Source organism: Sphingomonas sp. A2-49, assembly GCF_025548555.1.
Lineage (GTDB): Bacteria > Pseudomonadota > Alphaproteobacteria > Sphingomonadales > Sphingomonadaceae > Sphingomonas.
Genome location: NZ_JAJLPA010000005.1, coordinates 1 through 57,303, shown reverse-complemented (window position 1 = coordinate 57,303; position 57,303 = coordinate 1). Strand labels below are relative to the sequence as shown.

Annotated in this window: 48 protein-coding genes and 2 pseudogenes (1 of these 50 only partly in view); 39 read left to right on the top strand and 11 right to left on the bottom strand. The window is 69.8% G+C overall.

The window, feature by feature from the left end; all coding sequences use genetic code 11:
* A protein-coding gene (locus LPN01_RS07015) for a glutamate ligase domain-containing protein (RefSeq protein ID WP_262827652.1) crosses the window boundary here: on the bottom strand, positions 1-1,254 show its 5' portion. 174 nt of this gene lie to the left of the window's left edge; only the first 1,254 of its 1,428 coding nucleotides appear in the window; it begins with the start codon at positions 1,252-1,254; its stop codon lies beyond the left edge, outside the window.
* 66 nt (positions 1,255-1,320) lie between these two features.
* Between LPN01_RS07015 and LPN01_RS07010 the strand changes: the two genes are divergently transcribed.
* From LPN01_RS07010 to LPN01_RS06990, 5 genes are all read left to right on the top strand, one after another.
* On the top strand, positions 1,321-2,136 hold the full coding sequence (locus LPN01_RS07010; protein WP_262827769.1) for an LD-carboxypeptidase: 816 nt from the start codon (positions 1,321-1,323) through the stop codon (positions 2,134-2,136).
* Positions 2,137-2,331: 195 nt separating this feature from the next.
* The gene (gene thrS, locus LPN01_RS07005; protein WP_262827651.1) at positions 2,332-4,329 is read left to right on the top strand and encodes a threonine--tRNA ligase; all 1,998 of its coding nucleotides are present in this window, start codon (positions 2,332-2,334) and stop codon (positions 4,327-4,329) included.
* Positions 4,330-4,399: 70 nt separating this feature from the next.
* A complete protein-coding gene (locus LPN01_RS07000) occupies positions 4,400-5,545 on the top strand; it encodes a Fic family protein (RefSeq protein ID WP_262827650.1) in 1,146 nt (381 codons plus the stop codon).
* Between the two features lie 78 nt (positions 5,546-5,623).
* Entirely contained in the window at positions 5,624-6,157 is a 534-nt protein-coding gene (gene infC, locus LPN01_RS06995) for a translation initiation factor IF-3 (protein ID WP_163959129.1), read from the top strand.
* A 229-nt stretch (positions 6,158-6,386) separates the two neighbouring features.
* A complete protein-coding gene (locus tag LPN01_RS06990; RefSeq protein WP_262827649.1) occupies positions 6,387-9,281 on the top strand; it encodes a TonB-dependent receptor in 2,895 nt (964 codons plus the stop codon).
* A 90-nt stretch (positions 9,282-9,371) separates the two neighbouring features.
* Here the strand turns inward: LPN01_RS06990 and LPN01_RS06985 are convergent, their stop codons facing one another.
* Both LPN01_RS06985 and mutS read right to left on the bottom strand, forming a co-directional pair.
* Complete coding sequence (locus tag LPN01_RS06985) at positions 9,372-12,116, bottom strand: [protein-PII] uridylyltransferase (RefSeq protein WP_262827648.1); 2,745 nt, start codon at positions 12,114-12,116, stop codon at positions 9,372-9,374.
* 76 nt (positions 12,117-12,192) lie between these two features.
* Positions 12,193-14,772 carry a DNA mismatch repair protein MutS gene (mutS, locus tag LPN01_RS06980; RefSeq protein ID WP_262827768.1) on the bottom strand — a complete coding sequence of 860 codons (2,580 nt, stop codon included), beginning with the start codon at positions 14,770-14,772 and terminating at the stop codon, positions 12,193-12,195.
* A 147-nt stretch (positions 14,773-14,919) separates the two neighbouring features.
* Here mutS and LPN01_RS06975 point away from each other — a divergent pair, with 147 nt between their 5' ends.
* The 6 genes from LPN01_RS06975 to LPN01_RS06950 all read left to right on the top strand — a co-directional run bounded on the left by LPN01_RS06975 (position 14,920) and on the right by LPN01_RS06950 (position 22,058).
* The gene (locus LPN01_RS06975) at positions 14,920-15,576 is read left to right on the top strand and encodes a DUF3800 domain-containing protein (protein WP_262827647.1); all 657 of its coding nucleotides are present in this window, start codon (positions 14,920-14,922) and stop codon (positions 15,574-15,576) included.
* A 215-nt stretch (positions 15,577-15,791) separates the two neighbouring features.
* Positions 15,792-18,050 carry an NADP-dependent malic enzyme gene (locus LPN01_RS06970; protein WP_262827646.1) on the top strand — a complete coding sequence of 753 codons (2,259 nt, stop codon included), beginning with the start codon at positions 15,792-15,794 and terminating at the stop codon, positions 18,048-18,050.
* An 83-nt stretch (positions 18,051-18,133) separates the two neighbouring features.
* Positions 18,134-18,700 carry a hypothetical protein gene (locus LPN01_RS06965; protein ID WP_262827645.1) on the top strand — a complete coding sequence of 189 codons (567 nt, stop codon included), beginning with the start codon at positions 18,134-18,136 and terminating at the stop codon, positions 18,698-18,700.
* Positions 18,701-18,710: 10 nt separating this feature from the next.
* Positions 18,711-20,048, top strand: coding sequence for a glycoside hydrolase 5 family protein (locus tag LPN01_RS06960; protein WP_262827644.1), 1,338 nt, complete (start codon positions 18,711-18,713; stop codon positions 20,046-20,048).
* Positions 20,049-20,251: 203 nt separating this feature from the next.
* Positions 20,252-21,661 carry a hypothetical protein gene (locus LPN01_RS06955; protein WP_262827643.1) on the top strand — a complete coding sequence of 470 codons (1,410 nt, stop codon included), beginning with the start codon at positions 20,252-20,254 and terminating at the stop codon, positions 21,659-21,661.
* Between the two features lie 52 nt (positions 21,662-21,713).
* Positions 21,714-22,058 carry a DUF3140 domain-containing protein gene (locus LPN01_RS06950; protein ID WP_262827642.1) on the top strand — a complete coding sequence of 115 codons (345 nt, stop codon included), beginning with the start codon at positions 21,714-21,716 and terminating at the stop codon, positions 22,056-22,058.
* A 12-nt stretch (positions 22,059-22,070) separates the two neighbouring features.
* Here the strand turns inward: LPN01_RS06950 and LPN01_RS06945 are convergent, their stop codons facing one another.
* Complete coding sequence (locus tag LPN01_RS06945) at positions 22,071-24,428, bottom strand: putative bifunctional diguanylate cyclase/phosphodiesterase (protein ID WP_262827641.1); 2,358 nt, start codon at positions 24,426-24,428, stop codon at positions 22,071-22,073.
* A gap of 84 nt (positions 24,429-24,512) precedes the next feature.
* Positions 24,513-26,282, bottom strand: coding sequence for a fatty acyl-AMP ligase (locus LPN01_RS06940; protein ID WP_262827640.1), 1,770 nt, complete (start codon positions 26,280-26,282; stop codon positions 24,513-24,515).
* A gap of 97 nt (positions 26,283-26,379) precedes the next feature.
* Here LPN01_RS06940 and LPN01_RS06935 point away from each other — a divergent pair, with 97 nt between their 5' ends.
* From LPN01_RS06935 to LPN01_RS06925, 3 genes are all read left to right on the top strand, one after another.
* Entirely contained in the window at positions 26,380-26,910 is a 531-nt protein-coding gene (locus LPN01_RS06935; RefSeq protein WP_262827639.1) for a regulatory protein RecX, read from the top strand.
* 64 nt (positions 26,911-26,974) lie between these two features.
* Positions 26,975-27,628 (top strand): cold-shock protein, encoded by a 654-nt coding sequence (locus LPN01_RS06930; RefSeq protein ID WP_262827638.1) that lies wholly within the window; start codon positions 26,975-26,977, stop codon positions 27,626-27,628.
* Positions 27,629-27,636: 8 nt separating this feature from the next.
* On the top strand, positions 27,637-28,122 hold the full coding sequence (locus LPN01_RS06925; RefSeq protein ID WP_410482811.1) for a DUF192 domain-containing protein: 486 nt from the start codon (positions 27,637-27,639) through the stop codon (positions 28,120-28,122).
* A gap of 39 nt (positions 28,123-28,161) precedes the next feature.
* Here the strand turns inward: LPN01_RS06925 and LPN01_RS06920 are convergent, their stop codons facing one another.
* Both LPN01_RS06920 and LPN01_RS06915 read right to left on the bottom strand, forming a co-directional pair.
* A complete protein-coding gene (locus LPN01_RS06920) occupies positions 28,162-28,563 on the bottom strand; it encodes a hypothetical protein (RefSeq protein WP_262827636.1) in 402 nt (133 codons plus the stop codon).
* A gap of 147 nt (positions 28,564-28,710) precedes the next feature.
* Entirely contained in the window at positions 28,711-29,049 is a 339-nt protein-coding gene (locus LPN01_RS06915; RefSeq protein WP_262827635.1) for a GFA family protein, read from the bottom strand.
* 183 nt (positions 29,050-29,232) lie between these two features.
* Between LPN01_RS06915 and LPN01_RS06910 the strand changes: the two genes are divergently transcribed.
* The 3 genes and pseudogenes from LPN01_RS06910 to LPN01_RS19070 form a co-directional block, all read left to right on the top strand.
* Complete coding sequence (locus LPN01_RS06910) at positions 29,233-29,646, top strand: glyoxalase superfamily protein (RefSeq protein WP_262827634.1); 414 nt, start codon at positions 29,233-29,235, stop codon at positions 29,644-29,646.
* 35 nt (positions 29,647-29,681) lie between these two features.
* Positions 29,682-30,077, top strand: coding sequence for an NADH:ubiquinone oxidoreductase subunit NDUFA12 (locus tag LPN01_RS06905; protein ID WP_262827767.1), 396 nt, complete (start codon positions 29,682-29,684; stop codon positions 30,075-30,077).
* 212 nt (positions 30,078-30,289) lie between these two features.
* Positions 30,290-30,523: pseudogene (locus LPN01_RS19070) on the top strand (DUF2155 domain-containing protein); the annotation flags it as partial.
* 35 nt (positions 30,524-30,558) lie between these two features.
* Here LPN01_RS19070 and aat read toward each other — a convergent pair.
* The 3 genes from aat to LPN01_RS06885 all read right to left on the bottom strand — a co-directional run bounded on the left by aat (position 30,559) and on the right by LPN01_RS06885 (position 32,581).
* Positions 30,559-31,305 (bottom strand): leucyl/phenylalanyl-tRNA--protein transferase, encoded by a 747-nt coding sequence (gene aat / locus LPN01_RS06895; protein WP_316747075.1) that lies wholly within the window; start codon positions 31,303-31,305, stop codon positions 30,559-30,561.
* Between the two features lie 50 nt (positions 31,306-31,355).
* Positions 31,356-32,063: a ParA family protein gene (locus LPN01_RS06890; RefSeq protein WP_262827633.1), complete on the bottom strand. Its 708-nt coding sequence runs from the start codon at positions 32,061-32,063 to the stop codon at positions 31,356-31,358.
* Positions 32,064-32,194: 131 nt separating this feature from the next.
* Positions 32,195-32,581, bottom strand: a complete 387-nt coding sequence (locus LPN01_RS06885) for a hypothetical protein (protein ID WP_262827632.1) — start codon at positions 32,579-32,581, stop codon at positions 32,195-32,197.
* A gap of 192 nt (positions 32,582-32,773) precedes the next feature.
* On the opposite strand from LPN01_RS06885, the gene LPN01_RS06880 reads away from it, so the two are divergent.
* From LPN01_RS06880 to LPN01_RS06780, 21 genes are all read left to right on the top strand, one after another.
* Positions 32,774-33,742 (top strand): cysteine synthase A, encoded by a 969-nt coding sequence (locus LPN01_RS06880; RefSeq protein WP_262827631.1) that lies wholly within the window; start codon positions 32,774-32,776, stop codon positions 33,740-33,742.
* A 61-nt stretch (positions 33,743-33,803) separates the two neighbouring features.
* A complete protein-coding gene (locus tag LPN01_RS06875) occupies positions 33,804-34,082 on the top strand; it encodes a hypothetical protein (RefSeq protein ID WP_262827630.1) in 279 nt (92 codons plus the stop codon).
* Positions 34,083-34,380: 298 nt separating this feature from the next.
* The gene (locus LPN01_RS06870) at positions 34,381-34,881 is read left to right on the top strand and encodes a division/cell wall cluster transcriptional repressor MraZ (protein WP_262827629.1); all 501 of its coding nucleotides are present in this window, start codon (positions 34,381-34,383) and stop codon (positions 34,879-34,881) included.
* Positions 34,878-35,831 carry a 16S rRNA (cytosine(1402)-N(4))-methyltransferase RsmH gene (gene rsmH / locus LPN01_RS06865; protein ID WP_262827628.1) on the top strand — a complete coding sequence of 318 codons (954 nt, stop codon included), beginning with the start codon at positions 34,878-34,880 and terminating at the stop codon, positions 35,829-35,831. The genes LPN01_RS06870 and rsmH overlap by 4 nt, the downstream gene beginning before the upstream one ends.
* Complete coding sequence (locus LPN01_RS06860) at positions 35,828-36,472, top strand: hypothetical protein (RefSeq protein WP_262827627.1); 645 nt, start codon at positions 35,828-35,830, stop codon at positions 36,470-36,472. Before rsmH ends, LPN01_RS06860 begins: the two co-directional genes overlap by 4 nt.
* On the top strand, positions 36,469-38,184 hold the full coding sequence (locus tag LPN01_RS06855) for a peptidoglycan D,D-transpeptidase FtsI family protein (RefSeq protein ID WP_262827626.1): 1,716 nt from the start codon (positions 36,469-36,471) through the stop codon (positions 38,182-38,184). Before LPN01_RS06860 ends, LPN01_RS06855 begins: the two co-directional genes overlap by 4 nt.
* Before the next feature lie 10 nt (positions 38,185-38,194).
* A complete protein-coding gene (locus LPN01_RS06850; protein ID WP_262827625.1) occupies positions 38,195-39,610 on the top strand; it encodes a UDP-N-acetylmuramoyl-L-alanyl-D-glutamate--2,6-diaminopimelate ligase in 1,416 nt (471 codons plus the stop codon).
* A gap of 121 nt (positions 39,611-39,731) precedes the next feature.
* Complete coding sequence (locus LPN01_RS06845; protein ID WP_262827624.1) at positions 39,732-41,102, top strand: UDP-N-acetylmuramoyl-tripeptide--D-alanyl-D-alanine ligase; 1,371 nt, start codon at positions 39,732-39,734, stop codon at positions 41,100-41,102.
* A gap of 1 nt (position 41,103) precedes the next feature.
* Entirely contained in the window at positions 41,104-42,174 is a 1,071-nt protein-coding gene (gene mraY / locus LPN01_RS06840; RefSeq protein WP_262827623.1) for a phospho-N-acetylmuramoyl-pentapeptide-transferase, read from the top strand.
* Complete coding sequence (murD, locus tag LPN01_RS06835; RefSeq protein ID WP_262827622.1) at positions 42,171-43,466, top strand: UDP-N-acetylmuramoyl-L-alanine--D-glutamate ligase; 1,296 nt, start codon at positions 42,171-42,173, stop codon at positions 43,464-43,466. The genes mraY and murD overlap by 4 nt, the downstream gene beginning before the upstream one ends.
* Positions 43,463-44,695, top strand: coding sequence for an FtsW/RodA/SpoVE family cell cycle protein (locus LPN01_RS06830; RefSeq protein ID WP_262827621.1), 1,233 nt, complete (start codon positions 43,463-43,465; stop codon positions 44,693-44,695). Before murD ends, LPN01_RS06830 begins: the two co-directional genes overlap by 4 nt.
* Positions 44,692-45,846: an undecaprenyldiphospho-muramoylpentapeptide beta-N-acetylglucosaminyltransferase gene (gene murG / locus LPN01_RS06825; protein WP_262827620.1), complete on the top strand. Its 1,155-nt coding sequence runs from the start codon at positions 44,692-44,694 to the stop codon at positions 45,844-45,846. The genes LPN01_RS06830 and murG overlap by 4 nt, the downstream gene beginning before the upstream one ends.
* Positions 45,846-47,261: a UDP-N-acetylmuramate--L-alanine ligase gene (gene murC, locus LPN01_RS06820; protein WP_262827765.1), complete on the top strand. Its 1,416-nt coding sequence runs from the start codon at positions 45,846-45,848 to the stop codon at positions 47,259-47,261. The genes murG and murC overlap by 1 nt, the downstream gene beginning before the upstream one ends.
* Positions 47,258-47,458: a hypothetical protein gene (locus LPN01_RS06815; protein ID WP_262827619.1), complete on the top strand. Its 201-nt coding sequence runs from the start codon at positions 47,258-47,260 to the stop codon at positions 47,456-47,458. The genes murC and LPN01_RS06815 overlap by 4 nt, the downstream gene beginning before the upstream one ends.
* Complete coding sequence (gene murB / locus LPN01_RS06810; protein ID WP_262827618.1) at positions 47,437-48,348, top strand: UDP-N-acetylmuramate dehydrogenase; 912 nt, start codon at positions 47,437-47,439, stop codon at positions 48,346-48,348. The genes LPN01_RS06815 and murB overlap by 22 nt, the downstream gene beginning before the upstream one ends.
* Complete coding sequence (locus tag LPN01_RS06805) at positions 48,345-49,286, top strand: D-alanine--D-alanine ligase (protein WP_262827617.1); 942 nt, start codon at positions 48,345-48,347, stop codon at positions 49,284-49,286. The genes murB and LPN01_RS06805 overlap by 4 nt, the downstream gene beginning before the upstream one ends.
* Positions 49,283-50,221: a cell division protein FtsQ/DivIB gene (locus tag LPN01_RS06800; protein ID WP_262827616.1), complete on the top strand. Its 939-nt coding sequence runs from the start codon at positions 49,283-49,285 to the stop codon at positions 50,219-50,221. Before LPN01_RS06805 ends, LPN01_RS06800 begins: the two co-directional genes overlap by 4 nt.
* Complete coding sequence (gene ftsA, locus LPN01_RS06795) at positions 50,221-51,483, top strand: cell division protein FtsA (RefSeq protein WP_262827615.1); 1,263 nt, start codon at positions 50,221-50,223, stop codon at positions 51,481-51,483. Before LPN01_RS06800 ends, ftsA begins: the two co-directional genes overlap by 1 nt.
* Positions 51,484-51,593: 110 nt before the next feature.
* A complete protein-coding gene (gene ftsZ, locus LPN01_RS06790; RefSeq protein WP_262827614.1) occupies positions 51,594-53,141 on the top strand; it encodes a cell division protein FtsZ in 1,548 nt (515 codons plus the stop codon).
* Positions 53,142-53,339: 198 nt separating this feature from the next.
* Positions 53,340-55,382, top strand: a complete 2,043-nt coding sequence (locus LPN01_RS06785) for a tetratricopeptide repeat protein (RefSeq protein WP_262827613.1) — start codon at positions 53,340-53,342, stop codon at positions 55,380-55,382.
* Positions 55,379-56,545: a deoxyguanosinetriphosphate triphosphohydrolase gene (locus LPN01_RS06780; protein WP_262827612.1), complete on the top strand. Its 1,167-nt coding sequence runs from the start codon at positions 55,379-55,381 to the stop codon at positions 56,543-56,545. The genes LPN01_RS06785 and LPN01_RS06780 overlap by 4 nt, the downstream gene beginning before the upstream one ends.
* 57 nt (positions 56,546-56,602) lie before the next feature.
* Here the strand turns inward: LPN01_RS06780 and LPN01_RS06775 are convergent, their stop codons facing one another.
* Complete coding sequence (locus LPN01_RS06775) at positions 56,603-56,896, bottom strand: hypothetical protein (RefSeq protein WP_262827611.1); 294 nt, start codon at positions 56,894-56,896, stop codon at positions 56,603-56,605.
* A gap of 203 nt (positions 56,897-57,099) precedes the next feature.
* Here LPN01_RS06775 and LPN01_RS06770 point away from each other — a divergent pair.
* A pseudogene (locus LPN01_RS06770) lies at positions 57,100-57,303 on the top strand (DUF1800 domain-containing protein); the annotation flags it as partial.

Here is a 57,303-nt window from a genome sequence, read left to right as displayed (position 1 = left end):
GGCGACGATGTCGGCGCTGCCGACCTCGCGCGCGACGGTGCCGCCGTGATAGACCGGGTCGGGCAGCACCAGCACGTCGTCGGCCGCCAGCCGGGTGGCGAACGTGTCGACCAGCTCGCGCCGCATCACCTTCAGCGGACCGAAGCCGTGCGGCTGGAACAGCACCAGCAGCCGCCCGGGAAAAGCGTGCAGCGTATCCAGCGTCGCGGCGATCTTGTCGGGGTTGTGGCCGAAATCGTCGATGACCGCGACGCCGCCGGCATCGCCGACATGGTCGAAGCGACGCCGCAGCCCGGTGAAGCCCGCGATCGCGCGCGCCGCCTCGGCCAGCGGAACGCCCGCCGCGACGGCCGCGGCGATCGCGGCGAGCGCATTGGCGACGTTGTGCCGCCCCGGTACCCGGAGCGTGACGGGGATGGCGGCATTGCCGCCCGCGACCAGATCGAACGCGACCGAAAAGGGCGCCTCGCGGATCGCCTGCGCGGCGAAGTCGGCGTCACGGCCCAGCCCGAACGTGGCGAGCCGCGCGCGCGGCAGCGCCTGCGCCAGCGCCGCCGCCTCGTCGTTGTCGAGGTTGACGATCGCCGTCTCCGCGCGCGCGATGAACCCCGCGAACAGCCCGCGCAGTTCGTCCAGAGCCTTGTGGTCGAGGCTGACGTTGTTCAGCACCGCGATGCGCGGGCGATAGTGCGCGATCGACCCGTCGCTCTCGTCCACTTCGCTGACGAACGCCTCGCCGGCGCCGACCAGCGCGCTGGCGAAGGGTGCGTCGGGGTGGGCGAAATTCTTCATCACCGCGCCGTTCATCACCGTCGGATCGCGGCCGGTCGCGTGCAGGATCCAGCCGATCATACCGGTGACGGTCGACTTGCCGCTGGTGCCGGCGACGCCGATCGGCAGCGCGCTCTGGTTGAACAGCGTGCTGAGCAGCCCCGCACGGCTGACGCGGAAACAGCCGAGCCGCTGTGCGGCGACGATGTCCGGCGTGTCGTCCTCGACCGCGGCGGAGGCGACGACCACCTGCTCCGCCGAATCGATGCCGCTGCCGTCCTGCGGGAACAGGGCGATGCCGCGCGCGCGCAGCGCGTCGAACTTCGCCGCGACGCGGCCCTGGTCGAGCCCGCGGTCGGAGCCGGCGACGATCCCGCCGCGTCCGCGCAGGATGGTGGCCAGCGGCATCATCCCCGATCCGCCGATGCCCACGAGAAAGAAGCGCCTGCCCCCGACGGAGCTGTGGATGTTGCCGTTCGCCATCGCGCCGCGCTATCGACGCGCGCGGGCAGGGGCAAGGTGCCGCCGACCGATTGGGGCGACGACGCGATGCGCATAGGAGTGGTGGCGCCGGCCAGCATCGGCAACAAGGATGCCGAGGCGCCGTTCATCGCCTTCGCCGCGCTGGCCTATCCCGAGGTCGATCTGGTCGTGCACCCGCAATGCTGGGAGGTCGCGGGCCATTTCGCCGGCGACGATGCCCGCCGCGCCGCCGCGTTCCTGGAATTCGCCAACGATCCGGGGTTCGACGCGATCTGGTTCCTGCGCGGCGGCTATGGATCGAACCGCATCCTGCCGCTGGTGATGCCGCAGCTGGGGCCGGCCGCACGGCACAAGAGCTATCTCGGCTATTCCGACATGGGGTTCCTGCTCGGCGCGCTCTATGCGCGGCGGATCGGCCGGCCCTGTCACGGACCGATGGCGAGCGACGTCCGTCGCAACCGCGGCGACGCCACCATCGCCCGCTCGCTCGGCTGGCTGGCGCGCGGCGACCGGCAGGGGCTGGAGCCGGGGCTCGACGGCCGCCCCGCGGCGGCGTTCAACCTGTCGATCCTCGGCGCGCTGATCGGCACACCCTACCTGCCCGACCTGACCGATCACGTCCTGCTGATCGAGGAGGTGTCCGAACCGATGTACAATATCGACCGGCTGCTGTTCCACATGGGCCATGCGACGCAGCTGAAGGGCATCGCCGGCGTCCGGCTGGGCGCGGTCACCGCGGTGACGCCGAACGAGCCCGAATGGGCGGACGGGCTGGAGTTCATGATCCGGCGCTGGTGCGGGGACCTCGGCGTGCCCTATCTGGGCCGGGCCGACATCGGCCATACGCAGACGAATACCGTCGTCCCCTTCGGCATCGCCTGAACCTCTTCCCGGCACGGCGAGGAGGACCGGCGTGGCCGGTGGAGGGGCTGCAACGGGGAAATCGCTGCCCGGCGGCCCCTCCGTCACCGCTGCACGACGCCACCTCCCCGTGCCGGGGAGGAATTGACGTCGTGCTTGCCTATCTGTGTCTCGACACCGTATTCGGACCGTCTCAATCCAACCTGAAAGTGTCCCATGTCCGTCATGTTCCGTATCACGCTGCCCGACGGGTCCGTCCGCGAGGTTGCGCCCGGAACCACCCCGGCGGACGTCGCGGCGGCGATCGGGCCGGGCCTCGCCAAGGCGGCGCTCGCCGCGCGGATCGACGGGCAGGTGCGCGATCTCAACCGCCCGTTCGAGGGCGATACGCAGCTTGCGCTGGTGACCGCGAGGGACGAGGCGGACGCGCTCGAACTCGTCCGCCACGACCTTGCGCACGTCATGGCGGAGGCGGTGCAGCACCTGTTCCCGGGGACGCAGATCACCTTCGGCCCCGCGACCGAGGACGGCTTCTACTACGACTTCGCGCCGAAAGATCGCCAGTTCACCGAGGACGACCTGCCCACGATCGAGGCGGAGATGCGGAACATCATCGCGCGCAACGAACCCTTCACGCGCGAAGTGTGGAGCCGCGAGCAGCTGATCGAGACGTGGACGCGCCAGGGCGAGACGTTCAAGGCGGAATGGGCGGCCGAACTGCCCGATGGCGAGGAACTGACGATCTATCGCCAGGGGCAGTGGCTCGACATGTGCCGCGGGCCGCACATGGTTTCGACCGGCAAGCTCGATCCCAATGCGTTCAAGCTGACGCGCGTGTCGGGCGCCTATTGGCGCGGCGACCAGAAGAACGCGATGCTCAGCCGCATCTACGGCACCGGCTGGCTCAACAAGAAGCAGCTCGACCAGCATCTGTTCCAGCTGGAGGAGGCCGCCAAGCGCGACCATCGCAAGATCGGGCAGGAGATGGACCTGTTCCACCTCCAGTCGGAGGCGCAAGGGTCCGTGTTCTGGCATCCCAAGGGCTTCGTCCTGTGGCGGCAGCTGGAGGCGTACATGCGGCGCCGGCTCGACGCGGCGGACTATGCCGAGGTGAAGACGCCGCAGCTGATGGACGCCCGACAATGGGAACAGTCGGGCCATTGGGGCAAGTATCGCGAGAACATGTTCGTCGTGCCGGACGAGGTGCCCAACGTCGAGGACGAGGGCGCGGTGCTGTCCGGCGAGGGCGACCTGATGGCGCTGAAGCCGATGAACTGCCCGGCGCACGTCCTGATCTTCAAGCAGGGAATCAAGAGCTATCGCGACCTGCCGATCCGCATGGCCGAATTCGGTTGCTGCCACCGCAACGAGCCGCACGGCGCGCTGCACGGCATCATGCGCGTACGTCAGTTCACGCAGGACGACGCGCATATCTTCGTGCGCGAGGACCAACTGGTCGACGAGGTGCGCAAGTTCTGCGAACTGCTCGACAGCGTCTACCAGCATCTCGGCTTCGACAGCTATGCGATCAAGCTGGCGTTGCGGCCCGAGAAGCGTTTCGGCAGCGAGGCGATGTGGGACTGGGCGGAACAGTCGCTGCGCGATGCGGTGAAGGCGACCGGTCGCGACACGCCCGAATATGGCTGGGAGGAACTGCCGGGCGAGGGCGCCTTCTATGCGCCCAAGCTCGAATTCCACCTGACCGATGCGATCGGGCGGACGTGGCAGGTCGGGACGATCCAGACCGACACCGTGCTGCCCGAACGGCTCGACGCGAGCTACGTCGGCGAGGACGGCAACCGGCATCGCCCGATCATGCTTCATCGCGCGATCCTCGGCACGTTCGAACGCTTCATCGGCATCCTGATCGAACATCATGCCGGCCGCTTCCCGCTGTGGCTGTCGCCGGTGCAGGCGGTGGTGGCGACGATCGTGTCCGACGCCGACGGTTATGCGGAAGAGGTCGCGGCGACGCTGCGCAAGGCGGGCATCCGCGTCGAAACCGACCTCAGGAACGAGAAGATCAACTACAAGGTCCGCGAACATTCGGTCGCGAAGGTGCCGGTGCTGCTCGTCGTCGGCAAGCGCGAGGCGGAGGAGGGCAAAGTCGCCGTCCGCCGTCTCGGCAGCCAGGCGCAGCAGGTCGTGACGGTGGACGAGATCGTCGCCATGCTCCGCGAGGAGGCGCTGGCGCCGGACGTACGCCAAGTTTAAAGCGTACGCGCACTTTAAACCGAAAGCCGGTTTTGGTTTAAAGTGCGCTGGAGGTTTAAACCGAACGATCATGGACAGACGCGCTTTCGCCGATGAGGCACCGGGCCGGCTGGTGCCAACAATTCATGACGCGCTGGCTTATGTCCCAGACGATCTGGAACCCGTCGTCGATATCGCCGCCGTCGCCCCCGCCATGCTGGAGGCGACGCAGGCGCTCGGCGAATTGAAGGGGGCGTGTCGTCGCCTTGCGGAACCCAGTATCCTGATCCGTCCGCTGCAACGGCGCGAGGCGCTTACGTCGTCCGCCATGGAAGGGACGTTCAGCACGCAGGACGCGCTGATCCTGGCGGAGCGCGGCATTGAAAGGGATGACGACGATGCGACCCGCGAGGTGCGCAATTATGTGCGCGCGTTGGACGATGCCGTCGTCGCGCTCGGCCGATTGCCAATCTGTCATCGCATCCTGACCGATGCACATCGCACATTGCTGAGCGGTCTGGGCCACGGCCGTGGCGCACAGAAGCGTCCTGGCGAGTACAAGCCAGACCAGAACTGGATCGGCGGGCGGACGATCGACACGGCCCGCTACGTTCCGCCGCCACCGGTCGAGGCGCGGGCATGCATGGATGCGCTGGAACGCTATCTCAACCGCGACCTGCGCCCCTTCCCGCTGCTGGACCTGGCTTTAGTCCATTATCAGTTCGAGGCGATCCACCCGTTCGCCGACGGGAATGGCCGGGTCGGCCGCATGCTGGTGGCGCTCATGGCTGTGGAAAGCGGGCTGCTCGATATGCCGGTATTGTACATCAGCCCCGCTATGGAGCATCGCAAGGACGAATATATCGATCTGATGTTTGGCGTGTCCACGCGTGGGGAATGGACGCCCTGGATCATATTTTTTCTTGCGCGCGTGGCGGAAAGCTGTCGGGAAACAATCGCCACCATCGATCGGCTGATCGCATTGCAGGACGATTACCGGCGCCGTGCGGGCGACGCGATGCGCTCCGCCAGCGCGATCACCCTTGTCGATCATCTCTTCCGTCAGCCGACCGTCACCGTGAACGAGGCGGCCGATGTCCTGGGGGTATCGTATCAGGCCGTACGCAAGACCATAGATCGGCTCGTGGACGTCGGCATTCTCAGCGTATTCCCCGATGCCTACCCTAGATTGTTCGTCGCCCGCGGCATTCTGGATGCGGCGAATCCGCCTCATTGAACGGCGTCTTCAAAAGTCTTCTCCGATGGCCTATATGCGATTCAAACCACTACAGGAGCAACACCCATACGTCCTCCCATGATGCGCCGTCCGAACCAGGCGCCGCCAATGAATGGCCCTCGTTTCAACGAGTGGATCGTGAGCCCCAAGGTCCGCGTGATCGACCATGAGGGCGAGAATCTCGGCGTGATGTACACGCGCGAGGCGATGGCGCAGGCGCAGGAACTGGGCCTGGATCTGGTCGAGGTGTCCCCGAACGCGGATCCGCCCGTCGCCAAGTTCCTCGACGTCGGCAAGTTCAAGTACGAGGCGCAGAAAAAGGCGAACCTCGCCCGCAAGTCGCAGAAGACGCAGGAGATCAAGGAGATCAAGATGCGTCCGAACATCGACGACCACGATTACGACACCAAGATGAAGAAGGTCGCCGAATTCATCGAGGAAGGCGACAAGGTCAAGGTCACGATGCGGTTCCGTGGACGCGAGCTGAGCCATGGCCAGCTCGGCATGGCGGTGCTCCAGCGCGTCGCCGAACAGGTCGCGGAGACTGCCAAGGTGGAGGCCTATCCGCGCATGGAAGGCCGCCAGATGCTTATGGTGCTCGCGCCCAAGTAACAGGCGCGGCAACACCCCTGACGCAGTTTCGCCGACCCGTTCCGTTCCGGAGCGTAAGGCTTTTTCGAACACCGGGTCCGGAAACGGGCCCGGTGTTGCGCATTGGCGACACTCCATTCGAAAACACGGCCTTACGGCATAAAAATGTAGACGTTCACGCCTGTGCAGCCCTAGCCTGAAAAGAAAACCCGATATTCGAAAACCGGATCGGTTCAGGAGAGAGATGACCATGCGCCTTACCGCGTACCTGCTGTCGGCAGCGACGATTGCGATTGCCACGCCCGCCGTGGCGCAGAACACCTCTCCCGAGCCGGCCAGCCCGGCGACGCAGACGACGACGGCCACCGCCGCCGCCTCGGTGACCCAGGACGACCAGAACGCGGCGGACATCGTCGTCACCGCACAGGGGCGTGCGCAGGCGCTCGCCGACGTGCCGGTCGCGGTGTCGGCGATCTCCGCCGAAACGCTCCAGAATTCGGGCGCCAACGACATCCGCCAGCTCAACCAGCTCGCGCCGTCGCTGCTGGTGTCGTCGACCGGGTCGGAGGCGAACGGCTCGGCGCGTATTCGTGGTATCGGTACGGTGGGCGACAACCCCGGCCTCGAAAGCTCGGTCGCGGTGTTCATCGACGGCGTCTACCGTTCGCGCTCGGGCATCGGCCTGACCGAACTGGGCGAGATCGAACGGATCGAGGTGCTTCGCGGCCCGCAGGGCACGCTGGGCGGTCGCAATTCGTCGGCCGGCCTCATCAGCATCGTCAGCAAGGCGCCCTCGTTCGCGGGCTTCAGCGGCGGTGCCGAGGCGACCTACGGCAATTACAATTTCTACCGCGTCGCCGGTAACCTCAACCTGCCGCTCGGCGAGACGATCGCGGCGCGGGTCGACGGCGTCTACGTCAAGCGCGACGGTTTCTACCACGATTACACCAACAATACGGACGTCAACGATCGCAACCGCTATTTCGTCCGCGGCCAGCTGCTGTTCGAGCCGAGCAGCGACATCAGCTTCCGCCTGATCGGCGACTATACCAAGCGCGACGAGAAATGCTGCGCGGCGACCTATGTCGATCGCAGCGTCAATCCGACGATCGGCAGCCTCAACGAACCGCTCGCCTCGGTCAATGCCGGGCTGGGCTCGGCCAATTCGAGCGGGATCGCCGGCAGCACCGGCAACAACATCGTCAACGTGATCCGCGATCTCGGCCAGCCGCTCAGCCTCGTCAACCGTCCGGGCTACAGCCGCGAGATCTCGGTCAGCCCCGGGCGCAGCTTCGCGGGCACGACCAAGGATTGGGGCGTGTCGGGGCAGCTCGACTGGAACCTCGGCGGTACCAAGCTGACCTCGATCACCGCCTATCGCGACTATGATTCGTCGCAGGGGTCGGACACCGACTACAGCCGCGTCGACATCCTCTATCGCGCCGCGAACGGCAACTCGGCGCGCCGCTTCCGCACCTTCACGCAGGAACTGCGCCTCAACGGCTCGCTGTTCGACGAGAAGCTCGACTGGCTGGTCGGCGGCTTCTTCGCCAACGAGAACCTGCGCGTGCTCGACAACCTGCGGTTCGGCAGCCAATACGGTCGCTTCGCCACCTGTCGCCTGATCTCGGGCGGCGCGCTCGCGCAATTCTATTCGCCGGGCAGCGCGGGCTGCCTCAGCGCGACCGGGCGTGCGGTACTCAGCAATGCACTGGCACCGGCGGTCAATTCGCCGTTCGGCGCCGCCGGGGCGACGATCGTGCGCGCGATCGATACGCTCGACGCGATCAACGACAAGGGCTCGACCCGCGACGTCTACAACCAGAACAGCCGCAACTGGGCGCTGTTCACGCACAACATCTTCCACGTCACCAGCACGCTCGATCTGACGCTGGGCGTCCGCTATACCAACGAACGCAAGAAGTTCGACGCGGCGTTCACCAACGACAACACGGGTTGCGTCGCCAACCAGCAGGCACTGACCCCGTTCCTCGCCAACGCCGGCCTCGCGCCGGTCGCCGGCGGCATCATCGGCCTGTCGTGCCAGGGCAATTCGACCTCGGAACTGAACGGCGTCAGGATCAACAGCCAGCGCAAGGAAGACCAGTTCACCGGCACCGCGATCCTATCGTGGAAGCCGATCGACGACCTGCTGCTCTACGGCAGCTATTCGCGCGGCTATAAGGCGGGCGGGTTCAACCTCGACCGTTCGGCACTGAAGCTGCCGCTCCAGCCGGTGACGACCAATGGCGTCACCGCGATCACGACGAGCTTCGCATCGGTGGGCGGGGCGCAGGCGCTGGTCGGCAACCTCCAGTTCGCGCCCGAAACGGTCAATTCGTTCGAAATCGGCGCCAAGTACGGCACCGGTCCGTTCTCGCTGAGCGTCGCGGCGTTCCGCCAGGACTTCAAGAACTTCCAGCTCAACACCTTCGACGGCAGCGTCTTCATCGTCCAGAACATCAACGGTTGCTCGTCGAGCCTGAATGGCGGGGATCGCGATCAGAGCAAGTTCACCGGCGCGACCAACTACAGCGCGGCGGCAGGCACCACGGGCGCCTGCCCGGCGGGTGACGTCGGCTATGGCGTGCGGGCGCAGGGTGTCGAACTCGAAGCCTCGCTGGTCCCGGCGCGCGACGTGCGCATCTCGCTCGGCGCGACGTTCACCGATACCGGCTATCGCGACAATCTGGTGGGCACGGGCGCGGGTGCGCCGCTCAACCAGTCGCTGCGCAAGCTGCCCGGCCAGCGCCTGTCGAACTCGTCGGACATCGTCACCACCGCCTCGGCCTCGTGGACGCCGCAGATCGGCGGCGGCTATTCGGCGCTGTTCTACGCCGATACGCGCATGACGAGCGACTACAACACGGGTTCGGACCTGTTCCCGCAGAAGGTTCAGGACGGCTATGCGATCGTCAATGCCCGCATCGGGCTGCGCACGCCGGACGAGAAGTTCAGCCTCGAATTCTGGGGCCAGAATCTCGCGAACGTGAACTATGCCCAGGTCGCGTTCAACTCGCCCTTCCAGGAGGGCGGTGTGTCCGCCGCGTACCAGGACCCGCAATATCCGGGCGGCCGCCAGCTGTTCTCGCAGTTCCTCGCCGAACCGCGCACCTATGGCGCGACGATCCGCGCGCGCTTCTGACCCTTTTCACGGGCAACGACCACTGGGCCGGCCGCAGCGATGCGCGCCGGCCCTTTCTTTTGCGCACCCGTCCGCTGACGTCCGGTCCGGTCAGGCCGCCTCGTCCATCGCCTCGCCGGCGGCGGCGGTGCGCAGGCGCTTTTCCAGCGTCTTCAGCCGCACCGCGGCGGTGATCCGGTCGCCGGTGAGGTCGGTGACGTAGAAGGTGTCGACCGCGCGTTCGCCATAGGTCGCGACATGCGCCGAATGGAGCGTCACCTTCGACTGGAACAGCGCCTGCGCGAGCTGGTTGAGCAGCGCCGGGCGATCGCGGGCATTGACCTCGATCACGGTGAAGCGGTTCGAGGCGCGATTGTCGATCAGCACGTTGGGCACGATCTCGAACGCGTCCGCGCGCGTCCGCGCCGCGGGCTTCGCCCCCAGCCGGTCGGCGAGCTTGCCGCGGTTGGCGAGCGCATCCTCGATCGCGGTCTTCAGCCGGCGCAGCTGGCCCAGATCGTCGAACGGCCGCCCGAACGGGTCCTGCACCAGGAAATTGTCGATCGCCATGCCGTCGCGGGTGGTGTGGATGCGCGCGTCGATGATGTTGCCGCCCGCGACGTGGATCGCGCCGGCGATGCGATAGAACAGGCCGGGATGGTCGGCGGCATAGATCGTCACCAGCGTCGCGCCGCGCTCTGCATAGACCTGCGCGTCGATCGACAGCTGCGCGGCGCCCGCCGCGGCGATGAACCGCGCGTTGTGGGCGAGCACGTCGTCGGGTTCGGCGATCCAATAGGCTTCGGGGAAGCGGCGTACGAATGCGTCGAAACGCGCATCGTCCCAGCCCAACGTCGCCTTCAGGTCCGCCTGCCGCGTCGCGATCCGTTCGGCGCGGCCGCGCTGCTTGTGGCCGAGGCGCAGCACCTCCTCGGCCGCCTCGAACAGGTCGGCGAGCAACTGGCGCTTCCACCCGTTCCACGTCCCCGGCCCGACCGCGCGGATGTCGACGATGGTCAGTACCAGCAGCAGCCGCAGCCGCTCGGGGCTCTGCACGATCTCGCAGAAATCGAGGATGGTCTTGAAATCGGACAGGTCGCGCTTGAACGCGGTCGCCGACATCAGCAGGTGCCAGCGCACCAGCCAGACGACGGTTTCCGTCTCCGCCGGCGTCAGGCCGAAGCGCGGGCACAGCCGCTCGGCGACCTCCGCGCCCAGGATCGAATGGTCGCCGCCGCGCCCCTTGGCGATGTCGTGCAGCAGCACCGCGACATACAGGACCCGGCGCGACACGATGTGCCGCACCACCGCAGAGGCGAGCGGATGGTCCGCCTTCAACCCGCCGTTCTCGATCCGGGCGAGCAGCCCGATCGCGCGGATCGTGTGCTCGTCGACGGTATAGTGGTGGTACATGTCGAACTGCATCTGCGCGACGACACGGCCGAAATCGGGCACGAAGCGGCCGAACACGCCGGCCTCGTTCATCCAGCGCAGCACCAGCTCGGGATCGCGCGGGCTGGTCAGCACGTCGAGGAACAGCGCGTTGGCGCGCGCGTCGCGGCGATGCGCGCCGATCAGCTTGGCGTCGCGGTTCGCCGCGCGCATCGCCAGCGGGTGGATCTCGACCCCGTGCAGGTCGGCGAGCTGGAAGATCTCGATCAGCCGCACCGGATCCTCGACGAAATACTCGTCGCGCGGCAGCGCCAGCCGGCCGCGATCGAGCACGAAGCCGTGCAGCTTGCCCGGCCGCCGCCGGATCGTCGGCAGGCCGAACCGCCGCCCGCGCGCCGCGAACCGTTCGTCGAGATGCGCGAGGAACACGCCGGTCAGGTCGCCGACGGTCTTTGCCTGCAGGAAGTAATATTGCATGAAGCGCTCCACCGCCGGTTTGCCGGGGCGGTCGGAAAAGCGCATCCGCGTCGCGATCTCGCGCTGGACGTCGAAGGTCAGCCGGTCCTCGGCGCGGCGGGTGACGCTGTGCAGGTGGCAGCGCACGGCTTGCAGGAAATTGTCGGCGCGGTGGAACAGCCGGTATTCGTCCTTGGTCAGCAGCCCGACGCCGACCAGATCGGCGCCGCGCTGTACGTCGTAGATGTACTTGCCGATCCAGAAGAGCGCATGGACGTCGCGCAGGCCGCCCTTGCCCTCCTTGACGTTGGGTTCGACGACATAGCGCGTGTCGCCCATCTTGCGGTGGCGCGCGTCACGCTCGGCGAGCTTGTCGGCGATGAACTGGCGTTCGGTGCCGTGCTGCACCTCGCCCTTGAAGCGCTTCGCCGCTTCCTCGTACAGCGCGGTGTCGCCGGTGACGTAGCGCGCCTCGAGCAGGGCGGTGCGGATCGTCACGTCGGCCTTGGACTGGCGGACCATCTCATCCAGCGAGCGGCTGGAATGGCCGACCTTCAGTGCCATGTCCCACAGCGCATAGAGCATCGATTCGATGACCTGTTCCGCCCATGGCGTCTGCTTGCCGGGGGTCAGGAAGCCGATGTCGACGTCGGAGAAGGGCGCCATCTCCGCCCGGCCGTAGCCGCCGACCGCGATCAGCGTCAGCCGCTCGCCGGCGGTGGGATTGGCGACCGGGTGCAGCCGCTGCGTGGCGAGATCGAACAGCACGCGCAGGAGCTGGTCGATCAGATAGGCCTGCGCGTTCGACGCCTCCAGCCCGCGCGAGGGATGCGTCGCGAGCCGGCGCTGGATCTCGACGCGGCCGTCGGCGAGCGCCTGTTTCAGGATGGCGGTCGCCTGCGTGCGCAGCGCGGTGTCGCTCGCGTCGATCGCGGCGATCCGGTCGGCGAGTGCGCGTCGGTCGACGATCGCGCGGCGGTTGGGAAGGTGATCGAAGCGGCCCTGCATGACGCGGGGGTATAGCGGCGCGCGGGTTAACGGGACACCGGGATTGCGCGACCTGGCTGCACGTCCGCCGGGCGGGTCAGCCGTCCCGCGCCAGCTGCTTCAGCCGGTACAGCGTCTCCAGCGCCGCGCGCGGGGTCAGCGCATCGACGTCGATCGCCTCCACTTCTGCGCGGATCGCGTCGCACGTCTCCTCCTCCGCCACCTGCGCGGCGGCGAACAGCGGCAGATCGTCGAGCCCCGCGGCAAGGCCGCCCGTCTTCGCGCGCCCCGCCTCCAGTTTCGCCAGCACCGCCTTCGCCCGCGCCACCGTGGCGGGTGGCATGCCCGCCAGCCGCGCGACCGCGAGGCCATAGCTGCGATCCGCCGGCCCGGTGCTCAGTTCGTGCAGCAGCACCAGTTCGCCCTTCCATTCGCGCGCGCGGACGTGATGCAGCGTCAGCGCCTCGCAGCGTTCGGCGAGGCGGGTGAGTTCATGATAATGCGTCGCGAACAGGCAGCGGCAGCGATTGTCCCCGTGGATCGCCTCCACCACCGCCCAGGCGATCGCCAGCCCGTCGTAGGTCGAGGTGCCGCGTCCGACCTCGTCGAGGATGACGAAGCTGTCCGGCGTCGCCTGCGCCAGGATCGCCGCGGTCTCCACCATCTCGACCATGAACGTCGACCGGCCGCGGGCGAGGTTGTCGGAGGCGCCGACGCGACTGAACAGGCGATCGACGAGGCCCAGCGTCGCGCGCGTCGCGGGAACGTAGCTGCCCGCCTGCGCCAGCACCGCGATCAGCGCGTTCTGGCGCAGGAAGGTCGACTTGCCGCCCATGTTGGGGCCGGTGACCAGCCACAGCCGCGAATCGGGCACCAGCGTGCAATCGTTGGCGACGAAGCGGTCGCCCGATCGTGCGACCGCGGCCTCGACCACCGGGTGCCGGCCGCCGACGACGTCGAAACAGGCATGGCCGGCGATCTGCGGCCGCGCCCATTGCCCTTCGGCGGCGCGCTCGGCCAGCGCGGCGGCGACGTCGATCCGGGCGAGCGCGTCGGCGGTCGCGGCGATCGCCTCGCGCTGCGCGAGCGCGGCGGCGGTCAGTTCCTCGAGATGCGCGGCCTCGGCGGCGAGCGCATGCGCGCCCGCCTGCGACACGCGCGCGGCGACCTCGTGCAGCGCGGGCGTGTTGAAGCGGACGACGCCGGCCAGCGTCTGGCGATGGGTGAAGCCGCTGTCGGGCTTCATCAGCGGGTCGGCGACGCGCGCGGGCACCTCGACATGATAGCCGAGCACGTTGTTGTGGCGGATCTTCAGCGCGGTGATCCCGGTCGCGGTGCGGAACTCCGCCTCCAGCGTCGCGATCGCGCGCCGCCCGCCCGCGCCCGCGTCGCGCAGGTCGTCGAGCGCTACGTCGTAGCCCGCGGCGATATAGCCGCCGTCGCCCGCCTCGATCGGCGGCGAGGGCACCAGCGCGCGCTTCAACAGGTCGATCAGCGCGCCATGCCCGCGCAGCTTCGGCGCGAGGCGGTCGAGCAGCGCGAGCGGCGCGTCGATCGCCGACAATCGTTCGCCGAGGTGCCACGCGCCGTCGAGCCCGTCGCGCAGCTGGCCCAAGTCGCGCGGCGAACCGCGGCCCGCCGCCAGCCGGCCGAGCGCGCGGCCTATGTCGGGCAGCGCCCGCAGCGCGCCGCGCACCTGTTCGCGGCGGGCGCCGGCGTCGTGGAAATGCTGGACGAGGTCGAGCCGTGCGTCGATCGTACGGGCATCCATCAGCGGCGCGCCGAGATCGGCGGCGAGCAGCCGCGCGCCGGCGCCCGTGACGGTGCGGTCGATGCAATCGAGCAGGCTGCCCTTGCGCTGGCCGGCGGTGGTGCAGGTCAGCTCCAGGCTTTCGCGCGTCGCCGCATCGATCGCCATCGTCTCCGCCGCCTGCGTCAGCCGCGGCGGGCGCAGGAACGGCAGGGCGCCCTTGGCGGTATGGTCCAGATAGGCGACGAGGCCGCCCGCCGCGGCAAGGCCCGCGCGGCTGAACTGGCCGAAGCCGTCGAGCGTCGCGACCCCGAACAGCGCCTTCAGCCGGGCCTCGCCCGCCCCGCTGTCGAACGCCGCGCGGGGACGCAGCGTCGTCGCGACGGCGCCATGGTCCCCGCCGTCGGCGGCGACGACCTCCGCCGCGCCCAGCCGCGCCAGCTCGGCATCCAGCGCATCCGGCAAACAGTCGATCACCTCGAACCGCCCGGTCGACACGTCGGCGGCGGCGATCGCGACGCCGCCCGCCGCCTCGCCGATCGCGACGCACCAATTGTCGGCGCGCGCGTCGAGCAGCGCCTCTTCGGTCAGCGTGCCGGCGGTGACGACGCGGACGATGCCGCGCGCGACCAGCGCCTTGTAGCCGCCGCGCGCCTTTGCCTGCGCCGGGGTTTCGGTCTGTTCGGCGATGGCGACGCGGTGCCCGGCCTTGATGAGCCGTTGCAGATAGGCGGTCGCGGCATGGACGGGCACGCCGCACATCGGGATCTTGTCGCCGTCATGCTCGCCGCGCGAGGTGAGCGCGATGTCCAGCACCTGGCTGGCGATGCGCGCATCCTCGAAGAACATCTCGAAGAAATCGCCCATCCGGTAGAACAGCAGGCAATCCTCCGCCTCGGCCTTCAGTCCGAGATATTGCGCCATCATCGGGGTGGGGGTGGTCGCGGGAGTCGCCATCGTCCGCCTGATAGCCGCTGCGGGCGGCGAGGCAAGGCGAGCGCGGCGGCCGGCAACCGCGTCCGTTTCGGAGGCGCCTCGCGTTGACGCTCCGCCGGTCCGCCCGGAAGCCGGGGCATGACCAGATTGCATGTCTTCGCCGACGAGGCGGGTAATTTCGACTTTCGCCGCGCCGACAACGTCAGCCGGTATTTCGTCGTGTGCACCGTCGTGATGCCGTCGTGCGAGGCGGCCAACCACCTGCTGGAACTCAAGCGCCGGCTGGCGTGGGAGCAGCAGCCGCTCGGCGACTATTTCCACGCGACCGCCGATGCGCAGGCGATCCGCGACGCCGTGTTCGCCGAGCTGATCCGCCACGACTTCACCGTGCAGGCGACGATCCTCGACAAGTGGAAGGCCGCGCCGCAGACGCGGACGACCGACGCCACCTTCTACCAATATGGCTGGTTCTATCACTTCCTGTACGGGCTCAGGACGCCGCTCCGGCAGGCCGACGAGGTGCACGTTACCGCGGCGTCGATCGGCACCAAGAAGGGGCAGGCGGTCTTTACCGAGGCGGTGCGCAAGGTCGTCAAGCAGCTGGCCGGCAAGCAGCGGATGCGCACGAGCTTCTGGCCGTGCCAGTCGGACCCGTGCCTGCAACTGACCGATTATTGCACCTGGGCGATCCAGCGGAAGTGGGAGCGGGCGGATACGCGCGCCTACGACATCATCGCCGATCGCATCACGTACGAATACGACACGTTCCGCAAGGGAACGACGCTCTATTACTGACGGAAGATGGGGTGCGACCGCACTTTCCGCTATCCAAACGGAAAAGCCCAGGGGCTTTTATCGCCGAACGCAAGTCGCGCTGGAAACCTAGGCAGCGACGCCACGCAAGTCAATGGATCGCCTCCGATACGGTGCTATCCGGTACGTGGCGCCGCCGCCTTTGCATCGCGGGCCGAGTTCCCTAAGGGAAAGCCTCAGCCCGGCAGCGAGGTCCCATGTCCGACGAAGCGTCCGTCCAATTCTCCGAGCGCGAAGCGCTGCTGTTCCATTCCGAGGGGCGGCCGGGCAAGATCGAGATCATCGCATCTAAACCGATGGCGACGCAGCGCGACCTCGCGCTCGCCTATTCCCCCGGCGTCGCGGTGCCGGTTCAGGCGATCGCCGACGATCCCGCCACCGCCTACGACTATACCGCCAAGGGCAACCTCGTCGCGGTGATCTCCAACGGCACGGCGATCCTCGGCATGGGCAACCTCGGCGCGCTGGCGTCGAAGCCGGTGATGGAGGGCAAGGCGGTGCTGTTCAAGCGCTTCGCCGATGTCGATTCGATCGACATCGAGCTGAAGACCGAGGACGTCGACCGCTTCATCGACGCGGTCGAGCTGATGGAGCCGACCTTCGGCGGCATCAACCTTGAGGACATCAAGGCGCCCGAATGCTTCATCATCGAGCAGACGCTGCGCGAGCGGATGAACATCCCCGTCTTCCATGACGACCAGCACGGCACCGCGATCATCTGCGCCGCGGGGCTCATCAACGCCTGTCTGCTGACCGGGCGGCGGCTCGACGAGGTGAAGATCGTCGTCAACGGCGCGGGCGCGGCGGCGATCGCCTGTACCGAGCTGATGAAGGCGATGGGCGTGCGCCACAACAACGTCATCATGTGCGACCGCACCGGCGTGATCTACCAGGGGCGCGAGGACGTGAACCAGTGGCAGTCGGCGCATGCCGCGGTCACCGACCGCCGCACGCTGACCGAGGCGCTGGAGGGGGCGGACATGTTCCTCGGCCTGTCCGCCGCGGGGGCGCTGAAGCCCGAGATGGTGACCCATATGGCGCCGTCGCCGATCATCTTCGCGATGGCCAATCCGGAGCCGGAGATCCGCCCCGAACTCGCCAAGGCGGCGCGTCCCGACGCGATCGTCGCGACCGGCCGGTCGGATTATCCCAACCAGGTCAACAACGTCATCTGCTTCCCCTTCATCTTCCGCGGGGCGCTCGACGTGCGCGCGACGGGGATCAACGATGCGATGAAGATCGCCGCGGCCAACGCCATCGCCGAACTCGCCCGCCAGCGCGTGCCCGAGGAGGTTGCGGTCGCCTATGGCGTCCAGCACAGCTTCGGCCCCGAATATATCATCCCGTCGCCGTTCGATCCGCGGCTGATGGAGCTGGTGCCGACGGCAGTGGCGAAGGCGGCGATGGATTCGGGGGTGGCGATCAAGCCGATCCTCGACATGGACGCCTATCGCCAGAAGCTGCGCGCGCGGCTCAACCCGACGACGTCGGTGCTCAGCCTCGCCTACGAGGGCGCACGCGCCCGGCCCAAGCGGGTGCTGTTCGCGGAGGGCGAGGAAGAGGTCGTGCTGCGCGCCGCGATCGCGTTCAAGGAGGGCGGCTACGGCACGCCGGTGCTGGTCGGGCGCGACGACGTCTACGACCGGCTCGCCGCGCTGGGCGTCGCCAACCCGCAGGAATACGAGGTCCACAACAGCCGGCATTCGCCGCTCGTCCCGCGGATGGTCGACTTCGTCTATGCCCGCCTGCAACGCCGCGGTTACCTGCGCCGCGACGTCGAGCGGATGATAAACCAGGACCGCAACGTCTTCGGCTCGGCGCTGCTCCAGCTGGGCGAGGCGGATGCGATGATTACCGGCATCACCCGCACCTGGGCCGAATCGATGCGGCAGGTGAAGCGCGTGATCGATCCGGAGGCGGGGCGTACCCCCTTCGGCATTCACGTCCTCGTCGGGCAGAGCCACACCGTCTTCATCGCCGACACGACGGTCAACGAACGGCCGACCGGCGAACAGCTCGCCGATTTCGCCGAACAGACCGCGCAGGTCGCGCGCCGCATGGGCCACGAACCGCGCGTCGCGATGCTCAGCTATTCGACCTTCGGCAATCCCAAGGGCGCCTGGGTCGACAACATCCGCGAGGCGGTGTCGGTGCTCGACGGCCGCAACGTCGGGTTCGAATATGAAGGCGAGATGCCGCCGGACGTGGCGCTCAACCGGCGCCAGCTGGCGAACTATCCGTTCGCGCGCCTGTCCGGGCCCGCCAACATCCTCATCATGCCGGGGCTGCAATCGGCGCACATCTCGGCCAAGCTGCTGCGCGAGCTGGGCGGCGACAGCGTGATCGGACCGATGCTGATCGGCATGGAAAAGCCGGTGCAGATCGCGCCGATGACCTCGACCGCGAGCGAACTGGTGACGCTGGCGGTGCTCGCCGCGGGGGGAATCGCACGCTGACGCGTTCGGTGCTTGCATCTTAAAGAAATTTGCTTTCCTAATCGTGCCGCGGCCTCGAGACCGTGGACGACAGGGAGAGCGAGATGAAGGGAAGATGGTGCGCCGTGCTGGGCGCCGGGGCGATCGTGGTCGCGGGCGCCGCCGCGGCGCAGAGCGGCGATATCCTGCAAAAGGCGATCAACACGCCCGCGGTCGCCTATAGTTTTTACGGTCCGGGCCAGACGAGCAAACCGGTAAAGGCCGATGTCGCCGGCGGCCATGCGCTCCAGGTGACGATCGAGGCGCCCGGTGCCACCGTGTGGCAGGTCGGCGCCAGCTCGCCGATCGCCAAGCCGATCGCGAAGGGCGACAAGATCGTCGTCGCTTTTTGGGCGCGCGCGCCGAAACTGGCGGCGGATGCGACCACGCCGATCCCGTTCGCCGGGGTTTCGCTCGCCGCGGCACCGTACACGCCGCTCGTCACCGGCTCCGCCGCGGTCGGGCGGGACTGGAAACTACACCAGGTGACCGGCGTCGCCGCCTCCGATGCGGCGGGCGGGGCCGCGATGGTGTCGCTGCATCTCGGCGCCGCCAAGGCGGTGCTCGAATTCGGCCCGATCTTCGTCATCGACCTCGGCAAGGCGGGCGCACCCGCCGCCTCGCCCTCCTGAAAGGACCATCATGTACCACCGGCGCTCGATCATCGCAGCGGGCGCGGCGCTCGCCGCCGGCTGCGCCGCAGGGATGCCTCCGGCGACGGGCGCGCCCGCGCGGTCGCGTTTCGTCGCGGTGCGGGGGATGCACCTGTACCGCGACGGCAAGCCGTATCGCTACGCCGGCGCCAACCTCTGGTACGGCGCGTGGCTGGGTGCGGATACGGCCTATGGCGACCGCGCGCGATTGCGCCGCGAGCTCGACCGGTTGCGCGCGCTCGGCATCCGCAACCTCAGGATCATCGGGTCGGCGGAGGAATCGCCGCTGCGCAATTCGATCACGCCGGGGTTCCGCGACAAGGGCAGCGCCTATAACCAGGACCTGCTCAAGGGCCTCGACTTCACGCTCGCCGAAATGGCGAAGCGCGACATGACCGCGGTCGTCTACCTCGCCAATTTCTGGGAATGGTCGGGCGGGATGATGACCTATCTGTCGTGGGTGAACGGCGGCAAGTTCATCGACATGAACGATCCCGCGCACCCCTGGCCCGAATTCCCGGACCGGACCGCGGCCTTTTACGGCAACCCGCGCGCGCAGACGCTGCTGCGCGACTACATCCGGGCGGTGGTGACGCGGACGAACAGCATCACGGGCGTGCGCTACGCGGACGATCCGACGATCATGGCGTGGCAGCTCGCCAACGAGCCGCGTCCCGGCGGCTCGGACCGGGTGGCGGTGCCGAACCTGCCGAATTTCCTGTCCTGGATCGATGGAACGGCGCGGTACATCAAGGCGCTCGACCGCAATCATCTGGTGACGACGGGATCGGAAGGGCTGAAGGGATCGATCGAGCGCGAGGACGTGGTGCTCGACGCGCACCGATCGCCCGCGATCGATTACATGACGACCCACATCTGGCCGAACAACTGGAGCTGGATGGACGCGGGCAACCTCGCCGGCACCTACGACGCCGGCGCGGCGAAGGTCGCCGACTATATCGCGACGCACGTCCGCCTCGCGAAGACGCTGGGCAAGCCGCTGGTGATCGAGGAGTTCGGCTATCCCCGCGACGGCGCGACCGCCTATGATCCGACGATCCCGACGACGTTCAAGGACCGCTTCTACCGCCAGATCTATGCCGCGGTGGAGGCGGACGTCGCCGCGGGCGGCCCGCTGGCAGGGTCCAACTTCTGGGCGTGGAACGGCGAGGCTCGCACCCGTCATGCCGACCATCGCTTCGTCCGCGGCGACCTTGCCTATATGGGCGACCCGCCGCACGAGCCTCAGGGCTGGTACGGCGTGTTCGACAGCGATGCCGGCACGCAGGCGGTGATCCGTGCGCATGCGAGGGCGCTGGCGGGCTGATCGCGGCGCAACGGGCACGCCGCACGGGTTCGGGGGTGAGGTGAGGATGCCGGCCCGATCGCCAACGCCGACCGTCCCCCTCCGTGACCTGACGAACCGCGCGACGGGATCGTCCGTGGTCCCGCGTCCGGCCGATTGGGCGTGCGGGCGATAGCGTGTATGCACCGCGGTCGGCGGGGACGGCGAGCGGCGGGGAGCGGGGCATGGCGATCGGACCGGTGACGACGGGGCTGGATCGACGCGCGGTCCGATGCGCGATGGCCGCCACGCTGCTGTGCCTGCTGGCGCTGGCGGTCTTCTGGCCCGGCTACGTCGCCTATGACAGCGTCACCCAATATCGACAGGCGCTCACCGGCCGGTACGACGACTGGCATCCGCCCGCGATGGCGCGGTTGTGGTCGCTGTTCGGCGATGCCGGTCCGGGGCCGATGCTCGTCGTGCAGATGGCGCTCTACTGGCTCGGGTTCGGGCTGCTCGCCGCCGCCCTGGCGGCGGGGGGCAGGGGCCGCGCGGCCGTCGCGCTGCTGATCGCCGCGCTCTGGCCACCGCTGCTCGGCTGGCAGGCGGTGGTGCTGAAGGATACGCAGATGCTCGGGCCGCTGCTCGGGGCGGTCGGAATCGTCGGCTGGTGGCGGCTGCGCGACCGGCCGGTGCCGCCTGCCGGCCGGGCGCTGATCGTGCCGCTGCTCGTCTATGCCGTGCTCGTGCGCGCCAATGCGGTGTTCGCGGTCGTCCCGCTGGCGGCGATGCTGGTGCACCGGCCGAGGCGGTGGTCGCTGCGGCTGGGGATCGCGCTTGCCGGGATCGTGCTGGCGATCGGCGTCTCCGGCCCGATCAACCACCGTCTGTTCGGCGGCGCACCGAGCGGCGTCGAACGGACACAGGCGATCTACGACCTGGCCGGTATCGGCGTGCGCACCCGCGACCCGCGCGTCGGCATGCCGGCGGCTGCGCTCGCGGGAATGGCCGCGAAGGGGTGCGTACGGCCGTTCTTCTGGGATCCCTTGGGCGAGCCGGCGCGCTGCGCGGCGGAGGTCGACGGGCTGCGCGCGATGCCGGTCGCGCAGCTGTACGGGACGCTCGCGGCGGCAATCGTGCGGCACCCGCTCGCCTATGCCGCACACCGGCTGGCGCATCTCAATTCGACCGGCCGCTGGCTGGTGCCGCTGCACTGGTTCGGCGCCGCCCCGCCGGAGGGCAGCGAGGCGAACGACTTCGGCTTCGGTGCGCCCGGACCGGCGGCATGGTATTGGCAGCGGCTCGCCGGCTGGCTGGTCGAGACGCCGCCGGGCTGGCCGGTCCTGTGGCTGGTGCTGGCGGCCGGCGGCGTGGCGGCGACGATCCGCGCGCGCGATGCGGCCGGGCAGCTGGCGCGCGCGCTGTTCGTGTCCGCGCTGACGCTGGAGGCGAGCTTCGCCGCGATCAGCATCGCGTCCGACCTGCGCTATCATGTGTGGACGATGGCGGCGGTGGCGATCGGCTGGGTGCTGGTCGGCAGTGTGCCGCGCAGCCGGCTGCTCCGGGCGGTCCTCGCGGTCGCGCTGCTCGGCGGCACGGGCGCGCGGCTGCTGCTGCCGGAGGCGCCGCAAAGCTATCACGGCATGCTCGGCTGACGCGCAACCCGGTCCGTCGCGGATCGTTCCCGCGATGAAGGGAGCCTTTTCGATGGCCGACGATCATGCGCAGATCTACGACGACTTCGCCGAGGCGGTGAACATGGCGCCCGCCGAGCTGGAGCATTTCCTCGACACCGACGACAGCAGGCGCGTCGGCTGGAAGGGCGAGGACGGCGACGGCGCGGGGGAAAGCGTCGGCCACCGGTCGGGCCGCCGGATCGTCGCGATCAGGCGCACGAAGAAGGTCGACCTGTCCGACGACGATTATGCGCATATGCGCAAGGTGGTCGCCTACGTCCGCCGCCACCTCGCGCAGGGCGGTCCTGACAAGGACAAGGCGCATAGCGACTGGCGCTATTCGCTGATGAACTGGGGTCACGACCCCCTGAAATAGCCCGCCGGCCGGTCAGGCGGCGACGCTGTCGTCCCACCGGCGGCTGGCGAGCGCGCGCGCTTCCTCGACGGGCAACGGCCGCCCGAAATAATAGCCCTGCACCTTGGTACAGCCCAGGTCCTGGACCATCCGGTGCTCGGCCTCGGTTTCCACGCCTTCCGCCGTGGTCGCCATGCCGAGGCTCTGCGCGAGCGCGACGACGGCGCGGATGATCGCGATCGCCTCCTTCACCCCCTTGGACGCGCCCTGCACGAAGCTGCGGTCGATCTTGATCGACGAGAAACGCGTGCGCGACAGATAGCCGAGCGACGAATAGCCCGTGCCGAAATCGTCGAGGCTCAGCCGGACGCCGAGGTCGAGGATGCGCTCCAGCACCTTCGTCGCGCCGAGCCCCTCGTGCATGAACACGCTTTCGGTGACCTCCAGCTCGAGCCGCTCCGCCGACAGGCCCGAATTGGCGAGCGCCGAGGTGACGACCGCGACGAAGCCGGGGTTCTGCAACTGGTCGGGCGAGACGTTGACCGCGACGCGGGTGTTCGAGGGCCAGCTCGCCGCCTCCAGACAGGCGGTCCGCAGCACCCATTCGCCGATCGGCTGGATCAGCCGCGCCTCTTCGGCGAGCGGGATGAACTTGACCGGCGAGACGTTGCCGAACTGCGCGCTCTGCCAGCGCAACAGTGCCTCGAACCCCTTCAGGTGGCCGGTGCCGGCATCGACGACGGGCTGGTAATGCAGGTGCATCTCGCCCTTTTCGAGCGCCTGGCGCAGCGCCATCTCGAGCACGCGGCGTTCCTCGGCGAGGACGTGCAGCTCGGGCTCGTAGGAATGGAACACGCCGCGCCCGGCATCCTTGGCGCGGTAGAGCGCCAGGTCGGCGGAGCGGATCAGCATTTCGGCGGTGCGGCCGTCGCGCGGCCCGATCGCGAGCCCGACCGAGGCGCCGATGTACAGCGTGTGCGCATCGACCTCATAGGGGCGCGACAGCGTCTCGATGATGCGGCGTGCCAGCTCCTCGACCCCGGTCAGGTTGGTCGCGTCGCGCACCACGACCGCGAATTCGTCGCCGCCGAGCCGCCCGCACATGTCGTTGTCGCTCATCAGCTGCGCGAGCCGTTCCGACACGCGGCCGAGCAGGCGATCGCCGATCGGATGGCCGAGCGTGTCGTTGACCGCCTTGAAGCGGTCGAGGTCGATCATCATGAAGGCGCAGCGGCCGCCCCATTTTTCCGCATCCGCCATCGCCCGCACGAGCGTTTCGTTGACCATCAGCCGGTTGGGCAGGCCGGTCAGCGTGTCGAAGCGCGCCATGCGGTTGATCTTGTCGGCCGAGGCACGCTGTTCGGTGACGTCCGACCCGACGCCGCGGAAGCCGCAGAACGCGCCATTCTCGTCGAAGCGCGGGCTGGCGGCGAGTTCCCACCAGCGTTCCTCGCCGCCGACGAGCAGCGGCAGGCGCAGGTCGCGGAAGCTTTCGCGCGTCTTCAGCTTGTCGGCGAGCGTGCGCAGGCCGGCGGCGAAATTGCCCGTCTCCCACGCCGGGCCGGCCAGCACCTGGAGGAAGGGCATGCCCTCGATCGCCACCGGGTCGAGGCCGCAGGCATAGGCGAAACGCGGCGATGCCTTGATGACGCGGCGGGCCGAATCGGTTTCCCACAGCCAGTCGGCGTTGCTCGCCTCGAATTCGCGCAAGAGCAGGCTGACGGTCTCGTCGCGCTCGCCCAGCGCCATCTGGCCGGCGCGGATGATGACCAGCGAGCGCGCGCGATTGAGGCAGATGAGGATCAGGAGCAACGTGAAGACCGACGTGGCGCCGGCGGCGGCATAGCTGCCGATCACGACCAGCTTGGCGGTGACGGCGAGCCCGAGCCCGCCGACGAAGGCGATCGTGGCGAGCGCGAGCGGGGCCATCGCGACCGCGCCCGCGGTCATCAGCACCGACAGGATCATCCACAGGACATAGGTGGTGTTGGATCCCGGATGCGTCGCGAACGCCACGACGGGGATCGACCAGGCGACGGCGAGCGCCACGCCCTCGGCCACCGTCGCGCGCAGGTCCGCCTGCGTCGCATAGCCGCCGTCGCGGTGCCGGGTGGACAGGCGGCGCACCGCCACGCCGACCGCGACGATGCCGACGATCCCCGCCCAGCCCGCGAGCATGACGTGCGAGACGTGCGTCGCCAGCACCGACACCGCCATCGCCGCGCCGATCAGGTTGGCGGCGAGCAGGAACAGCGCCAGCTGGCGGCCCGCGTCGAGCTGGGTCGAACGGATCCGCGCCCATTGCGCCGCATCGGCGCCGTCGCTGAATCCGAGCAGTTGCGCGAAGCGGATCGCCTGGGGGTCCGAAGCGGGGGTCTTGTCTTGGCTCACGGCGCGATGATTACGGCCACGAGGTTGACGGATGGTTAGGGGCGGCGCCGGGCGGCGGGGTTTTTCGCGCCGCCCGTCACGGGATTACGCGGCGGCGGCGTAGGGCTTGATGTCGCCATTGAGGTACAGGTTGCGCGCCTTGGCGCGGCTGAGCTTGCCCGAGCTGGTCCGCGGCAGGGTGCGCGGCGGGATCAGTTCGATGACGCAGTTCATGCCGGTGACCGACCGGACGCGCTCGCGGATCTCTTCGCGCAGGCGCTGGCGCTCGGCATCGTCGCTGCTGCGGCACTGGACCAGCACCGCCGGCGTCTCCTCGCCGCCCGGCGTGGTGATCGCGAAGGCGGCGATGTCGCCCGCCTTGAACCCGGGCAGCTGCTCCACCGCCCATTCGATGTCCTGCGGCCAGTGGTTCTTGCCATTGACGATAATCATGTCCTTGGCGCGGCCGACGATATAGATGTAGCCCGCCGACATATAGGCCATGTCGCCGGTGTCGAGCCAGCCGTCCGTCATGCACGCCGCGGTCGCGGCATCGTCGCGGAAATAGCCGACCATCACCGACGGGCCCTTGCACCACAATTTGCCGATCGCGCCGTCGGGCAGGGGCGTGCCGTCCTCTTCGCGGATCTCGACAGTCATGTCGCGCACCGGCTTGCCGCAATTGACGATCGCGCGGAAGCGCTGCGGCCGCGGGCCGTCGTTGGCGGCGAGCGTCGTGCCGCCGCCCGACAGCTGCGTCTCCTCGACCAGCTCGACGCGGATGCCCTCGCCCGGCGGCATCAGCGACACCGCCAGCGTCGCCTCCGCCAGGCCATAGCTCGGCAGGAAGGCGGAGGCCCTGAAGCCCGCGTCGGCGAAGGCATCGACGAACGCCTGCATCACGTCCGGACGGATCATGTCGGCGCCGTTGCCCGCGACCCGCCAGCGCGACAGGTCGAACCGGTCCGACGCCTTGGTCTGCGACGACATCCGCCGCGCGCAGATGTCGTAGCCGAACGTCGGCGAATAGGAGAGGGTGGTGCCATCGTGGCGCGAGATCATGTCGAGCCAGGCGAGCGGACGGCGCGCAAAATCCTCGGTCTTCAGATAGTCGGTCGACACCTGGTTGGCGACCGGCGACAGGAAGCAGCCGACGAGGCCCATGTCGTGATACCAGGGCAGCCAGCTGACGCAGCGGTCCGACCCGTCGATCTCCATCCCGTGGCTGTGCGCGGCGAGGTTGTTGAGCAGCGCGTGGTGCGTGATCGCGACGCCGTGCGGAAAGCGCGTCGAACCGCTGGAATATTGCAGATAGGCGATGTCCCGTCCGTCCGCCTGCGGCAGCGGTGCCGCGGGCGCGTCGCGCGTCGCGAATTCGGACCAGTCGATCCCTTCGGTCCCGGCCAGCCGCGCCGCCTCCGCCGCCATCGCGGCGAGTTCGGGCGGAAAGATCAGCATGTGCGGATCGCAGCTGGTCAGCTGGACCCGGAGCTGCTCGATATAGGATTCACGCCCGCCGAACGAGGTCGGCAGCGGCAGCGGCACCGGCCACGCGCCGGCATAGACGGTGCCGAAGAACAGAGCGGCGAATTCCGGGCCGGTTTCGGCCACCAGCGCGATCCGGTCCTGCGGCCGTACGCCCGCGGCGATCAGCCGGTGCGCCATCGCGATCGCGTCGGCGCGCAGGTCCGCGAACGGATAGGGCCGCGCGAGCGTGCCGCGCGCGTCGTGAAAGTTGAGCCCGCGCACGCCGGTGGCGGCATAGTCGAGCGCCTCGCCCAGCGTCGCGAAGTCGGCGAAGCGGCGGGGCAACGCGTCCAGCGTAGGCGTCGGGGCCGGAAGAGGCGTCGGCGGGGGCGCAGACTGCTCGGTCATCGATATTCCTGTTCGCTCGCCGGCATGCGCGGCTGTCTTCACTAGGCGCTTTAACGCATCATCAACGTTCTAAATCCGGTGCCAGTGTGGCAACAACATGGCCATGAGGCAGGAACGCGCGCCACCGCCCCCCCTGGACACCGCCGCGCTGGAGCGGCTGGCGCTCCGCTACGTCGAGCGGTTCGCCACGACCCGGGGACGGCTGGCGGACTATCTGACCCGCAAGATCCGCGAGCGCGGCTGGGACGGGGCCGGCCCGGAGGTGGCGGCGCTGGCGCAGCGGATGGCGGATCTGGGCTATGTCGACGACCGCGCCTATGCGGAAAGCAAGGCGGCGGCGCTGGCGCGACGCGGCCTCGGCGCACGCCGGGTGACGATGGCGCTGCGCCACGCCCGCGTCGGCGCGGCGGACGCGGAGGCGCTGTCGCCCGACATCGCGGCGCGCGCAGGCGATGCGGCGCTGGTCTTCGCGCGGCGCAAGCGGATCGGGCCGTTCGGCCCGCCAAGCGACGACCGGGCGCTGCGCGACCGCCAGCTCGCCGCGATGCTGCGCGCAGGCCATGGCTTCGATCTCGCACGCCGGATCGTGAACGCCCGCAGCGAGGACGAATTGCCTGAATTAGAGTAAACGGACCTTTCGCAATTGCAGCAGCGGCGAACCGTGCTAGCGTGGTGTCAACAGGGGTGCAGTCATGCGTAGCGAGCCGCAACGGGAGGGCGACGAGCGGAACGTCGGGGTCATGCCCGCCGCCGGTTCCGACGCGCCCGTACGGGCCGCGCCCGCGACCGCCGGACAGGATGCGGCGGAGGCCGATCCCGTGGCGCCGGACGGCGGCGGCGCGACCGCGATCGGTGGCGTCGTCAAATGGTTCGACGTCACCCGCGGCTTCGGCTTCGCGGTGGCGGACGATGCCCGGTTCGGCGACGTGCTGATCCATTTCTCGGTGCTCCAGCCGCACGGTCGCCGCAGCCTGCCCGAGGGTGCGCGGGTCGAGACGCTGTCGGTCCAGCGCGGCCGCGGCTACCAGGCGCGCGAGGTGCTGACGATCGACCTGTCCAACGCCGTCGAGGAGCCGCCGCGACCGCCGCGCAACGCCGACCGCATCGACCCGGTGACGCTGATCGACGAAGCCGGCGCGTTCGAGGATACGACGGTGAAGTGGTTCAACCGGCTGAAGGGCTATGGCTTCCTGGTTCGCGACAGCGACGGCAGCGACGTCTTCGTCCATATGGAAACGCTGCGCCGCGCCGGCATCGCCGCGATCGAGCCTGAACAGCGCCTGCGTGCCCGCATCGTCGCGGGGCGCAAGGGGCCGCTGGTGGTGAGCGTCGACGCGGGCGCGTGAGCGTGGCGATCGCCCGTGCCGCCGCCGCCGCGCTGCTGGTCGCCGCGCTCGCCGCCTGTTCGGGCGGCGACGCCGGCAGTAGCAATGCCGCGGGCGAACGGGCGGCGGCGACGCTGGTGCCCGTGACTATCGCCGGCGCGAACGGACGCCACGTCTTTCGCGTCGAGCGCGCGGTGACGGCGGCGCAGCAGGCGCAGGGGCTGATGTACCGCACCGACCTGCCGCCCGATGGCGGCATGCTGTTCCATCCCTATCCGGCCGACGGCGGGCCGCCGCGCGCGGCGAGCTTCTGGATGCGCAACACGCCGACCCCGCTCGACATCCTGTTCATCCGCGCCGACGGCACGATCGCGACCATCGCCGAAAACACCGTGCCGTTCTCCGAGGCCGCGGTGAAATCGGGCGAACCCGTCGCCGCTGTGCTGGAACTCCTCGGCGGCCGCAGCGCCGAGCTCGGCATCGCCGAGGGCGACCGGGTCAGCTGGCCGAAATAGCGGCAGGCGCCCGGCCAAGGCGGTCGGTACGATCCCGGGTCAGTGGCGTTTGTAGGACGCCCAGATCGTCTGCGGGACCATGCCGCCCACCTTGCCGTTGCTGACCAGCAGTACCAGTCCGTGCCGGCCGTTGAGGCGGGACGTCGCAGGACAGGTCATAGCGATGTGCACGGAAGACACGGATTCGATGCCCTCGACGGCCTGCGGTCGTTCGGGGCGGTCGAATTGGCAGTCGCCGAACGTCTTCGAAACATCGGCAAACGCGCTGGGCACACCGAAATCCGGTGTCACCATCATAATCAGTTCCGGGGCCAGGCGCTCGAAAGCGTTTCGATCCCCTGAGGTGATCGCCACGACGAATTGCCGGACGATGGAGTCCGCGGGTTCCGACGGTACCGCAGCCGCCTGCGCAGTGGCGATCATGGCCAGGGTGCCGAACATCGTGGTGACCTCCGCAGGTTGCGACCGGCCGTCCTGCAGCCGCACCATGGATGTGGGGTGCCCGCAAGTACAGAGATATCGCGCCTTGCGTGTCGATGCGCGTGCTGCCGCTATCGGCCCGCAGCCGCGCCGGTCGACCGCCGTCGTCTAGTAGCTGGCGCCGTCGACCGCCCGGCGCGGCAGGTCGCGCCACAAGGCCGGGTCGAACATTCGCAGGTTGATGCCCATGCGCGGATAGGCCGGGTCGGTCGTCGTCCAATGCGTCGTGCAGCCGCAGGTGGGGCAGTGCCACAGGTCGAGCGCGCAATCGCCCTGCCGATAGGCGATGCCGTCGCCCGACACCTCCGCGGCACCGGGCGCGCAATAATGCCAGAGCCCCGCGGTACGCCGACAGATCGAGCAATTGCACTCGGACACCTCCGCCGGCGTCTCGCGCAGGACCAGCCGGATACGCCCGCAATGGCAGGCGCCGCGATGCTCGCCCATTCACTTCCCTTCGTTTGCCGCCGATCCTTGCGGCGGCATGTCGCACGCCGTCGCGGTCCCTGCAAACGCCGGCCGGCCGCCGTCCCGTTGACACCGGCACCTGCAAGAGGGACATTGGCCCGCCCGGACACCGCTCCGCAACCGGCAAGCGCACTGCCGCCGCTGCCCGACAGGAACAGGTCGATGACCGAATCCGCTACCGCCGGGATTACGTTCGGGCGCGCCGCGCCGGGGATCTGCGTGCGGGATATCGATGCAGCGCATGATTTCTACGCGGGCGTTCTGGGCTTCCGAAAGGTGTTCGAGAACGGCGATCCGGTCGGCTTCATGGTGATGGCGAAGGACCGTGCCGAAATCCACCTCAGCCGAAAGCCCGGCCACGAAGCCTCGACGACGAACGTCATGCACCTGTTCGTCAGCGACGTGGCTGCGCTCTACGCCGTCTGCGAACGGGCGGGGGTGAGGATCGTCAAACGGTTGGCGGACAAGGACTATGGCCAGCGCGCCTTCGTGCTCGCCGATCCCGACGGCAACCGGATCGATGTCGGCGAGCGCCGACCGGCGGCGCGTGACGGCGGCGGCGACGAACGCGGTTGATGGCGGCGCTCGGGCCGGGTAAGCGCAGGGACATCATGGGCATCAACCTCAATCCCTTCACCTGGTGGAACGGCGCGTCGTGGGGCACGATGCTCTACGGCCTGCGCGGCATGAAGCAGATGGGCACCGACTCGCTCGGCAACGTCTATCACGAGGGCGGCAAGGACGGCAGCGGCCGCGTGCGGCGCTGGGTGATCTACGAGGGCGCGAACGACGCCAGCCGCGTGCCGCCCGAATGGTTCAGCTGGCTGCACCACCAGATCGACGACGTGCCCGATCGTGCGATGCCGCCGGTGCGCGCGTGGCAGAAGCCGGCGGTGCCCAACATGACCGGCACGCCGCTCGCCTATCGCCCCTCGGGCTCGCTGGAAAAGGGTGGCAAGCGTGCCGCCGCCACCGGCGATTACGAGGCGTGGACCCCCGAAGGGTGATACCCGCACGGGTCGGGCGCTGGCTCGCGGCCGGCGTCCTGCTGCTGGCCGCGATCGTGGCCGGCGTATTCGGCTATCGCGCGCTGCATCCGACGGACAGCGCCGACCGGGTCGTCGTGGCGCAGGACCTGACCCCCGGCGATACGCCCCCGGCCGAGACGATCGAAACGGTGGCGTCGACCGACGTCGCGCTGCCGACCGGCGGCACGCCGATGGCGGAGCGCGTCGCCGTCGTCGGCCTGCTCAACAAGCGCAACGGCGTCAGCCGCGACCTGACGCTGAAGCCGGGGCAGGCGGTGCGCGTCGGCGATGCGATCGTGCGGCTGCGTGCCTGCGAACATACCGCGCCGTGGGAGCAGGACCAGCTGACCGGCGCCTTCGTCCAGCTCGACGTGCGCGGCAGCGACCGGCACTGGCGGCGCGCCTTTTCGGGCTGGCTGTTCCGGGAGCGTCCGGCGCTGAACGTCGTCCAGCACCCGGTCTACGACGTCTGGACCAAGAGCTGTACGATGTCCTGGCCGGCGACCGGGCCGGACACGACGTCGGTCGGCGCGGGATCGGTGGCCGCGGGCGAGGCGAAGAGCCGGTCGAGCGCAAAGAAATCGCCCGCCGCGAGCCCGGACTCGGCGCCCGAGGCGGATGAACCGGTCGCCCCGTCGAGCGCCCCCGCCAGTAACGCGCAATAGGCGGACCGGTCGATCTCCACCGCGCCGAGCGAGGCGAGGTGAGCGGTCTGGAACTGGCAGTCGAGCAGCGCGAACCCGCCCGCCTTCAGCCGCGCGACGAGCCAGGCGAGCGCCACCTTCGACGCATCGGTGCGGCGGCTGACCATGGATTCACCGAAAAAGGCGCGTCCGAGCGCCAGGCCGTAGAGACCGCCGACCAGTTCGTCGCCGTCCCAGCATTCGATCGAATGCGCGAACCCCAGCCGGTGCAGCGTCGTGAACACCCGCTCGATCCCGCCGTTGATCCAGGTTTCGGGCCGGCCGGCGACGCTTTCCGCGCACAGCCGGATCATCGGCACGAACGCCGTGTCGGCGGTGACGCGGAAACGGTCGCGCACGATCGTCCGGCGCAGCGATCGCGACAGATGGAAGGCGTCGAGCGGCAGGATCGCGCGGGTGCGCGGCTCGACCCAATAGACGCTGCCCGCCTCGCGATCGTCGGCCATCGGGAACACGCCGACCGCATAGGCGCCGAGCACGATTTGCGGGTCGAGCATCTCCATCGCGCACGAACGTGGCGCCGCACGCCGGCGATGGCAAGGTCGCGGCGGCGTCAGCCCGCGCGCCGCTCCACGAGCGTCCACAGCTGCGCGAACGCGGTCGCCGCCGCCGATCGCGGCGCAAAGGTCGCCACCGGCGCGCGATGCCCGGCCATCGCCTCGATCGCGCTCGCCATCGGGATGACGGGCCAGTCGGGTTGCGCCGCGAGCGCGTCGGCGTGGAGGCGGCGGCGGCGATCGACCATCATGTGGACGGGCAGCACGGGCACCTTGCCGCCGAGGTGCCGGATGAGTTCGTCGGCGGCACGCTGCGCGAAGGGCGAGGGGATGACCGGCAGCACGATCAGGTCCGCGGCGCGGATCACCTGTTCGCTCGTTTCGGTAAGGCCCGGCGGGCAGTCGAGCAGGACGTGGTCGTAATCGCCGATCCGCTCGATCAGCCGGTCGAGCCGCCGCCGCTTGCCGATGTCGTGGAACAGCAGGTCGAGCGTGCGGAGCGAGGCGTCCGCGGGGATGAGGTCAAGCCCGGCGATCGCGGTGGGGCGGGCATGCGCCGAGGCCCGCACCTGCTTGGCGAAGATCGCCCGTGCCTGGTCGCCGGACCGATCGTCGCCCAAGACCCAGCTGCTCGCCGCCTGCGGATCGAGATCCCACAGCAGCGTCCGCCGGCGCGACAGCGTCGCCGCGCACCAGGCGAGGTTGACGGCCAGCGTCGTCTTGCCGACGCCGCCCTTCGAGCTGTAGATCGCGATCGTGGCCATCGCCGGTGCCTATCCCGATGGGTCCGGAACGGCAACGCGGGATCGGGACGCGCCCGGACGGCGTCCGCAACGAAAAGGGCCGGCGGATCGCTCCGCCGGCCCCGTTCGGTTCGGTGTCGTCCGTCGCCGGATCAGGACTTGCAGGTCTGCGACGGCTTGCCCGGCTGCGTCACGGTGATGTTCGACGCGGTGCCGGTCAGCTTCCAGCCGCCCTCCGCGGTCAGCGGATCGCCCGCCTTCGCGGCGGTCAGGCGGTTGATCGCGCCGGTCGGCGTGGTCTTGACGAACGCCTGCTTGTCGCCCTGGAACAGCGTCACGTAGAGCAGGCTGTTGTCCTTGCAGCGGAAGGTCTTGTCCGCCTTGATCGCCGGCGGCAGCTCGACGGGGGCGCGGTTGGCGAGTTCGGTCGCCATCGGGTCGGGGTTGGAATCCAGGACGTCGGGGGTCGCCGGCTTGGAGTTGCAGGCCGCCAGCGCGAGAAGCGCGGCGGTGGCGGAGAGGAGGAGGGGGCTCTTCATAGCGGCAAAACGCTTTGCGCATGCGGCGGGGACCGTCAAGGCGGTTGCTCCATCTATGTGAGACATTGTCGCAAAATGCGGCGGGTTGCCTTCCGTTACGGCTCCGCGGGCCGCGGGCGGTTCAGGCTGGCTTCGCGGCGGCGAAGCGCAGCTTTGCTTGCCGGTGGCGACCCGCCACGCCATCTAGCGGTCATGCATACGACACCCGACACGCTTTCCCTGATCGGCAACACGCCGCTCGTCCGCCTGAAGGGGCCGAGCGAGGCCACCGGCTGCGACATCTTCGGCAAGTGCGAATTCGCCAACCCGGGCGCGTCGGTGAAGGATCGCGCCGCGCTGTCGATCGTCGAGGATGCCGAGGCGCGGGGCGTGCTGCACCCCGGCGGCACGATCGTCGAGGGGACGGCGGGCAACACCGGCATCGGGCTGGCGCTGGTCGCCAATGCCAAGGGCTATGCCACGATCATCGTCATGCCCGAGACGCAGAGCCGCGAGAAGATGGACACGCTGCGCGCGCTGGGGGCCGAGCTGGTGCTGGTGCCGGCGGCGCCCTATGCCAGCCCCTGTCACTTCGTCCACACCAGCCGCCGGATCGCGGAGGAGCGCGACAATGCGATCTGGGCGAACCAGTTCGACAACGTCGCCAACCGCCGCGCGCATATCGTCGGCACCGCGGAAGAGATCTGGCAACAGATGGACGGACGGATCGACGGCTTCACCTGTGCCGCGGGCACGGGCGGGACGATCGCCGGGGTCGGGCTGGGGCTGAAGGCCAAGGACGAGCGCGTCTGCATCGCGCTGAGCGACCCGCATGGCGCCGCCCTGTACGATTATTACGCGCACGGCGAACTGCGGTCGGAGGGCAGCTCGGTCGCGGAGGGGATCGGGCAGGGGCGGATCACCGCCAATCTGGAGGGCGCGCCGATCGACACGCAATTCCGCATTTCCGACCAGGAAGGCTATCGCTGGGTGCGCCGGCTGCTCGACGAGGAGGGGCTGTGCCTCGGCCTGTCGTCGGGGATCAACGTCGCCGGTGCGGTGCGCCTCGCGGAGCGGCTGGGACCGGGCAGGCGCATCGCCACGATCCTCTGCGACACCGGCTTCCGCTACCTGTCGACGCTGTACGATCCGGCATGGCGGGTCGCGAAGGGGCTGGCCTGAGTCCGCAGATGGTACCCGAATTCGACAAACGAATGACGAAGCGTTACAGCGGCGCGGCAAGATGAGAGCCGTCAGAGACACGCACCAGACGATGCAGCGGATCAAGGTCGGGATCATCGGCCTCGTCGCCGTCATCCTGCTGATCGCCGTCGCGAGCGCCATCCTCGGTTCTGCGACGCGCGAACGCCCGATCGCGACCGCCGGATCGGCCCAGCCCGACGTGGTCGCCAACATGGCGATGACCAACACCGGCGCGGTCGCGGCATCCGATGGATCGGGCGAGCCGCTCGCCGAACTGGGCGTCGCGCCCTCCACCAGCAACAGCCAGTCGGCGCGATGACCGTTTCCCGGGGAAATCCGGGGACGGGCGTGCCCCTGCGCGCGACAACGGCGGATTCCGCCGTCCCGCGCCGTCCGCTCCTGTCGGCAGGCGAGGCGGATCCCCCGCCGGACTAGCGCGGTTCGGCGCAGTTTCCCCGGCAATCCCCAAAAATCCCGTTGCTTCCCCGATGTGCTGTTGATACCAACAGGTAACAACGGGGCAGGCATCACCGATTTGCGGATTCGCAAGATGCCGGAGGGCGACGATGGTCGCTTTCCGGAGCGGTGGGCCGTGCGCGTCAGGGTGCGAGACGGGCGTGTCGGAAAGGGGCGATTATCAGGGAAGCGGACTTGCTCTTGTCGACGACAAGGGCCGGGTCGCCATCCCCAACGCGCTCCGCAGCACGCTCGCCGAGAATGCGCCCCGTGCCGACGGCAAGGATGGCGGCACCGTCATCATCGCGGCGCACGAGGACCAGCCCTGCCTGATCGCCTACGACCCCGCCTATATCGCCGAGCTGAAGCGCGAACTGAACGAGCGCGTCGCGCTGTCGCGGGGCGTCGACGGCAAGATCGACCACAACATCAAGCGTGGCGGCGCGAACGGCGAAGCGGTGCCGTTCGATGGATCGGGGCGATTCATCATGCCCGGCTTCCCCCGCTTCTATGCCGGCATCGGCGCGCACGCCTTCTTCTGGGGCACGCTCGACTATATCGAGATCTGGGACCCCAAAACCCTGCTGTCGACGCCCGGAATCGCGCCGCAGATGGTCGCCGCCTGCCGTTATTACTGCCAGGACAAGGGGATCGCGCTGTGAGCGGCGAGGCGCCCCACGTTCCCGTGCTGCTCGACGAAGTGCTGGCCGCGCTCGCGCCCGCGCCCGGCGAGACGGTGGTCGACGCGACCTTTGGCGCCGGCGGCTACACGCGCGCCATCCTCGCGACCGGCGCGCGCGTGATTGCGCTCGATCGCGATCCCGATGCGATCGCGGCGGGACTGGCGGCGGACATGCCCGGGCTGACGCTGGTGCACAGCGACTTTTCCGCGCTGGAGGCGGCGATCGACGCGCCGGTCGACGGGCTGACGATGGACATCGGCGTGTCGTCGATGCAGCTCGACCAGGCCGAGCGCGGCTTTTCCTTCCAGTCCGACGGGCCGCTCGACATGCGGATGGCGCAGGAGGGCGCGAGCGCGGCCGATTTCGTCAACACCGCCGACGAGGATGCGATCGCCGACGTCCTCTACCATTACGGCGACGAGCCCAAGTCGCGGCGCGTGGCGCGGGCGATCGTCGCCGCGCGGCCGCTGACCCGCACGTCGGAACTGGCGGGCGTGGTCCGCAAGGCGCTCGGCCACCGGCCGCACGACAAGAAGGATCCGGCGACTCGCACCTTCCAGGCGATCCGCATCCATGTGAACCGGGAACTGGGCGAACTGGCGGACGGCCTGGCCGCGGCGGAGCGGGTGCTAAAGCCCGGCGGGCGGCTGGCGATCGTGACCTTCCACAGCCTGGAGGACCGGCTGGTCAAGCGCTTCCTGCGCGACCGGTCGGGCAACACCCCGGGCGGATCGCGTCACCTGCCGCAGGCGGGCGCGCCGGTGGCGCCGAGCTTCGAGGCAGTCGGTCGCGCGGTGCGCGCCGGCGAGGCGGAAGTGGCGCGCAACCCGCGCGCGCGCTCCGCGACGTTGCGGACGGCGCGACGGACGACGGCCCCGGCATGGGACGATGCCGGGCGTAACACGGATTTGGCGGAGGTGAGATCATGACGGCGGCGTATCGGTTGAAGGGGATCGGATGGTTCGGTGGCTGCGTCGCCATCGTCCTCGGTTTCTACCTGGTCTCGCTGCAGGTCGCCGCGGAGCGCAAGAAGCTGGAGGGCATGGATCGCAAGATCGATGCCGCCCAGCGCGACATCCGCGCGCTGGAGACCGAATTCGAGACGCGCGCCAACCTCGTCCAGCTCGAAAAGTGGAACGGCGAGACGCTGGCGCTCGCGGCGCCGGTCGCGGGCCAGTTCGTCACCGACGAGCGTGCGCTCGCCAGCCTCGACGTCAACCAGGTGGGCGTGCCCGCCGCGCCGGGCGTGCAGACCGCCGCGCTGGTCGTGCCGTCGCTCGCCACGGTCGCGGCGCCCGCCGCCGCCACCACCGCCGCGCCCGCCGTGACGCCGGCCGTCGTGCAGGTCGCCGCGGCGATGCCCGAGGCGAAGCGCGCGGTCGTCATCAAGGTCGCCGCGATCGAGAAGAGCGCGCCGCTGCTCGCCAAGCTGGCCGAGGCGGCGCGCGCGAAGGTCGCGGTCGCCAAGGTCCGGCCGCAGGCCGTGGCGATGCTCGACCGCAAGCTGCTGTCCGACACGACGCTCGGCGACATCCTCAGCAGCGCGCGCGCCGAGGCCCGCAAACGTTGACCGTCGTCGTCGCCCGACCCGTGCCGCAACGGCGCAGCGCCACGCAGCGTCATGCGCTGGTCGCGACGTCGCACATGCGGCTGATGATGCTGATGATGCTGTTCGCCGCCGCAGTGATCCTCGTCATCGGGCGGCTGGCGATGCTCGGCCTGCTGTCGGGCGGCGAGGCGGAGGCGCGGGTGGCGACGCTGGCGGCGCGCGGCGACATCGTCGACCGCAACGGCGCGCCGCTGGCGCGGACGATCGATGCGTGGACGATCGCGGTCCATCCCCGCAAGATCATCGGCGACAAGATGGAGATCGCCAGCCGGCTCGCCGCGCTGATGCCCGATCGCGGCGACCAGGCGTGGTTCTACGGCCAGCTGACCCGTCCGGTCAGCTTCGTCTATCTGCAACGCCGGGCGAGCCCGGCACTGGTCGAACAGGTCAACGCGATCGGCGAGCCCGCGCTGGTCTTCGCGCGCGAGACGCAGCGCCTGTATCCGCAATCGACGATGGCGAGCCATGCGCTCGGCTTCCTGTCCACCGACGGCCACGGCATGAGCGGGATGGAGCGCGTGCTCGACGAGCGGTTGCTCGATCCCACCAAGGCGGGGCAGCCCGTCGCCCTGTCGCTCGACACGCGGGTGCAGGCGGCGCTGGAAAGCGAACTCGGGCGCGCGATGGGCACCTTTTCGGCGCGCGGTGCCGGCGGCATCGTGCTCGACGTGTCGACGGGCGAGGTGATCGCGATGGTCTCGCTGCCGACGTTCAACCCCAACCGGGTCGGCATGGCGGGTGCCGAGGAGCTGCGCAACATCACGACGCAAAGCGTGTTCGAACTGGGATCGACGTTCAAGCCGATCACGATGGCGACCGCGATGGACACCGGCGTCGTCACCTCGTTCGCGCGGCGGTTCGATGCGACGCATCCGCTCAAGGTCGGCGGCTATACCATCCATGACGAGCGCGGCGATCCCAAGCGCTGGCTCAACATGGCGGAAACGCTGATCTATTCGTCCAACATCGCGACCGCGCGCGTCGCCGACGAGGTCGGGCCGCAGCGGATGCTGGCGATGTTCCGCAAGCTCGGCTTCGACACCAAGCCCGATATCGAGCTGCGCGAGAAGGGGCGTCCGCTGCTGCCGACCTATTGGGCGCGGACCACGACGATGACCACCGCCTATGGCCATGGCATCGCGGTGACGCCGCTGCACCTCGCCAGCGCCTATGCCGCGCTGGTCAACGGCGGCGTCTGGCGCCCGGCGACGCTGCTGAAGGTCGCGCCGGGGCACGCGCCCGTCGGACGCCGCGTCATCAGCGAACAGACGAGCGCGCGGATGCGCCAGATGCTGCGGCTGATCGTGATGCGCGGCACCGGGCGCAAGGGCGACGCGCCGGGCTATCGCGTCGGCGGCAAGACGGGTACGGCGGAGGCCGCGGTGGCGGGCGGCTACGACCGGTCGCGCAACGTCGCCACCTTCGCCGCGGCTTTCCCGATGGACCAGCCGCGCTATGTCGTACTGGCGATGCTCGATTCGCCGCTTGGGACGAAGGAGACCTCTGGGTGGAAGACCGCTGCCTGGAACGCCGCGCCGGTCGTCGGGCGCACGATCAGCCGGGTGGGCGCGATGCTGGGCGTCGTTCCCGATGCGAACCGCGACATCGACGTGTCCGACATCCTGCCGACGCTGTGGCAGGACCCGAGCCGCACGCAGCCGACCGGCCAGTGAGCGCGGCGGCATGAGGCTGGGAGCGCTGACCGGCGGCCACGAGGAGGCGGTCGTCACCGGGTTCGCGATCGATCACCGCAAGGTCGCGCCCGGCACCGTCTTCGGCGCGTTCGAGGGCGCGCGGGTGAATGGCGAGGACTATATCGCCGAGGCGGTGCGATCGGGCGCGATCGCGGTGGTGGTGCGCCCCGGCGTCGCGGTCGACGGTGCGGTCGCGATCCACGCCGACACCCCGCGCGAACGCTTCGCGCAGCTCGCCGCGCAATTCTTCGCGCCCTTTCCCGCGGTCGCCGTCGCGGTCACCGGTACCAACGGCAAGACCTCGACCGTCGAGATGACACGCCAGCTGTGGCGGATGGCGGGAGAGCACGCCGCCTCGATCGGCACGCTGGGGGTGACGACCGCCGACGAGCGCGTCACCACCGGGCTGACCACGCCCGACGTCGTCACCTTCCTGTCGAACGTCGCCGGGCTGGCGCGCGAGGGCGTGACGCACCTTGCCTTCGAGGCGTCGAGCCACGGCCTCGTCCAGTACCGGACCGAGGGGCTGACCGTGTCGGTCGCCGCGTTCACCAATTTGTCGCGCGATCACCTCGACTATCATGGCGACATGGGCGCGTATCTGACCGCCAAGCTGCGCCTGTTCTCCGAGGTGCTGAGCCCGACGGGGACGGCGGTGGTCTGGGCCGACGACGTCGAATCGGGCCGCGTGATCGACCTCGCGCAGGCGCGCGGCAACACGCTCGTGACGGTGGGCGAACGCGGCCAGACGCTGCGGCTGGTCGGGCGCGACCCGACGCTGTTGGGACAGGGGCTGACGATCGAGGCGGAGGGGCGGACGCATCAGGTGACGCTGCCGCTGATCGGCGGCTATCAGGCCGCGAACGCGCTGGTCGCCGCCGGCCTCGTGATCGCCACCGGCGGCGACGTCGCGCGCACGATCGCGGACCTTGCCCGGTTGCAGCCGGTGCGCGGGCGGCTGGAACGCGCGGTCATCGCGCGGTCGGGCGCCCCGGTCTACGTCGATTACGCGCATACGCCCGACGCGCTGGAGGCGGCGATCGCCGCGCTCAAGCCGCACGCCGGCGGGCGGCTGATCGTGGTGTTCGGCGCCGGCGGTGACCGTGATCCCGGCAAGCGCGAGACGATGGGCCAGGTCGCGCAGATGCAGGCCGACGTCGCGATCGTCACCGACGACAATCCCCGCACCGAGGATCCCGCCGCGATCCGCGCCGCGATCCTGAAGGGCGCGCCGCATGCCCGCGAGATCGGCGACCGGCGCGAGGCGATCCGCACCGCCATCGCCGAGGCGGGGCCGCAGGACATCGTGCTGATCGCCGGCAAGGGCCACGAACAGGGCCAGATCGTCGGCGATCTGGTGCTGCCGTTCGACGACGTCGCGGTCGCACGCGAGTGCGCGTCGTGAGGCGCGGCATTCTTCTCCCCTCCCGCTTGCGGGAGGGGTCGGGCGTGGGCGCGAATCCCATCGAGACCGGCACATGGGGACAGGCCCACCCCCAGCCCCTCGCGCAAGCGGGAGGGGGGCGATGACGCCGCTCTGGACCGCCGCCGAGATCGCCGCCGCCACCGGCGGCACGGCATCCGCGGACTTCGCCGCGACCGGCGTCGCCTTCGACAGCCGCGAGGTGGGGCCGGGCGACCTGTTCGTCGCGCTCACCGGCGACAGCACGGACGGGCATCGCTTCCTCGACCAGGCGTTCGCGCAAGGCGCGGCGGGGGCGATCGTCTCCGCCGGGACGGCGCATCCCCATGTCCGTGTCGACGACACCTTCGCCGCGCTCAACGATCTTGGCCGTGCGGCGCGGGCGCGCATGGCGGGGACGGTGATCGGCGTCACCGGCTCGGTCGGCAAGACCAGCGCCAAGGAGGCGCTGTTCGTCGCGCTCGACCGGTCGCTGGCCGACGCGGTGCACCGGTCGGTCAAGAGCTACAACAACCACACCGGCGTGCCGCTGAGCCTTGCGCGGATGCCGCGCGAGACGCGGGTCGGCGTGTTCGAGATGGGGATGAACCACGCCGGCGAACTGAGCGCGCTGACCCGGCTGGTCCGTCCGCACGTCGCGATCGTGACCGCGATCGCCCCCGCGCATACCGAATTCTTTCCCGACGAGGCAGCGATCGCCGATGCCAAGGGCGAGATATTCCAGGGGCTGGAGCCCGGCGGCGTGGCGATCGTGCCCTTCGACAGCCCGCATCGCGACCGGCTGATCGCCGCGGCGGCGCCCTATGCCGCGCGGACGGTGACGTTCGGGATGGGGCGCGATGCAGACGTGCGCGCGGTGGAGGCTATGCGGCTGCCGTCGGGCGCGTCGTTCGTGACGGCGAAGCTGGGCGACCGCGAATTGTCCTTCACGCTGGCGCAGCCGGGAATGCACTGGGTGTCCAACGCGCTGGCGGTGCTCGCCGCGGTCGATGCCGCCGGCGCCGACCTCGCCCGCGCGGGCCTCGCGCTTGCCGAAATGGGCGGGCTGTCGGGTCGCGGCGCGCGCTTCCTTGCGCGGGTCGACGGTGGCGACATGCTGGTGATCGACGAAAGCTACAACGCCAACCCCGCCTCGATGCGCGCGACGCTCGCGGTACTCGCCGAAGAGCCGGGCCGCCACGTCGCGGTGCTGGGCGAGATGCGCGAACTGGGCGATGCCGCCGCCGACTATCACGCCGGGCTCGCCGAGCCGATCCTCGCGGCGCGCGTCGAAACGGCGCTGCTCGTCGGTGAAGCGATGGCGCCGCTCGCGCAGGCCCTTGAGGCGCGTATCAATGTCGTCCATGTGCCCGACGCTGCGACAGCGCTCGGCCGTCTCCAGGATCTGGCCAGGGCCGGTGACGCCGTGCTCGTCAAAGGATCGAACGGAGTGGGGCTGTCGCGGGTGATCGCGGGCCTGGGGGGCGGAACGTAACATGCTGTACTGGATCGCCGAGCACCTGGGCTTCACCGGGCTGCTGAACCTCATCCGCTACCAGTCCTTCCGGACCGGTGCGGCGGTGGCGACCGCGCTGCTGATCGGCCTCATCATCGGGCCGCGCTTCATCGGCTGGCTGCGCGTGCGGCAGGGCAAGGGCCAGCCGATCCGCGCCGACGGTCCGCAGACGCATCTCGCCAAGCGCGGCACGCCGACGATGGGCGGACTGATGATCCTGACCGCGATGGCGCTGTCGATCCTCATCTGGATGGACCTTGCCAACCCCTATGTCTGGGCGTGCCTGTTCGTCACGCTGGGCTTCGGCGCGATCGGTTTCCTCGACGATTACGACAAGGTGACCAAGGCGAGCACCGCGGGCGTGTCCGGCCGCACCCGGCTGCTGCTCGAATTCGCCATCGCCGGTGCGGCGTCGTGGATCATCATGGGCCAGAACGGGCCGCATTTGTACCTGCCGTTCACCGATCGCATGTACCTCGACCTCGGCTATTTCTTTCCGCTGTTCGCGGCGTTCACCATCGTCGCGTTCGGCAATGCGGTGAACCTGACCGACGGGCTCGACGGGCTCGCGACGATGCCGGTCATCATCGCCAGCGTCGCGTTCATGCTGATCGTCTACCTCGCGGGCAACGTGAAGTTCGCGACCTATCTCGGCATTCCCCACGTGCCGGGTGCGGGCGAGCTGGCGATCTTCTGCGGCGCGGTGATCGGCGCGGGCCTCGCCTTCCTGTGGTTCAACGCGCCCCCCGCGGCGGTGTTCATGGGCGACACCGGCAGCCTGGCGCTCGGCGGCGCGCTCGGCACGATCGCAGTCGTCGCGCACCACGAGATCGTGCTCGGCATCGTCGGCGGCCTGTTCGTCGCCGAGGCGCTGTCGGTCATCATCCAGGTGTTCTTCTACAAGCGGACGGGCAAGCGCATCTTTCGCATGGCGCCGATCCACCACCATTTCGAACAGCTGGGGTGGAGCGAGCCGACCGTCGTCATCCGCTTCTGGATCATCAGCCTGGTGCTGGCGCTCGCCGGCCTGTCGACGCTGAAGCTGCGATGATCGTCTCGCAGACCTTCGAGGGGCGGCGCTATGCGGTGCTCGGGCTGGCGCGATCGGGGCTGGCGACGGTGCGCGCGCTGGCGAAGAGCGGCGCGCACGTCGTGGCGTGGGACAGCGACCTCGCGGCCCGCGATCGCGCGGCGGGGATCAACGGCGTCATCGTCCACGACATCGCCAGGCTGAACCTGGAGGGCGCGGCGGGGCTGGTGGTGTCCCCGGGCGTACCGCTCAACACGCATCCGCTGGCCGCGCGCGCGCGCGACGCGGGCGTGCCCGTGATCGGCGATATCGAATTGTTCGCGCAGGCGCGTGCCGGACTGCCGCCGCACCGGGTCGTCGGCATCACCGGCACCAACGGCAAATCGACCACGACCGCGCTGGTCCACCACATCCTCGATACCGCCGGCGTGCCCGCGGCGATGGGCGGCAACATCGGCCTGCCGATCCTCGAACAGGCGCCGTTGCCCGCGGGCGGCGTCTACGTGCTCGAACTGTCGAGCTACCAGGTCGACCTGACGCAGACGCTCGACTGCGACGTCGCGGTGCTGCTCAACGTCACGCCCGACCACCTCGACCGCTACGACGGCTTCGAGGCCTATGCCGCCTCCAAGGCGCGGCTGTTCGCGATGCAGTCGCCCGCGCATGATGCGGTGATCGGCATCGGCGATGCGCCCTCCGCGGCAATCGCGCGCGGCCTGTCGGCGCGCGGCGAGCACCTGACCAAGATCGCGCCGGGCGTCTGCATGGACCAGTCGCGCTGGCCGGCGTTGCAGGGCCCGCACAATGCGCAGAACGCGCTTGCCGCGATCGCGGTGGCGAGGGCGCTGGGCGTGGCGGAGGCGGCTATCGATGCCGGTCTGGAAAGCTTCGCCGGCCTGCCGCACCGGATGCAGACGATCGGGACGCGCGACGGCGTCGCCTTCGTCGACGACAGCAAGGCGACCAATCCCGAAAGCACCGCACCGGCACTCGGCGCCTTCGCCCGGATCCACTGGATCGTCGGCGGCAAGCGCAAGGGCGACGACCTCGATGCCTGCGCGCCGCATTTCGACCGCGTCGTCGCCGCCTATACGATCGGCGAGGCGGGGCCGCTGTTCCGCGATCTGCTCCAGGGCCGCGTCCCCGCAGTGTCGCTCGCCGGGGACCTCGCGACCGCGGTGACGCAGGCCGCCGCCGCGGCGCGGCCCGGAGAGACCGTGCTGTTGTCGCCCGCCTGTGCTAGCTTCGACCAGTTCCGCGATTACGAGGATCGCGGGCAGGCATTCCGGGCGGCGGTGGAGGGTCTCGCATGAATGGCGCCAGCATGACCGATGCGCAGCGCGACACGCTGATCGCCAAGGTGAAGCGGCGCGGCGGACGCGGCGACAGCTCGCCGCTCGGCACGTGGTTCTGGGACATCGACCGGATGCTGCTGGTGCTGACGCTGTTCCTGATCGCGATCGGCCTCGTCGCGGTCGCCGCCGCCAGTCCCGCGACCGCGGTCCGCTATTCGGGCGAGCATCACAAGTTCACCGCGCTCTATTATTTCTGGCGGCAGCTGATCTGGGTGGGCGTGTCGCTGCCGGTGCTGTTCGGCGTGTCGATGCTGCCGGTGCCGCTCGCGCGACGGCTGGCGCTGGCGGGGGCGGCGGTGCTGATCGTCTGCCTCGCGCTGACGCCGTTCCTGGGCAACAGCATCAACGGCGCGCGGCGGTGGATCGGCTATGGCTTCGCGCAGTTCCAGCCGTCGGAATTCCTCAAGCCGCTGTTCATCGTGACAGTCGCCTGGCTGCTGTCGCTGAAGGCGAAGGATCCGGAACTGCCGACGGTGCTCATCACCGGCGCGATGACCGGGGTGATCGCGGTGATGCTGATGATGCAGCCCGATTTCGGCCAGACGGTGATCTTCTGCACCGTATGGATGGCGCTGCTGATGATCGCGGGCACGCCGATGCGCGTGCTGGGCGCGATCGTCGCGATGGTCCCGGTCGGCCTCGGCGCGGCGTACATGTTCTACGGCACCGCGCGCAACCGCATCGACGCGTTCCTGTTCCCCGGCGTCGAGGGGGAAGGCGCGAGCGATCATTTCCAGACCAACGCCGCCCATGCGACGATCACCAGCGGCGGCTGGACCGGCACCGGCCCCGGCGGGGGCACCGCCAAATTCGGCCTGCCCGAGGCGCATACCGACTACATCTTTTCGGTGATCGGCGAGGAATTCGGGCTGATCGCCTGTTCGATCATCGCGCTGGTATTTCTGGCGATCGTGGTGCGCGTGTTCGTCAAGCTGCTGGACGAGCAGGACGAATTCAAGCTGCTTGCCGCGTCGGGGCTGGCGGTGCAATTCGGTGCGCAGGCGCTGGTATCGATGGCGGTCAACACCGGGCTCGCGCCGTCCAAGGGTATGACGCTGCCGTTCATCAGCTATGGCGGGTCGTCGATGATCGCGCTGTCGATCGGCATGGGGCTGCTGCTGGCGTTCACGCGGCGCAACCCGTTCCTGACGCGCAGCCCGTATGTGGTGAGGTGGGGTTCGAATTGAGCAAGCATTACGTCCTCGCCGCCGGCGGTACGGGCGGACACATGGTCCCCGCGGCGGCGCTGGCGGAGGAGCTGACCCGGCGCGGGCATCGCGTCGCGCTGGTCAGCGACGAACGCGGCGTGCGCTTCCCCGGGCTCTTCGCCGAAGGACCGGGGGGCATCCAGACGCACGTGCTGCCCGCCGGCCGGTTCGAGGCGAAGCGGCCGGCGGGCTGGCCGGGTGCGGTGCGCGAGATGCTGCGCGGGCGGGCGATGGCGCGCGAGCTGTACGCGACGTTCAAGCCGGCCGCGGTGATCGGTTTCGGCGGCTATCCGGCGATGCCGGCGCTGCTCGCCGCCTTCGCGAACAAGATCCCGACCGCGGTGCACGAACAGAATGCGGTGCTGGGCCGGGTCAACCGGCTGGTGGCGGGCAGGGTGGCGGCGATCGCGACGTCGTACAAGACGACCGAGCGGCTGGCCGCGAAACATCGGGACAAGGTGCATCTGGTCGGCAATCCGGTGCGCGATGCGGTGCTCGCGCTGCGCACCCGGCCCTATCCGCTGCTGGAGGAGGACGGCATCTTCCGCGTCCTCGTCACCGGCGGCAGCCAGGGGGCGAGCGTGCTGAGCCAGGTGGTGCCCGACGGGCTCGCCATGCTGCCGGTCACGTTCCGGCGCCGGTTGCAGGTGACGCATCAGGCACGGATCGAGGATATCGACGCGGTGCGCGCCAAATATGCGGAGCATCAGATCCCGGCGGACCTCGCCACCTATCTTCCCGACATGCCCGAACAGCTCGCCTGGGCGCATCTGGTGATCGCGCGTGCCGGCGCCTCGACGATCGCGGAGCTGACCGCGGCGGGGCGGCCGGCGATCCTGGTGCCGTTGCCGTCCGCGACCGACGACCACCAGACCGCCAATGCGCGCGAGATCACGAAGGCGGGCGGTGCACGCTGCATCCCGCAGCCCGAATTCACCGCGGTGGAGCTTGCCAAGCAGATGCAGAAGCTGGGCCTCGACCCCGCCGCGCTGGAAAATGCCGCCAGCCGCGCGAAAAGCGTCGGCCGGCCGCATGCGGTGCGCGACCTCGCCGATCTGGTCGAGAGCCTCGATGCGCCGGTATCGCGGCTGCCCGTCGGCAAGCCGGTGCACAAGGCGGCCTACGCATGATCCGCGGCGTCCATACCGATATCGGGCCGATCCACTTCGTCGGCATCGGCGGGATCGGCATGTCGGGCATCGCCGAGGTGATGAAAAACCTGGGCTATACGGTGCAGGGATCGGACGTCGCCGACGGCTATGTCGTGCAGGGGCTGCGCGACAAGGGCATCGCGGTCGCGATCGGCCATGCCGCCGCGAACGTCGCCGATGCGGCGGTGGTGGTGACCTCCACCGCGATCGTGCGGTCGAACCCGGAGGTCGAGGCGGCGCTGGAACGGCGCATCCCGGTGGTGCGCCGCGCCGAGATGCTCGCCGAGCTGATGCGGTTGAAGTCGACCGTCGCGGTGGCGGGCACGCACGGCAAGACGACGACGACGTCGATGGTTGCGGCGCTGCTCGATGCGGGCGGGATCGATCCCACCGTCATCAACGGCGGCATCATCAACAGCTACGGCAGCAACGCGCGGCTCGGCGCCAGCGACTGGATGGTGGTCGAGGCGGACGAGAGCGACGGCAGCTTCCTGCGCCTCGACGGCACGATCGCGGTCGTCACCAACATCGATCCCGAACACCTCGACCATTACGGCAGCTTCGACGGGGTGAAGGACGCCTTCGTCGAGTTCGTCGAGAACGTGCCCTTCTATGGCGCGGCGCTGCTCTGTCTCGATCATCCGGAGGTGCAGAACATCCTGCCGCGGGTGCGCGACCGTCGCGTCGTCACCTACGGCTTCTCGGCGCAGGCGGACATCCGCGGGATCGACGTGACGCCGGTGCCGGGCGGCAACCGCTTCGATTGCGTGGTGCGCGAGCGCGACGGCAGCGTGCGAACGATTGCCGCGATCGAATTGCCGATGCCCGGCCGGCACAACGTCCAGAACGCGCTCGCCGCGATCGGCGTCGCGCTGGAGCTCGGCATCGCCGACGCGACGATCCAGCGCGGCTTTTCTGCGTTCGGCGGGGTCAAGCGGCGCTTCACCAAGGTGGGCGAGGTGCCGCTGGCGGGCGGCGACGCGACGATCATCGACGACTACGGCCATCATCCGGTGGAGATCCGCGCCGTGCTGGCGGCGGCGCGCGAGGGCGCGCGGGGGCGGGTGATCGCGGTGGTGCAGCCGCATCGCTATTCGCGGCTCGGCAATCTGATGGAGGATTTCCAGACCGCGTTCAACGATGCCGACCGGGTGCTGGTCACCCCCGTCTATGCCGCCGGCGAGGCGCCGGTCGAGGGCGTCGATGCACAGGCGCTGGTCGACGGGCTGAAGCGGCGCGGGCACCGGTCCGCCGCGACGGTCGCGGATGCGGACGCGCTGGCGGACGAGATCGCCGCGACGATCCGGCCCGACGACATGATCGTCTGTCTGGGCGCGGGCGATATCACCAAATGGGCGGCGGGCCTCGCCGCGGCGATCGGAGAGCGGCGATGAACGACTGGTTCGATGCGAGCGTGAAGCTCCAGAAGCAGATGCTCGACGCGCAGCGCAAGGCGCTGGACGCCGGCGGCCATGCGGTCGGGGCGGGCGAGGCGATGGTGCAGGCGCAGGAGGCGACGCGCAAGGCGGCCGAGGCGAACCTCGCGGCGTTCCAGGCGTGGACGCGGCTATGGGGCGTCGGGCCTTGGTGATCGACCGACCCGCCGACGTGCGCGGCCGCCTGACCCAGGGCGCGCCGCTGGCGCCGCTCGTCTGGTTCAAGGCGGGCGGCACGGCGCAATGGCTGTTCGAGCCCAGGGACGCCGACGACCTGACCGATTTCCTGCGCGGCCTCGATCCGGCGGTGCCGGTGATGGCGCTGGGGCTGGGATCGAACCTGATCGTGCGCGACGGCGGCGTGCCGGGCGTGGTGGTGCGGCTGGGCAAGGCGTTCGCGCAGGTCGCGCGGCTGGATGCGACGACGCTGCGCTGCGGAGGGGGCGCGAGCGGCATCCTCGTATCGTCCACGGCGCGCGATGCCGGCATCGGCGGGGTCGAATTCCTGCGCTCGATCCCCGGCACGGTCGGCGGCTTCGTGCGGATGAACGGCGGCGCCTATGGCCGCGAGGTGAAGGACGTGCTGGTCGAGGCGGAGGTCGTGCTGCGCTCGGGCGCGCGCGTGACGATGCCGCTCGCCGACCTGGGCTATACCTATCGCCACAGCGCGCTGCCGGCGGATGCGGTGGTGATCGCCGCGACGTTCCGCGGCCATGCGGCGGACTCCGCCGCGATCGGCGCGGAGATGGACCGGATCGCCGCCGAGCGCGAGGCGTCGCAGCCGCTGCGGTCGAAGACGGGCGGATCGACCTTCAAGAACCCTGAGGGGCACAAGGCGTGGGCGCTGATCGACGCCGCCGGGTGTCGCGGCCTGACCCGCGGCGACGCGCAGGTATCGGAGAAGCATTGCAATTTCCTGCTCAACCTCGGATCGGCGACGGCCGCCGAGATCGAGGCGCTGGGCGAAGAGGTACGCGACAGGGTGAAGACGCATGCGGGCGTGACGCTGGAATGGGAAATCCAGCGCGTGGGGGTGCCGGCATGAGCGCGCTGCACATCGCGGTGCTGATGGGTGGCTGGTCGGCGGAGCGGCCGGTCTCGCTCCAGTCGGGCAACGGCTGTGCCGACGCGCTCGAAAGCCTAGGCCATCGCGTCACCCGTATCGACATGGGCCGCGACGTCGCCGCGCGGCTGGCGGAGGCGGCGCCCGACCTCGTCTTCAACGCGCTGCACGGATCGCCCGGCGAGGACGGCAGCGTGCAGGGCATGCTCGACCTAATGGGCATTCCCTATACGCATTCGGGGCTCGCCACGTCGGTGATCGCGATCGACAAGGTGCTGACCAAGCAGGTGCTGGTCCCCGCCGGCATCCCGATGCCCGGCGGCCGCATCGTCCGGTCGGCGGAGATCCACGACCGCGACCCGCTCCAGCGCCCCTATGTGCTGAAACCGGTCAACGAGGGATCGTCGGTCGGCGTCGCGATCGTTACCGAGGAGGGCAATTACGGCAATCCGATCGGCCGCGACGTGAAGGGGCCGTGGCAGGAATTCGAGGAACTGCTCGCCGAACCCTATGTGCGCGGGCGCGAGCTGACCACCGCGGTGCTCGGCGACCGCGCGCTCGGCGTCACCGAACTGAAGCCCAAGACCGGCTGGTACGATTTCGACGCCAAATATACCGACGGGCTGACCGAGCACGTCTGCCCGGCGGACATTCCCGACCATATCGCCGACGCCTGCAAGTCGCTGGCGCTGGAGGCGCACCGGCTGCTCGGCTGCAAGGGCGCGAGCCGGTCCGACTTCCGCTGGGACGACGAGCGCGACGTCGACGGCCTGTTCCTGCTCGAGGTCAACACCCAGCCGGGCATGACCCCCTTGAGCCTGGTGCCCGAACAGGCGAGACATATCGGCATGAGCTATGCCGAACTGGTGCAGGCGATCGTGGACGAGGCGCTGGCCGATGCCGGGGCGCGCACGGGATGAGCCGCACGATCAAGCGCGGGCCGCCCCCCAGGCGTCCGGCCGCGCGCCGCAAGCAGCCGGCGCGCAAGGTCGGCCTGTTCGCGCGCGCGATCGCCGCGCTGCCGGTCAGCGAGGATACGGTCCGCAAGGCGGCGACGTGGACGATCACCGGCGGCGGCATCGCGCTGGCGCTGGTCGCGGTGACGTGGATCGGCATCCCGGGCATGATCGGCACCGCCATAGCCGAAGGGGCGGGGAAGGCGGGGTTCCGGGTCGAGCAGATCGAGGTCACGGGCCTCAAGCGCATGGACCGGATGAGCGTCTATGCGGTGGCGCTCGACCAGCAGAGCCGGGCGATGCCGCTCGTCGATCTGGAGGCGGTGCGCAGCAAGCTGCTGCGCTACGGCTGGATCGCGGATGCGCACGTCTCGCGCCGCCTGCCCGATACGCTGCTGGTCGACATCGTCGAGCGGACGCCCGCTGCGGTGTGGCAGGACAATGGCCAGCTGACGCTGATCGACAAGGACGGGGTACTGCTGGAACCGGTGCATGCCGATGCGATCCCCGACCTGCCGCTGGTGATCGGCCCGGGCGCGGACCGGCAGGAGCCGGGCTATCAGGCGCTGCTCGCCGCGGCGCCGGCGCTGAAGCCGCGGGTGAAGGCCGCGACCTGGATCGGCAACCGCCGCTGGGACCTGACGTTCGACAGCGGCGAGACGCTGGCGCTGCCGGAGGACGGCGCGCCGACCGCGCTGCTGAAGTTCGCCGAGCTGGACGGGGCGCGACCGTTGCTGGGCCGCGGCTGGTTGCGGTTCGACATGCGCGATCCCAGCAAGCTGGTCGCGCGCAAACCGGGGGCGAGCATGGCGCACAACGTGCCGGACCCGAGCGAAGTCACGACACCGTCGACGTCCGGCACGGGCGCGGCGGATTCTCAAGCGGGGGCTGAGGGCTGATGGCGAAGGTTGCACCAGAGGGGCTGATTACGGCGCTCGACATCGGGTCGTCGAAGGTGTCGGCGATGATCGCGCAGAAGGGCGACGGCGGCGAGCTGATCGTGCTCGGCACCGGCCAGCGCGAGAGCCGCGGCGTCAAGCGCGGCTATATCGCCGACATGGCCGCGACCGAGGCAGCGGTGCGCGAGGCCGTCGAACAGGCGGAGCGGATCGCGGGCATCAACATCGAGAACGTCTGGGTCGGCTTTTCCGCCGGCGGCCTCGTCAGCGACGTCGCCGAGGTCGAGTTCGAGCTGGGCGGCCATCGCGTCGAGCAGCAGGACATCGACGCGCTGCTCGCCGCCGGGCGCAACTCGATCGATCCGCAGGGGCGGATGGTGCTGCATGCGCAGCCCGCGCTCTACACGCTCGACGGGCTGACCGGGGTCAAGAAGCCGCTTGGGCTGCATGCCGACCGGCTCGGCGTCCACATCCACGTCGTCGCCGCGGACGGATCGCCGGTCCGCAACCTCGACCTGTGCGTCCGGTCGGCGCATCTCGAGGTGAAGTCGATCATCGCCTCTCCCGTGGCGACCGGGCTTGCCTGCCTGTCGGAGGAGGAGCGCGAGCTGGGGGTCGCGCTGGTCGAGATCGGCGCGGGGATCACCAACGTGTCGCTGTTCGCCGGGGGGATGCTGGTCGGCTTGTGCTCGATCCCGCTCGGCGGGCAGGACATCACCGATGACATCGCCAGCGCCTTCGGCACCCGCCGCGCGCAGGCGGAGCGGATGAAATGCTTCCACGGCAGCGCCAATGCCAGCCCCCGCGACAACCACGAGATGATCCCGGTGATGCCGATCGCGGCCGAGGACGACGTGCACGGAGGCATGCAGATCACCAAGGCGCAGCTGATCGGGATCGTCCGCCAGCGGCTGGAGCATCAGATGGACGAGATCCGCAAGGCGCTCGCGCACCTGAAGTTCGAAGGCCCGGTGGGGCGGCAGGTCGTGCTGACCGGAGGCGGCGCCGAACTGAAGGGCATCGCCGACTATGCGCAGCAGGCGCTCGGCCGTTCGGTGCGCATCGGCCGGCCGCGCGGGCTGACCGCCCTGCCCGAAGCGCATGGCGGTCCCGCCTTCGCGACCTTGGCGGGGCTGGCGTTCTATGCTGCGACCGATCCCGTCGATCTGCGCGGGGTCGCGCCGCAGCAAACCACCGTCCACCGCCAGAAGGGCATGGGCATGATGCGCAAGCTGATCCAGGCGGCACGCGCGAATTATTGAGCGGCGTCGACGGCTTGCCTTCGTTTTCTGTGGAACGATGCCAGTCGTTGATGCAAAAGGTTAATCAAGGTCCCGGCGCGTTCACCGGAAGGGGCGGAGAAAGTTAGGCCATGAGCATCGAATTCATCACTCCCGAGGTCGACGAGCTGACCCCGCGCATCGCCGTCATCGGCGTCGGCGGCGCCGGCGGCAACGCCATCGCCAACATGATGCGCGCCGACGTGCAGGGCGTCGACTTCCTCGTCGCCAACACCGACGCGCAGGCGCTGAAATCGTCGATCGCGCCGCACCGCATCCAGCTGGGCGCCAAGATCACGCAAGGGCTGGGCGCGGGATCGCGGCCGGAGATCGGCCGCGCCGCGGCGGAAGAGACGATCGACGATCTCGCCAAGCGGCTCGAGGGCGCGCACATGTGCTTCATCGCGGCCGGCATGGGCGGCGGCACCGGCACGGGGGCGGCGCCGGTCATCGCCAAGGCCGCGCGCGACATGGGCATCCTGACGGTGGGCGTCGTCACCAAGCCGTTCAGCTTCGAGGGCAACCGTCGCGCCAAGAGCGCGGAAGGCGGCATCGAGGAACTGCAGAAGTATGTCGACACGCTGATCGTCATCCCCAACCAGAACCTGTTCCTGATCGCCAACGCCAACACGACGTTCAAGGAAGCGTTCGAGATGGCGGACGAGGTCCTTCAGCAGGGCGTGCGCGGTATCACCGACCTGATGGTCATGCCCGGCCTCATCAACCTCGATTTCGCCGACGTCCGGTCGGTGATGCAGGAGATGGGCAAGGCGATGATGGGCACCGGCGAGGCGTCGGGCGACAACCGCGCGCTGGAAGCGGCGCAGAAGGCGATCGCCAACCCGCTGCTCGACGGCGTCAGCATGCAGGGCGCGAAGGGCGTCATCATCTCGATCACCGGCGGCGACGACATGCGCCTGCTTGAGGTCGACGAGGCGGCGAACCACATCCGCGACCTGGTCGATCCCGACGCCAACATCATCTGGGGCTCGGCGTTCAACCCCGAGCTGGAGGGCCGTATCCGCGTCTCCGTGGTCGCGACCGGCATCGATTCGGATGGACGGCCGGGCGCCGTGGCGACCGCGCCGGAAGCGGCCAAGTCGTTCAGCTTCGGTATGGGTCGCAAGACCGACGACAGCACCTCGTTCCGGCCGAGCGCCGCGACCGAGGCGGCGCCCGCCGCACCGGCGCCCTCGGTATCGTTCACCCCGCCGCCCGCGGTCGAACCCGCGCCGGTCGAGCGCGATCCGGCCGCCCCGGCGAAGGCGGATGCGCAGCCCGCGACCGCCGATGCGGCGGACGACGAGCTCGTGCTCGGCGCCGAGACGATCGTGCCGCAGGCGCCCAAGACCTATTCCGACGAACCCTTCGGTGGCGCGCCAGCGGCCCCGGCGCCCGCTGCCGCGCCGGTGGCGGCACCCACGCCCGCGGCGGCGCCGGCCGCTCGCCGGCCGTGGATCGCGCCGGGCAGCGAGGCGGCGGCGCCCGACGCCACGCCGCAGCCGCGCGTCAAGCTGGGTGGCACGCTGTTCGAACGCATGTCGAACGCGGCGCGCGGCCCGGCACGCGACGAGGCGGAGGGTGACGGCAAGGAGCCGCTCGACATCCCGCGCTTCCTGCACCGTCAGAACAACCAGTAAGTCAGGGCGGCCCCCTCCCGATCGCGGGCGGGGGCCGGACTGCGGCCTGATCGGCGCGGCCGGCGAGTTCGTCGCCGGCCCGCCTCCTTTCACCGCGTGGGCCGATTTCGGACATTGCCGGTTCGAGGCGGCTGCGCTCTAGTCCGTCATCCCATGCGCTTCCTTCATCCCGCTCTCCTGGCGCCCGCCGCGCTCCTGTTGACGTGTGCCCCGGCCGCGCTGGCGGCGCAGGCGGTGGTGCAGGCTCTGCCCGGCACCACCGATGCCGACCGGCTCGCCGAGCAGATGCGGGCGCTCGCCGCCAATCCGCGCGATCTCAGCGCGCTGATCGCGGCGGCGGACCTGTCGCTGATGCTCGGCGATCTGAGCGGTGCGGCATCGCTGTATGCGCGTGCGGAAAAGGTGTCGGTAAACGATCCGCGGATCAAGGCGGGGGAGGGCGCGATCCTGGTCCGCTCCGAACGCCCGGGCGAGGCGTTGCGCTATTTCGCGCAGGCGGAGGCCGCCGGCTACGATCCGCGCGGCTTCGCGGGCGACCGCGGCCTCGCCTACGACCTGATCGGGCAGCAGGAGCGGGCGCAGCGCGATTACCGGCTGGCGCTGAAGACCCGGCCCGACGACGAGATCACGCGCCGCTACGCGCTGTCGCTGGGCATCGCCGGCAAGCGCGACGCCGCGCTCGAACAGCTCGATCCGCTGGTGCGCAAGAACGATCGCAGCGCGTGGCGCGTCCGCGCGTTCGTGCTGGCGATGGGCGGCGATCAGGCGGCTGCGGAAAAGATCGCGACGACGATGCTGCCCGCCGGGATGGCGCAGGGGTTGCTGCCGTTCTTCCAGCGGCTGCCGGCGCTGCCCGCCGCCGACCGCGCGTTCGCGGTCCATTTCGGCGAGGTCCATGCGACGCCGGAGCGGCTGGCCGATGCCCGGCTCGCTCCGGTGTTGCCGATGCTGACGCCAGAGCCGTCGCCGGTCGCGCTGGCGGCGGTGCAGCCGAACGCGCGGCAGGGCAGGGTCGACCGGCGCAGCCGCGGCCGGCGCGAGGCGCTGCCCGACACGGGCCGGGTTGCCCTTGCCGCGGCCGATACCCGCGTCGCCGCGACGCCTGCGCCCTCGTACCGCGATGCGACCGCTGCGCTGGCGCGCGTCCAGCCGCTGCCGCGCACGGCGCCGGTGACGTTGGCAGCGACCGCGGCCGCGCCGCCGAACACCACGCCCGCGGCACCCGGGTTCGCAACCAGGGCCACGCCGCCAGCCGCCGTTCCGTCGCCCACCACCCCGCCGAAGACGGCGACGACCACGCCGGTCGTGGTCACGCCGTTACGCGTCGCCGTGGCGTCCCCCGTCGTCCAGCCGCTGCCCGTGACCGTCGCGACGACGTCCCCCGCGACGGTCCCGCCGGTGCCTTCCGCCGTGGCACCGACCGAAGCGATTCCGGCCTCCGTCCCGGTCCCGACGCCCGCCGCTGCGCAGCCCGCGCCGAACGTCGTCGCGCCGCCATCGCGTGCCGAGGCGGATTCGGTGCTGGCGCGTATCGTCGCGGGCCTGTCGATCCCCGCATCCGAACTGGGCGTGGCGGAACCGGTGGCGGCCGTCCCGGTCGCCGCCGTGCCGCCGCCCGACACCGCCGCGCGCGTGATCGCCGAGGCGCGGGCCAAGGAAGCGCGCGACGCCGCGGCGGAAAAGGCGTTGGCTGCAAAGACGCTGGCGGACAAGCGCGCGGCCGACCGCAAGGCGGTCGCCGACAGGAAGGCGCTCGCCGCGAAGAAGCTCGCCGACGAGAAGAAGCTCGCCGACGCCAGGGCGGCGGCCGAGGAAAAGAAGTTGGCGCGCGCCAATCCGGAGCGGATCTGGGTCCAGGTCGCCAGCGGCGCCTATGAAGGCGACCTGCCCAAGGCCTATGCCGCGGCGAAGGCCCGGGCGCCGGCGGTGTTCGGCAGCCGCGGCGGCTGGTCGACGCCGCTGCGCGCGACCAATCGCGTGCTGACGGGCCCGTTCAAGACCGATGCGGAGGCGCGCGCCTTCGTCAACCAGCTGGCGAAGGAGGGCGTGCCCGCCTCCACCTTCACCAGCGACGCCGGGCAGGCGGTGTCGAAGCTGGGCGGCAAGTCGGCATCCGCCACCCGGGACGACGACGACGCGCCGGACAGGGCGTCCACCCGTTCGACCGACAAGCCTTCGGCACGTTCGACGGGCAAGGCATCGGCCATATCGTCCAGATCCGGGCGGTCGCGCGGCAAATGAGCCTTCGCGCGCCCTGGGCTTCCAACCCGGCGCGCAGCAAAGGTCGCCTTCACGAGGAACAGACCGGGACCGCCCGCGGCCCGCGCGACGATTTCCAGCGCGATCGCGACCGTATCATCCATTCGATCAGCTTCCGCCGCCTGCGCCACAAGACGCAGGTGTTCATGGCGCCGGACGGCGATCACTTCCGCGTCCGCCTGACGCACAGCCTGGAGGTCGCGCAGATCGGCCGGACGATCGCGCGGGTGCTTGGGCTGAACGAGGACCTGACCGAGGCGCTGTGCCTGGCGCACGATATCGGCCACCCGCCCTTCGGTCACGCCGGCGAGGACGCGCTGAAGGCGGCACTGGCCGATGCCGGCGGGTTCGACCACAACGGCCATACGCTGCGCGCCCTGACCCGGATCGAGCGGCCCTATCCGCGCTGGGACGGGCTGAACCTGACGTGGGAGACGCTGGAGGGGCTGGCCAAGCACAACGGCCCGGTGCGCCATCCCGGCTGGGCCCTGCGCGAGGCGGATGCCGCATTCCCGCTCGACCTGACCTCGCATGCCAGTCTGGAGGCGCAGGTCGCCGCGCTGGCCGACGACATCGCCTATGACAATCACGACATCGACGACGGGCTGCGCGCGGGGCTGCTGATGCTCGACCAGATGCTTGCGGTGCCGATCGTCGCGCGCGGCTGGGACACGGCGCGCGCGCGGTTCCCGGATATCGCGCCCAAGCGGCTGGCGAGCGAACTGGTCCGCAGCCAGATCGGCACGATGGTCAACGACCTGATCGAGGAGACGCGCCGGCGGATCGCTGCATCCGGGGTCGGCAGCGCCGACGAGGTGCGGCAGGCGGGCGAGGCGCTGTGCGGCTTTTCGCCGCAGATGCGCGAGGAGGAGCGCGACCTGAAGCGCTTCATGTACGCCAACCTGTACCATCATCCGCTGCAGCTCGCCGCGGCGGAGGCGGCGCACGGTATCGTCACCGGGCTGTTCGCCGCCTATCGCGCCGACCCGGCGGCGATGAGTCCCGACTGGGTGGAGGACGTGCCTGCGGACGAACCCGGCCGCAGCCGGCACATCGCCGATTTCATCGCGGGGATGACCGATCGCTACGCGGTCGCCCGCTATCGCGAGATGGTCGGCGCGATCGACCTGCCGGAGGGGTTCTAGCCGGCCTTCCGGTACCGGCCCTCCCCGCCCGTCGGGCAGGGGAGGGCGGTCGCCGGTTCAGCGCGAGGCGAGCTGCGTGCCGCGCACCGCGCCGCGGGCTTCGGCGGTCCGGAACGACACCGGCACGCCGCCCGCGGTCCCGGTCACGCGATCGCCGCGGACGACGAGGCGGAACGGCGCGCCCGACGGGAAACGTCGGCCGGTGATGATCTGGCGGTCGTTGGCGACCGTGGTCGTATAGACGTACGTCTGGCCGTCGTGTTCGAACGTCCGCTGGCCTTCGCGGGCCATGCCGATCGTCGAGGTGAGGGCGGCCGCGATGGTGGCCAGGATAGCAAAGCTCTTGCGCATGATCGTTCTCCCGCATGTGTGCGTCGTGTCGATCAGGTCCTTCCCAACTTTCGTGGCCCGTCGATATTGCAGTGCAGCAACGGGCTCAAATGCAAAGGCGCGGGGGGATGGATGCAAGGCGCGCAATCGGGGCCGCGCAGGCTGGCATAATTCTGCGACAAATCGGGTGTAGCGCGGCGTGACGGGGGCAAGGAGCATCGTCGATGTCGGATAGTGCCATCGCCATCAACCGTTTCGGCCTCGGCGCCCGGCCGGACCAGCCGCCCCCCGCCGATCCGCGCCGGTGGCTCGCGGGCCAGATCGCGGCCTATCGGCCGTCGCCGCCCGCGCTCGCCGGCCTTCCCACCACCGCCGTGGTCGCGGCGGATATCGCCGCCTATCAGGCCGAGCAGCGGATGATCCGGCAA

Bases quoted from the DNA above. Each gene is read 5' to 3' on its own strand.
- LPN01_RS07010 (WP_262827769.1), top strand. From the start codon at position 1,321: ATGCGCATAGGAGTGGTGGCGCCGGCCAGCATCGGCAACAAGGATGCC.
- thrS (WP_262827651.1), top strand. From the start codon at position 2,332: ATGTCCGTCATGTTCCGTATCACGCTGCCCGACGGGTCCGTCCGCGAG.
- LPN01_RS07000 (WP_262827650.1), top strand. From the start codon at position 4,400: ATGGACAGACGCGCTTTCGCCGATGAGGCACCGGGCCGGCTGGTGCCA.
- infC (WP_163959129.1), top strand. From the start codon at position 5,624: ATGATGCGCCGTCCGAACCAGGCGCCGCCAATGAATGGCCCTCGTTTC.
- LPN01_RS06990 (WP_262827649.1), top strand. From the start codon at position 6,387: ATGCGCCTTACCGCGTACCTGCTGTCGGCAGCGACGATTGCGATTGCC.
- LPN01_RS06985 (WP_262827648.1), bottom strand. From the start codon at position 12,116: ATGCAGGGCCGCTTCGATCACCTTCCCAACCGCCGCGCGATCGTCGAC.
- mutS (WP_262827768.1), bottom strand. From the start codon at position 14,772: ATGATGGCGCAATATCTCGGACTGAAGGCCGAGGCGGAGGATTGCCTG.
- LPN01_RS06975 (WP_262827647.1), top strand. From the start codon at position 14,920: ATGACCAGATTGCATGTCTTCGCCGACGAGGCGGGTAATTTCGACTTT.
- LPN01_RS06970 (WP_262827646.1), top strand. From the start codon at position 15,792: ATGTCCGACGAAGCGTCCGTCCAATTCTCCGAGCGCGAAGCGCTGCTG.
- LPN01_RS06965 (WP_262827645.1), top strand. From the start codon at position 18,134: ATGAAGGGAAGATGGTGCGCCGTGCTGGGCGCCGGGGCGATCGTGGTC.
- LPN01_RS06960 (WP_262827644.1), top strand. From the start codon at position 18,711: ATGTACCACCGGCGCTCGATCATCGCAGCGGGCGCGGCGCTCGCCGCC.
- LPN01_RS06955 (WP_262827643.1), top strand. From the start codon at position 20,252: ATGGCGATCGGACCGGTGACGACGGGGCTGGATCGACGCGCGGTCCGA.
- LPN01_RS06950 (WP_262827642.1), top strand. From the start codon at position 21,714: ATGGCCGACGATCATGCGCAGATCTACGACGACTTCGCCGAGGCGGTG.
- LPN01_RS06940 (WP_262827640.1), bottom strand. From the start codon at position 26,282: ATGACCGAGCAGTCTGCGCCCCCGCCGACGCCTCTTCCGGCCCCGACG.
- LPN01_RS06935 (WP_262827639.1), top strand. From the start codon at position 26,380: ATGGCCATGAGGCAGGAACGCGCGCCACCGCCCCCCCTGGACACCGCC.
- LPN01_RS06930 (WP_262827638.1), top strand. From the start codon at position 26,975: ATGCGTAGCGAGCCGCAACGGGAGGGCGACGAGCGGAACGTCGGGGTC.
- LPN01_RS06920 (WP_262827636.1), bottom strand. From the start codon at position 28,563: ATGTTCGGCACCCTGGCCATGATCGCCACTGCGCAGGCGGCTGCGGTA.
- LPN01_RS06915 (WP_262827635.1), bottom strand. From the start codon at position 29,049: ATGGGCGAGCATCGCGGCGCCTGCCATTGCGGGCGTATCCGGCTGGTC.
- LPN01_RS06910 (WP_262827634.1), top strand. From the start codon at position 29,233: ATGACCGAATCCGCTACCGCCGGGATTACGTTCGGGCGCGCCGCGCCG.
- LPN01_RS06905 (WP_262827767.1), top strand. From the start codon at position 29,682: ATGGGCATCAACCTCAATCCCTTCACCTGGTGGAACGGCGCGTCGTGG.
- aat (WP_316747075.1), bottom strand. From the start codon at position 31,305: ATGGAGATGCTCGACCCGCAAATCGTGCTCGGCGCCTATGCGGTCGGC.
- LPN01_RS06890 (WP_262827633.1), bottom strand. From the start codon at position 32,063: ATGGCCACGATCGCGATCTACAGCTCGAAGGGCGGCGTCGGCAAGACG.
- LPN01_RS06885 (WP_262827632.1), bottom strand. From the start codon at position 32,581: ATGAAGAGCCCCCTCCTCCTCTCCGCCACCGCCGCGCTTCTCGCGCTG.
- LPN01_RS06880 (WP_262827631.1), top strand. From the start codon at position 32,774: ATGCATACGACACCCGACACGCTTTCCCTGATCGGCAACACGCCGCTC.
- LPN01_RS06875 (WP_262827630.1), top strand. From the start codon at position 33,804: ATGAGAGCCGTCAGAGACACGCACCAGACGATGCAGCGGATCAAGGTC.
- LPN01_RS06860 (WP_262827627.1), top strand. From the start codon at position 35,828: ATGACGGCGGCGTATCGGTTGAAGGGGATCGGATGGTTCGGTGGCTGC.
- LPN01_RS06850 (WP_262827625.1), top strand. From the start codon at position 38,195: ATGAGGCTGGGAGCGCTGACCGGCGGCCACGAGGAGGCGGTCGTCACC.
- LPN01_RS06845 (WP_262827624.1), top strand. From the start codon at position 39,732: ATGACGCCGCTCTGGACCGCCGCCGAGATCGCCGCCGCCACCGGCGGC.
- mraY (WP_262827623.1), top strand. From the start codon at position 41,104: ATGCTGTACTGGATCGCCGAGCACCTGGGCTTCACCGGGCTGCTGAAC.
- murD (WP_262827622.1), top strand. From the start codon at position 42,171: ATGATCGTCTCGCAGACCTTCGAGGGGCGGCGCTATGCGGTGCTCGGG.
- LPN01_RS06830 (WP_262827621.1), top strand. From the start codon at position 43,463: ATGAATGGCGCCAGCATGACCGATGCGCAGCGCGACACGCTGATCGCC.
- LPN01_RS06815 (WP_262827619.1), top strand. From the start codon at position 47,258: ATGAACGACTGGTTCGATGCGAGCGTGAAGCTCCAGAAGCAGATGCTC.
- murB (WP_262827618.1), top strand. From the start codon at position 47,437: ATGGGGCGTCGGGCCTTGGTGATCGACCGACCCGCCGACGTGCGCGGC.
- LPN01_RS06805 (WP_262827617.1), top strand. From the start codon at position 48,345: ATGAGCGCGCTGCACATCGCGGTGCTGATGGGTGGCTGGTCGGCGGAG.
- LPN01_RS06800 (WP_262827616.1), top strand. From the start codon at position 49,283: ATGAGCCGCACGATCAAGCGCGGGCCGCCCCCCAGGCGTCCGGCCGCG.
- ftsA (WP_262827615.1), top strand. From the start codon at position 50,221: ATGGCGAAGGTTGCACCAGAGGGGCTGATTACGGCGCTCGACATCGGG.
- ftsZ (WP_262827614.1), top strand. From the start codon at position 51,594: ATGAGCATCGAATTCATCACTCCCGAGGTCGACGAGCTGACCCCGCGC.
- LPN01_RS06780 (WP_262827612.1), top strand. From the start codon at position 55,379: ATGAGCCTTCGCGCGCCCTGGGCTTCCAACCCGGCGCGCAGCAAAGGT.
- LPN01_RS06775 (WP_262827611.1), bottom strand. From the start codon at position 56,896: ATGCGCAAGAGCTTTGCTATCCTGGCCACCATCGCGGCCGCCCTCACC.